Source organism: Paenibacillus baimaensis (assembly GCF_025567575.1).
In genome coordinates, this window is the sequence record NZ_JAOQIO010000007.1 from 1 (window position 1) to 57,671 (window position 57,671).

The window sequence follows — 57,671 nt, forward strand, 5'->3', positions numbered from 1 at the left end:
TTCGATGCTGATTTCGCTCACCAGCAGCAAGAAGCCATTCCTGCTTTCGATGCTGATTTCGCTCACCAGCAGCAAGAAGCCATTCCTGCTTTCGATGCTGATTTCACTCACCAGCAGCAAGAAGCCATTCCTGTTTTCGATGCTGATTTTGCTCACCAGCAGCAAGAAGCCATTCCTGTTTTTGATACTGATTTCGCTCGCCAGCAGCAAGAAGCCATTCCTATTTTTGATACTGACTTCGCTCACCAGCACCAAGAAGCCATTCCTGTTTTTGATACTGACTTTGCTCACCAGCACCAAGAAGCCATTCCTGTTTTTGATACTGATTTGGATTACCAGCAAGAAGCCATTCCTGTTTTTGATACTGATTTGGATTACCAGCCGTATACGCCATTGTCTAATCCGATCTACTTATCAGACTCTGATACTTCGACTACACCTGCTCATTCTGATCATTTTGGTCTATTTACACATGCGCCCCTTATTTATGAGCCGGCAGGAGTGCCTATCATGCATCCTCCAGCAGCCGTTGGGACTCAAGAGCTAGCTGCAAATACAGTCGCACAAGCTAATAACAGCGCAGCTGCACAGCCTCCTGCTAATGAGCCGGAACGGATCGTCATTCAAATTCCTAAACCTTCGAGATTGAAGAAAAAAGTCAAAAAAGTGGTTGTTAAGACCAAACGTAAAACACGCAAAAAACAGTTGCAATCGCGGCCTGTATCCAAACTGAAAATCGTTAAAAAGCTTAAGAAAACGACAGTAAAAAAAGCTGGGCAACCGTCCCCTGTAACCAAAAAGAAAATAGAAGTCAAGAAAAAACAAGCGATTCCGCTTAAATCTTCCACCAAACCAATGTATAAACCAAGGACGCAGAAGACAGCCTGATTATAAAATAGATGCTTACGATGTAAGTTTTCTATTAAATTTAGGAGGATACGGCCTAATGAATATTTTAATGATTTGTACTGAAAAACTGCCTGTTCCCAACATTAGGGGCGGTGCCATCCAGACTTATATCTGTGGTGTTGCTTCGCTACTAAGCAAGCATCATCAAATTACGATCCTTGGAAGAACAGATCCTGATTTATTAAACGAAGAAGTCACCGATGGTATCCGCTATGTCCGTGTCAATTCAGATGGAGTGTTAGATCTTTATGTTCAAGGGGTGATCGGCTTCCTCTCGCAGAGTCAGGAGCAATATGATATCATTCATATTTTTAATCGTCCGAAGCTCATTGCTCCCGTTCATGAGGCCGCACCGGGCGCCAGAATTATATTAAGTATGCATAACGATATGTTTAATCCTGCGAAAATCAGCAAAGCCGAGGGCAGCGCTGCCATTGAGCAAGCTGAACGGATCATTACCATTAGTAATTATATTGGTAGTGCGATAAGCGAATACTTCCCTCAAGCAGAGCCGAAGCTGAAAACGATCTACTCCGGGGTTGATTTAGGCAAGTTTGCCCCTTGGACCGAATCCCAGTATTCGTTGCAGGCTAGAGAAAGTATTAGAACGGAGCACAATCTTGCATCCAAAAAGATAATCCTGTTTGTAGGGAGATTGTCGCGTAACAAAGGTCCACACGTCCTTGTCCGCGCCATGTCTCATCTGCGGCATTCCGATGCCGCGCTTGTCATTGTAGGTGGTGCTTGGTACAGCGATAATACGATTAGTGACTATGTCGCTTATGTCCGCGCTCTAGCTGTGCGTTCCCCTATACCCGTAATCACAACCGGATACGTTCAAGCTCACGATGTTCATCGTTGGTTCTGTGCGAGTGATATTTTTGTTTGTACATCCATCTGGCAGGAGCCGTTGGCAAGAGTCCACTACGAGGCAATGGCTGCAGGACTCCCTTTTCTCACCACCAATCGGGGAGGAAACCCGGAAATTGTAAGGGGTAATAATGGCATTCTAATAACGGATCCGGAAGATCCCATGGAATATGCGCATCATCTTAATTTGTTGTTATCTGATCTTCATAGTTCTCGTCAAATGGGTCTGAATGGCCGTCGTATGGTTGAGCAGCATTTCACTTGGCAGCGAGTTGCTGACGACATCTTGTCCGTCTGGGAACGCAGATAACGAACCCTTCAGACTCAGTTCCTAAGCTGGACTTCCTGACGACAGGAGTCCAGCGTTAGGGCTGAGCAGCAGCTTTTTCTATCTCCATGTAAGCAGCTTGTACACTTACATAGATTTAATAACAATATCTTCCATGAACGATTGATCAACCCGGCAAGCTCCCGGGTTGATCACCGCTAAAGCAATTAAATTTACATGTCCTTCCTTAAACCTCTTCGTCACTGTCTTCTTCTTCTTCTTCTTCTTCTTCTTCTTCTTCTTCTTCACTTTCTTCGTCTTCGCTGTCTTCGTCTTCATCTTCCTCTTCGTCTTCTTCATCATCTGCTTCAGGGGCTTCCAATTCTCCAGTCTCTACATCCATCTCGACTTTGTCACCATTTTCCATTTCCACTTCAATTTGATCCACTTGAGCCCAATCCACTTCACTCAACATACTGCTAATTACAGATTCTCTGGATAAGGAAGGCGCTCCGTCCTCTCCCTCTTCTTCAAGAGAATAATCCCGTGTCTCCCCGTTCAAATATTCCACTTGAATTTCTACAACCTCAGGATGGTTGTCAAGCATTAGCTTCACTTGTTCTGCCAATGACACCACGATCATTCCCTTCGCTTTCTAATTTTGAAACTTCTCAGGTTTCCCTGTATTCTATGATTTCCTAATCTAATTGTGTAGGCTTTTGATAGAGTAGAAAGGCGGAATTCAGTTGACCCCACTACACTTATTGATCAAAGCGCATATTTTTCTATGAACTGCTAATCGCCCTAACATATAGAAAATGATATTCATAAATTAATAATAAATTCATATTAGCAAGGAGCTCAAACCTTATGAAGGGATTAATTCTCTGTGCAGGCAAAGGCACCCGGCTCTACCCCTTTTCCGAAGCAACACCAAAAGTATTACTCCCGGTAGCGAACAAACCTATTCTTTATTACTGCATTGAACAGTTGATTAAATTACAAATACGTGAGATTGGAATTGTCATACGTCCCGAGCACCTCGCGCTTTTCATGAAAGAAATTGGCACAGGTGAGCAGTGGAATTTGGATATTACCTATATTCATCAATTGCAGCCCCTTGGGATTTCAAATGCAGTTCTTCAGGCCGAATCCTTTATTCTGGATGAACCCTTCATCTTATTATTAGGGGATAACCTGATTACAGAGTCCTTGGAGCCTTTGGCTCAAGCCATTCTTTATGATCACCATGAGGTCGCGATTATGCTGGGAAACGTTGCAAACCCACAGGATTTTGGCATTGCGGAAATCGCCGGGAATCGAATAGTAGGACTTGAAGAAAAACCTGTGTCACCCAAGTCTAACCTCGCCGTCCTGGGAGCTTATGCTTTTAGTGCAGACATATTCAAGGCCATACATGCAATCAGACCCTCTCCAAGAGGAGAATATGAAATCACGGATGCCATTTCGTGGATGATCGATCATGGCTATTCAGCAGTCTTCCACAAGACAGAACAAAACTATTCAGATGTGGGGACGATGGAACGATGGCTTGAAGCGAATCACTGGATGCTGGATCAGATGGATATCGATGGATTGCTGAATAATCGCAAACGTTTGGACGAATGCATAATCATTCCCCCTGTGCTCATTGACCCTACCGCCTTATTAAGGAACTGCATTATCGGTCCTTATGTAACCATTGGTCCGCAAGTTAAGCTGGACGGTTGCCATATGGAGAACTGCATCTTGCTGGAAGGACTTGAGCTGTTTGATACTGGAACTGCCCTAAGTCATGCCATTCTCGGTCCGCAATTAATGTACGTGCTGACCTACGGAGGAACCAACAAATGAATATTCTAATTATGGGAATGGGCTATGTCGGCGTGACTACAGCTTTGCTGCTTACAGAGCTTGGGTGGAATGTAACAGGATTGGACCCGAATGAGTCAAGGATACGAATGTTGAGTCAAGGCGTACTCCCCTTTTATGAGCCTGGCTTGGACGATGCATTAAGAAAGCATTTGGCTTCCGGCGGGATCACGTTTACCTCAGAGGTGGACATGGCTGTCTGCGATAATGAAGTCATCTTCCTCTGTGTCGGGACACCCTCAGGAAGTGATGGCAGTGCGGATCTGAGGTTTATTAAAGAAGCAGCGGAGAGTATCGGTAAAAACATGCCTGGATACAGACTAGTTGTTATCAAAAGCACGGTTCCTGTTGGAACCAACGAACAAGTAGTCCAATGGATTACCCAAGCCCAGCTTACAGCGATTTCTTTTGACGTGATATCTAATCCTGAATTTCTGAGAGAAGGCAGCGCATTACGAGATGCTCTTGAGCCTGATCGGATTATTATTGGCAGTGAAAATGACCAAGCCACAGAACGGCTTCGATCTTTATATGAGAAATTAAGCTGTCCTGTTGTGGTTACCAAGCCCAAAACAGCTGAGCTGATCAAATATGCTGCAAATGCCTTTTTGGCTACGAAAATCTCCTATATTAATGAATTGGCCAGACTGTGCACGAAATTAGGAGTGAATATTGCCGATGTTGCAGTCGGGATCGGGATGGATCATAGGATTGGAGCGCACTTTTTAAGAGCAGGCATCGGATATGGAGGCTCCTGCTTTCCCAAGGATATCCATGCGCTGCTGTTTACAGCTCAGGAGCATGACCTGAGCTTAACGATTCTAGAAAAAGTTGTGCAGGTCAATCAGTCGCAAGCTGTCTATTATTTGGACATTTGGGAGCAGCTGCTGGGCTCGTTCAACGGGAAAACAATCGCGGTATTAGGCATTTCCTTTAAACCGGATACCGATGATATCAGAGAAGCGCCCGCAATCGGCATTATTGCAAAATTACTGAAAAGCTCTGCTGTGATCAGAGTCCACGATCCGGTAGCCAAGCTTCCGGGCAGCATGTACTCCGAACAGCTGCAGCAGTTCGATTCCTTGGAGGAAACTATTCAGGATTGTGATGCTGTCATCCTATGCTCGGAATGGAAGCCGTATATCACGGCGGACTGGGGACAATTAAAAAGCCTCTTGAAGCAGCCTTTCCTGTTGGATGGCAGAAATATGCTGGATGGCGCGCAATTAACTTCACAGGGCTATCATTATTCTGGCATTGGCATGAACTGGACTCAGATGCACAAATAAAATAAAGTCGACGTACCTAAATCAGCTAAAGGATGGTTGTTATGCAGATATTAGTCACTGGCGCTGCCGGATTTATAGGTTCACATCTATGCGAGCGATTGCTTCAGGATGAAAACAATCAGGTGATCGGACTGGATGCCTTTGTCCAATCGGCTACTCCCAATTGGATGAGGGAGCGCAATCTTCGAAAGCTGCTTCATCACCCGCGGTTTTCTTTTATTCAGCAGCATATTTTGAAAGTTTCATGGGAGAACCTGCTCCCACAGGTGGATATTGTCTATCATCTGGCGGCAATCCCTGGTGTTCGCTCGAGCTTTGGCCCCGACTTTGAGACTTACGTGACGAACAATATTTTGGCTACGCAATGCTTGCTAGAGGGCTGCCGACAGTATCCGGTCCAGAAATTGATTTACGCTTCAACCTCTTCCGTATATGGAGAAAAGACGGGGCAAGTCAACGAGCTTACTCCAACAGATCCCTTATCTCCGTATGGAGTCAGCAAGCTTACCGGGGAACAGCTGTGTCACGTATACGCTCATAATGATGAGGTTCCTATCGTGATCCTTCGTTTCTTCACCGTGTATGGTCCGAGACAGCGGCCGGATATGGCATTTCACCGTTTTATTAATCACATTATGCACAATAAACCGATACCCATATATGGTGATGGTCAGCAAACCCGAGACTTCACATTTGTAGAAGATTGTGTTCGAGCGGTTGCCCAGGTTGCCTATGCGGATCATGTCGTCGGTGAAACCATCAATATCGGTGGTAAGGAACGCGCTTCGGTTCTGGAATGTATTTCTATATTGGAACGATTGGTTGGCAAAAAAGTGGACATTCAGTTTATCCGACCTACGTATGGGGAACCCAGGAATACTTGGGCAGATATTACTAAGGCCCAATCCTTACTGGGCTACGAGCCTAAGATGGATTTGTACCATGGACTTGAACAAGAAGTACACGATATATATGAAATGACTACAATGATGCCTGCATCCGACCAGGATTCAAAATAGTAATAAGATTATTCATTTTCAAACAATGAAGCCTCCCGTTTCCACTTGAACCGTGGAGCGGAGGCTTCATTGTTTCTATAATGGGGCTGTACAAAATTTCTTATCGGGTACGAATCACAATTGCAGCAAAATCATTCAATTCCGGTATTTCAATCGACATCTCCTGTTCGGTTTGGACAAACACAGCTTGGGGTTGGGATGGTTCGGATAGATGAATAGCCTCACTGCATGCTTCTAATCCATGAAGCGTTACCTTCAAGTCATAGACAGGAAGTGGAGTTGTATACGATACACCGTTAAAGCCGGAAAGGTTCAGCACATGCAGGATATAATTGCCATCAGGCAGCTTGTGAAAAAACACCTCCACATTCGTCGGCGCATTCGTCGCCAGAGTCAACGGTTGATCCAGAGTATGATGGAGCAAATCCATAACCGCGTTTTTATGATCGGCATAGCCATGCTTGTAATAGAGATCACCAGCCTGCCATGGGATATACACAGCCTTGTCGTTCCCATTCATATGGATGCCCGCTCCCCAATGCTGCTCGGAGATTCGATGGCCGGAAGCACGCTCTGGCGGACCAAATGTGGATGGAATAACGTAAGGAAGCTGCTTATCCGTATTCGGTCCAAATTCAACGCGGTAAAAGCTGTCGGTCAGGAAGATCCAATCACGATCAGGAAAGCTAGCAAAAAGCTCCTTATTGTCAGTTAGCAGGTAAGCGGCCTCTTGCGTGTGTACGTGCACACTTTCCAACTTGACATCAAACCTGTGCTGGAGAAAAGACGCATTCTCAATGCCTTCGGTGAAGGACCCACCTGTACTGAACAAACAAACACCTTGTAGATAAAGAGCTTCCAGCGCCTGCAGCTCATCCTCTGAAAAGCTCGTAATATCCGGGATCATAATCGCTTTATAGCGCTTGGGCGATCCCGCTTTCGTCGCGAGAACATTTTGATCCAGAACGTCGAACAGCACATGCTCCTCCTTCAGCATTTTGTAAAGCCCCAAATATTCCTTCATATTTTTCTGAACGGGCTTGCCTGGCTTGATCAGGGCGACATCGGACATTGAAATAAAATTCCCATAATATTGTTCATTGTTTTTGTGATACTCATAGATGGCCGCAACCGTCGGCAAATTCTCACGATCCGGATAATCCTCGAACACGCCGATAATGCAAAAATCGAGTCCCGATCCACTCGCCAAGCCTTCCTTCAAGCGAATATTGACCTCATGCTTGGATACGCCGGTAAACCGATGGACCAGATCAATCGCATTGATGCAGCAGTTGCTGACCAGCTTATCCTCCCAGGAATCCTCCAGCGACTGCACATTTTCCGAGGCTGAATACAACCAAACCGGATGGGGACGCTTGTTATCCGTATTCGATTCCTTGCGGACAATATCGACCTTATGCTCGTTATACGTCGAGATCGCGATATCCTTGTTTTTGCTTTTCACCAGTGCATGGATACGATCCAGCATTTCCTTGGTGGTCGCATCCTGGAACAATTTATATTGGCGGTATACCGGATCATCCAAGCTTTCGGTTAACGGTAGATGCAAACCGCTAAATTCATGAAAATTGGCCTTGCAGCTATCGCAAAAGCAGATTCCGTAATGAGTGCCGCTATAATCACGCGTCTGATAGCCAAACATGTTGAAGAAAATGCCATCTACATCGTAATTTGATATCACTTCGTCAATCATTTGCAGTGAATATTCTCTTTGATAGTAGCCGTTAATGCACGTATGCACGATCCCATGATAATTGACCTCTTTGCCCTCACGGGTTCTGTAAAACCATTCAGGCCGTTTGTCAAAAATCGATTCATGCGCTTTACTGAAATCAAAACGGGCGATAATTTTCATGCCATGAGCATGCGCTTTTTCGATAGCTTCCTTCAGCAAATCCTTCTGCTGATTAGCAGCTCGGTATTGATACTCAAGCTTTGTCGGATAAAAGGCAACGATCCCACCTGCGTTCATCATCAGTACATTCGTGGATAATCGCTGCAAATCTTCAATCAGACGATCCACATTCAGATTAGCATCCGTTTCACGCAGGTTATTTTGAATTAATCGTAAATTGTTTGATTTCCACCAGCTCATAACTTTGCCTCCCAGCGAGATGAAAGTTGGGGGAATAAGAATCGCTGCGCGACCGAAGTGTTCTTACGATTGCTGTTGTTCATGGAAACTCTGATTGGATCAGACATTTAACGGTAAGTTTACATGAACAAAGGCACCGCTCTGCTATCTCCAGAACACCACGGTCGCTCCACTCCTTATTCACCCAACTTAAAGATTTATTTTTCAAATTCTATGAACAAGCACTCCCAGATGTCCAGCCGTGGGACGGTGATGTCTAGCTTGCCATCCCTTATATTAGGTGTCATCGCCTGACCGGAGATCAGCTGACGGATCTGTGTGACCTTGCGGTCATCCAGCTTCAGCCTGACTTCGATGTCGTGCAGCGGGATGTTCGTTGCCAGCGGGCGCTTTCCGACACCATTAACAAGATGAATGAGCATGGTATTGCTTTTTTCAAAAACGGTCATCTGCAGACCATGAATGTTGCTGATCTCAATGAGCTTATCGTCACCAAGAGCCATATCGATAACATTGGACAGAAGCTGATAATGCTCACCCAGCTTGAATTCATTAATCAAGTGACTGAGTGAAAAAGGCATGTACACAGCTTGGCCTGTGCCGGTTCGATTCCGGATCACGAGCGGCAGATCCGAATGGCTGACCGGAAGCGACGCCCGCTCCGGGGGCGCTCCCACACTCTCAAGTGGTGAGAACGGCGGTACCAAGGTAGCAAGCACCTGCGTATCGCTGCCAATCGGCTTCACATACATCACCTTGCCTCGATGTGCGATCAAGCCGGTATGCTCCATTCCCTTTTGCAGTGGATTGTTATCTCCCTCAAAGCGCAGGTAAGATGCTGTCAGCGCCTCACTCGTGTATAGCTGGTTGGAGATGCCCAATAATTCAAGCAGCTGCTCATTTTCAGGAACTGCACCTTCGACGACAATAGTTCCGCCACCTTTCACATACTGATGAAGGGTCGCAATAAACGCGTCACTAACTTTTATTCCCTCAGGGATAATGAGACCCTTGTAGCGTGACAATTTTTCAGAGGTTGCATGTACACTGAGGATTACATCAAATGGTATTTGCATGTTGATCAAGCCATCAGCCCAACCCTCTGCCGATGGGTCACCTGTCCACATCATCGCGATTTGCGCGACACCGACCGCATCCTCCATATAGCTCTCTACTTTTTCTACGCTGCGATTGAAATCACTCACTACGTCCAGAATCCGTTTGTCTTCGATCGTCTCCGGTATGCCTGTTAACGAATGCCAGATGTTCCCGCCTTGAGCCGGAATTTGTGACAGCCAAAAACGGTATTCCGCTGGCGGAAGTCCTGTATGCCGCCAGTCCATACCTGGACTGGAGTGAACGATCCCGCATGGTGTAGGCCGACCCGGCAATGATTTGCCCAGCTTCATACTGAGGGCAGGCTTCCAAAACTCAGGAATATGATGATGTCCAAGCGACAAAATATCCTGCGGCTCCGTGCAGTGCAGATCTGAGGTTTGCTCACGATCCAGCATATTGGCTGGGTACAGGTATAAAATCATCGGAAGTTCAGGATTTTTCTTTTTGATAAAATTGTACCAATGGTTCGCATTGTTACGGAAGCAGGTGGGTGCCCAGCTCGGATCAAATTGGCTTTTATCGGCTGGAAGCGGCTTTTGAAACAGCTTAAAGTATTTCTTCTGGCAAGCTTCACACCAGCAGAGTACGAAACGAGGCGCATTAAAAAAGATCCCGTCGATGTCATAATTGCTAATGACCTCATCCAGCACCGGAATAGCTACATCCTCATTGCGATAACCACCATTCAGGCAGGTCGACATCAACAAAGACCAATTTCCCGGCCGCCCTGCACCTATCATCTCGGGTTCGCCTGATGGCTGTCGGATGAACCATTGCGGCTTTTGCAAATAAAACTTGTCTTCCGTCTTGCTGAAGTCAAACCGTGCGATGAAGCGAATATCCTGCTCATGACAAGCTCTGATCACTTCCTTCAATAAATCGAAGTTGTGCGGTAAATATTCATTAATTGTATGGAAAGGCACCTTGGATGGATACCAGGCATAAATTCCCGCCACGTTAAAGACGATGGTATTGGCCCCCATCTGCTTCATTTGGGCAGCAAACCGATCCGGTTCGATCAGCGAGGTGTCTTTAATCTGCAAATTGGTTTGAACTACACGCAGCGGCTTTTGCCACCACGCTTTGGTATGGTTCTGCATGATTGACCCTCCTAAAAGTTTTGCTTAAGCAAAACTAACTTCGTAAGCATTAACTGAGCTTCCGTAGGAAGCTTTCTTCGTAAGCATTTACCATAGAAACGGTTACCAGAGGAAGCCCCCGGTAACCGCACTCCGTTCATTTCATTTTCACATTCCGCGCACTCTGTGCTTATTTCTTGTTAAATTCCTTGTAGGCCTCGGTGTTTTCCATATAAGCTTTTTTCATTTCAGGCAGGTTGTTTAATTTTTCAATATAGGCTTTGTATTCATCCATTGAGATTTGTCCTACGATTGCTTTGGTCATCATCGATTTCCATTCGCTTTCATATTTCGGCCAAGTGCTGTTGAAGGTCGCAGAGTACACATAGCGGAAAGGATCTACCTTGCCAATCGTGTCATAGGCTTCGACTTCTTTTTTCTTCGCATCGTTATAAGCTTTGTCTCCTGATGCGCTTTCCACCTTACCCCATTTGGCATAAGCCAGAACGCCCGCGCCTTTACTTGTGGTATTAACCTCTTTCACACCCTGCTCAGTCAATACTTTTTGACCACCGACTACTTTATGATGCACGCCCTCCAGTCCATAATAACCAAAATCGGTCATTTCATCGGAAGCTGTGTAGTCGAAGTATTTCAGCAGTTCCTTAACCTTGGCTTCAGGAACCTTCTTGGAAATGTAATAGCCGCCGGATACACCAGTGGATAACACAATGGCGTCGCCTTTAGGTCCTTTCAGATTCAGGTTTATAATTTTGGAATTTGGCTGTGTTTTGTTGATGGAATCCTCCCACTCTTTGTCCCACCACACACTGCGGGCATAGGAAGCGGCTCTGCCAGTCTTGTACAGCTCTTCAGCTTGCGTTTTCTTCATAACCGCGAATTCCTTGGACAGCACACCATCGGTATACAAGCCTCTGAACCAATTCACCATCTCGGTCCACTGCGGAGTCATTCTCTTGTCGATCATGCCGCCTTCTGCATTATAAGTAGGGTCCAGCGCACCGAAGCCGGCCGCAAACGCGTCGTCTCCATCATTAATAATGACACCGTGTCCGATAAGACCAAGCGTATCCTTCTTGCCATTGCCATCGGGATCGCTATCAACAATCTTCTTCAGGGCAGCTGCATATTCATCCAAGGTAGTCGGCACAGCAATATTCATCTTGTCGAGCCAGTCCTTACGGATTTTGATACCGTTATCAATTCGTGAACGGGAACGTGGAACCGCATAGATTTTGCCGTCTACCGATAAATACTTTTGCCAATCCGGGGCCATGTTCTTTTTCAGGTTCGGATACTGGCTCAGATCGCCAAGAAATGGAGTTAAATCCCAGAAGGCACCATTCTTGATCGCACTGCGCAGTGTCGGCCAGGTAGAATCAGGGGATGCCACGACTTCTGGAAGATCAGCTGATGCGAACAACAAATCTGCTTTCGTTTTCAAATCGCCATCGGGCACCCATTCGATATCCAGCTTGCTATTGGTTCTCTTTTGCCATTCCGTCCAATACGCATTTTTCATATCAGGCACTTCGTTGTACAGACCGGCAAAAATTTTAATTTCCAGCGGCTTCGCCGGAGCCTTGGTGTCGGTCGCAGTTCCTGTTCCAGCTGCCGCAGGTGCAGCTTTCTCTGTAGTACCTCCTGAGCATCCAGCAGCTAATGATAAAGCAACTACACATGAAATGCCTGCAGACCATTTTTGAAACGCTTTCATTAAATTGTCCCCCTCAAAAGTTTTGTAAAGTTGAACCAACTTCCAAGCCAAACTTCAGTTTGTCATGGCATTGGGTCGAGGCTCCGTTCGTTGTCCGAACGTGAACCCCGATAACCCGATATTAAATGCCAAACAATCGGAATCATACAGACAATTCATGCTAAACGCTGCTTAAGTCAAAAACTGTCCGGGCAGCAAGATTGGTCTGCCTTCGCTTTACTCAAATTCGATCAGCAGACACTCCCAAATATCCAATTTCGGAACGGAAACCGCTAATTTGTCCTGCTTGCTCTCAAATTCTAATGGCTGCCCGGAAATGAGCTGCTTCACAGCCTTCACGCTTTTACCCTTCAACCTGATCGACACCTCGATCTGATGCAGCGGAATATTGGTAGATAGTGGACGTTTGCCCACTCCGTTAACAAGGTGGACAAGCAATGTCTTATCTTTTTCAAAAACAGTCATTTGCAATCCCTGGAAGTTGCTGACTTCAATAAATTTATGTTCAGCGAGTGCCATATCAATCGCATTGGATAAGAACTGGTAGTGCTCACCCAATTTAAATTCATTGATCAATTGGCTTAAGGAGAACGGTAAGTACATCGCGTGGCCTTTTCCTGATGGATTCCAAACGGCAAGTGGTAAATCCGTATGGCTAACCGGCAGTGAAGCACGTTCCGGAGGCGCTCCCACACTTTCAAGTGGTGAGAATGGCGGCACCAATGTCGCCAGCACCTGTGTATCTGCTCCCGTGGGTTTGACATAATTGACCTTGCCACGATGAGCGATCAGCTCGGTATGCTCCAGTCCCTTTTGCAATGGATTGTCAGCACCCTCAAAACGCAGGTACGAGGCCAGCAATGACTCGCTTGTATACATATCCTCTGAAATACCAAGCAGTTTCAGCAGAGAAGGGTGATTCGGAATCGCTCCCTCGGCAAAAATATGACCACCAGCATGAACGTATTCGCTAATATTAGCAATAAATGAATCCGAATATTCCATTCCTTCCGGGATAACAAGACCACGATAGTGCGAAAGCTTATCAGTTGTCGCCTGTGCCTCCAGCAGCACATCAAAAGGAATTTGCATATTGATCAAGCCGTCGGCCCAGCCCTCTGCCGAGGCATCTGCTGTCCACATCATGGCAATCTGCGCTACGGGAGCAGCCCCATCCATATAGTTCTCGACCTTCTCGACGCTGATGTTGAAATTTTTCACGACATCCAGAATTCTTTTGTCACCAATCGTATTCGGTATCCCTGTTAAGGAATGCCAGATGCTCCCGCCATGAGCCGGAATTTGCGACAGCCAGAAGCTGTACTCAGCCGGAGGAAGCCCTGTATGCCGCCAATCCATACCCGGACTTGAATGCACGATGCCAAAAGGAGTCGGACGATCCGGCAGGCTGCGGCCCATTTTCATACTTAAAGCTGGCTTCCAAAATTCCGGAATATGATGATGTCCGAGCGACAAAATATCCTGCGGCTCCGTGCACAGCATATCAGTCGTTTCCGCACGATCAAATAAATTATCATGGTACAGATTGTAGTAAAGGATCATCGGAATATCTTTGCCGGTTTGTTTGATCATTGTGTACAGGTTATCCATATTATCGCGCAGGCAGGTCGATTCCCAGGCCGGTTCGAAAGCTTTTCGTTCTGTCGGCATTTCTGTTCCGTACAGATTCGTATATTTGCGGCGGCAGGCTTCACAGTAGCAGAGGGTGTAATTAGGTGCATTGAAGAAAATCCCGTCAATGTCATAGTTATCGATAATTTCCTGAAGTACGGGAATCGCCACTGCCTCATTCCGATAAGCGCTGTTAATGCAGGTAGACATCAGCAGTGACCAGTTGCCCGGCCGTTTGGCACCAATCGTAATCGGCTCACCTTGAAGATCTCTGGCAAACCATTCCGGCCGCTGCAAGTAGATGGAATCCTCCGCTTTACTGAAATCAACACGTGCAATAAACCGGATATCCTGCTGATGACACGCTTCGATGACTTCTTTTAAGAGATCAAAGCTTGTTGGTAAAAATTCATTCAACGTATGAAATTTGACCTTGGACGGATACCAGCCATAAATGCCGCCGACATTAAAGACAATTGTATTGGCTCCCATATCTTTCATTTGAGCAGCCAGCTCCTGCGGATCGATTTGATCAGTGTCGCGGACCTGAAGATTCGGTTGAATAACACGCAGCGGCTTTTGCCACCAAGATTTGTTCGTTGTATCCATAGCTTCCTCCTGGAAACGGTTACCAGCTACATGTGTGCCAATGGTCTGGAGGCTCCACACGGCTTGGTAACCGTTGAATGGTTGTTGTATTTGCTTACTTGCTCTTCTTACTTACCGGTAAAAGATTTGTACGACTCGGTAAATTCCTTGTAAGCTTTTTTCATTTCCGGTGTGTTGTTAATCTTGTCGACGTAGGCCTTGTATTCATCCAGCGTAATTTGACCAACGATCGCTTTAGTCACATTGGCTTTCCATTCATTCTCGTATTTAGGCCATGTGCTGTTCCAGGTATTCGACACCGTGTAGTTAAACGGATTGACTTTACCGACCTCATCGAAAATTTCCACTTCTTTTTTCTTTGCATCATTATAAGCTTTGCTGCCTGAAGCGCTCTCTACCTTACCCCACTTGGAATAGGCAAGCACACCTGCGCCTTTGCTTGTGGTGTTCACTTCCTTGATGCCTTGATCATTCAGCACCTTCTGTCCGTCAACAAGCTTGTAGTGTATGCCTTCAATACCATAATAAGCCAGATCCGTTAATTCATTGGAAGCGGTTTGGTCAAAATATTTCAGCAGCTCCTTCACCTTGGCCTCAGGAACCTTTTTGGAAATGTAGTAACCACCGGATACACCGGTTTGCAGCTCAATAGCGTCTCCCTTAGGTCCTTTTAAATGCAGGTTCAAAATTTGAGCGTCCGGCTGTACTTTCTTGATTGCGGTTTCCCACTCATTGTCCCACCAAACACTGCGTCCATAGGAAGCGGCACGACCGGTTTTATACAATTCCTCGGCTTGCGTTTTTTTCATAACCGCAAATTCCTTGGAAAGAATGCCATCATCAAAAAGCTTTTTGTAAAAGGCAACCGCGTCGCTATACTGCGGAGTCAAACGGCTCTCGATCATACCGCCTTCGGCATTATAAGTAGGATCCAAGGCACCGAAGCCTGCGGCAAACGAAGGATCAGCATCCTTTACTATAATTTCGTTACCGATCAAGCCCAGCGTATCCTTCTTGCCGTTGCCGTCAGGATCGCTTTCCACGATTTTTTTCAAGGCTGCCGCATATTCATCCAAGGTTTTCGGTACGGGAATGCTCAGCTTGTCCAGCCAGTCCTTACGGATTTTGATACCGGGATCAATTCGGGAACGGGAACGCGGAACCGCATAGATTTTACCATCAACCGTCAAATATTTGAGCGCGTCCTTGGCCAGATTGTTTTTCAGGTTCGGATATTCGCTCAGATCGCCAAGGAAAGGCGTCAAATCCCAAAATGCGCCGCTGCGGACAGCATTCAATAATGTAGGACGCACCGCAGACGGTGCTGCCAGAACCTCGGGAAGATCCGCGGAGGCCAGCAATAAATCCAGCTTCGTATTCAAATCACCGTCGGGTACCCATTCGATATCAAGCTTGCTGTTCGTTCTTTTTTGCCATTCGGTCCAAAATGCATTTTTCATATCGGGAACTTCATTGTAAAGCCCGGCAAACATTTTAATTTCGAGCGGCTTGCTTGTATTGCCTGCGCCTGCTGCTGCGCCCGGTGTCTGAGATTGACCATCGTTGCCTCCGCAGCCTGCCAATAAAGATAGTGCTACCACGCCAGATACGCTGGCTGTCCATGTTCTTGATGTTGTCATTGAATAAATCCTCCTGCATCGTATGGTTTCATAAAAATGCTTTCTTACATGAAAGCTCTCTACTCCTATTCAATCTAAACCTGGATTGGACCGAGTGATACAGACAATTGATGCGCTGATTTGCTCAGGATAAAAATTGTCCGTCCTTCGAATTGACTAACCTTTTACTGAACCCAGCATAACACCTTTGGCAAAGTGTTTTTGCAAAAACGGGTAGATGACAAGAATTGGCGCCATCGACAGCATGATCGAAGCCATTCGAATCGTTTCCTGAGGAACCATCCGATCATCTCCACCGGAACCCGCCTGACCTACACCGTTCGAATCGGAATCGATAACGAGTGTTTTGACCAGCACCTGCAGCGTCCATTTCTTCGAATCCGAAATATAGATCAATGCATTAAAATACGTATTCCAGTGCGCTACTGCAAAAAATAAGGTAAACGCCGCAATCGCAGGCATCGACAATGGAATCACGATACGCAGGAACACGCCAAGATCGGAGCAGCCGTCAATTTTGGCTGAATCCTCCAGCTCCGAGGGCAGCGATTCCAGAAAGCTTTTGATGACAATCAAGCTCCACGCATTGGTCAGCGCCGGCCAGATCAGAGCCCAGTATGAATTTAGCAAGCCCAGCTCTTTAATCAGCAGGTAATTCGGCACGATCCCCGCACTGAACACGAGCGTAAAAATAACAGCGCCCATCATAATACCGCGGCCTGGCATCGTCTTTTTCGTTAAAGCATAGGCCAACGAGAACGATACAATTACATTCATCACCGTACCGATGGTTGTAATAAACACGGTACTTTTCAAAGCATTCGCAAAGCTGTTGGTCGATAAAATATATTTATAAGCGGAGAGCGACCACTTTTCCGGAAACACATAAAATTTCAGCGGCACATACACCTGTGGATCGGTAAAAGAAACACTAAACACATATAGAAACGGGAACACACAGACGAATGATATGAGGGCCAGCAATGAATAATTGACCCAGTCGAAGGGCTCCAATTTTTTTTTCGATACAAAGCTCATCCGTTTTCTCCTCCTTTAATTAATAGATTCCTTCGTGTCCTAATTTTTTAACCACATAATTGGAAACCATGACCAAGATAAAGCCTACCACACCTTTAAACATACCGACCGTAACCCCGGTGCTGATCTGGCCTTTAAGAATCCCTTGTGTGTAGGAATAGGTATCAAATACTTCTGCCAAGGACGAAACCAGCGGGTTCATCATTAACAAAATTTGCTCAAAGCCTACATCGGCCATATGTCCCAAACGAAGTATTAACAAAATGAAAATAGTAGGTCGAATCGCAGGCAAGGTAATATGCCAGATTTGCCGCCAACGGCTTGCACCGTCAACAACAGCCGCTTCATATCTTTGCGGATCGACACCCGCCATCGCTGCGAGGAAGATGATCGTACCCCAGCCTACCTCTTTCCACATGCTTTGCAGCGTGATCATTCCCCAGAAATAATTAGGATTCGATAGAAAAGCGATGCTTTCCCCACCCGAGTCCGTTATTAATTTATTGATAATCCCGACATCTGTAGACAGTACAAAAAAAGTCATACTTGCTACAACAACCCATGATAAAAAATGCGGTAAATATACGATCGACTGATTAATCCGTTTGAACACCTCATGACGAACTTCGTTCAACATCAAGCCGAGTATAATCGGCAGCGGGAACATAAACACCAAGCCGAATATGTTAATGGCAAACGTATTGCGCAGCATGATGTAGAAATTTTTGTCCGTAAATAATTCGGTGAAATGCTTGAATCCCACCCACTCACTGCCGGCAAATCCGCTGTACGGGTTATACTCCTTAAAAGCAAGCAGCAGCCCCCACATCGGTGCAAACTTAAATATCATGAAAAACAAAATTCCCGGTAAAGCCAGCAAATACATATATTTGTGCTGCACCATCCGATTCCATAGCCTGGACCAGTAGCCTGCGTTTCCGGTTGCTCTGGTGATCAACACGGCCTTGTTGGATTCTATCATTGTGTACGCCCTCTCTCCTCATTTGTTGTGGATTGTTTCCCTGTGGACTTAATACTAGACTGCTGGAGGAGGGCAGTATACAGACAATTCTTGAAATGCAATTAAGGTCCGAAGGGATGGACAGAAATTGTCTTTTGATATGAAGGAGGGACCCTCCCAAACCCTCCCTATAGGGAGGGCCCCAAAAGGCTTCGCCCTCTGGACTCCCCAGGCGAATGCGCGGCTGTAGTGTTCTCGGGGCGCTTATCGTCCCTGTGGGACACGCTTGATTTCTTGTGGATGGATTGATTTGGCGCGGGATTTTGGTGTTCTCGGGCGCTTTTCGTCCCTGCGGGACACGCTTGGTTGATTGTGGATGGGTCGATTGGGCGCTCACAGAACCCATTTATTTCATACAACCATTTTACCCACACATAGAAGTTCCATTAAGAATAAAAGTATTCATACACAAATCCGACTAATGGAAAGGATGAATGCAATTGAGATTGATAAGGAACAATCAAAAACTTAGTAAAGTTAAACTTTTTTTCAAATCCAAACCGGTACGTAAAGCAGCTGCTCAAGTAATCAATTTTACGATTATTGGTGATAGTCATGTCGGCTATGGTAATGGACTAAGTATTTATAAAAGCCTGTTATCTAAAGCAGTGAAAACGGGGAATAAAAAGTTTGTTATTTTTGGAGGGGATAATAAACACGGTTCGACGGGAACAGCCGCTGATGTGGATTATAAAGCATTTAAAGATGTCGCCAGAGGGATTTTGGGTACCAAGAATATCCCCTTTAAGGCGTCTATAGGAAATTGGGAAGATAATACTAGAGTTTTATTCAAAAAGTATTTAGGAAATGTTCTCGGACAGATGAATTTCCCTGGGACGAATGGTAAAGTGAAGTATGTCTGGTTGGATAATGCACCTGGAAAATTCAGCTTTGCAAGCATAAATTTGCTTAAAAAATTAGATCCTAATTTTTACTATATTATCGATTGTCATTGGCCTTTAAAGGTAAAAGGAATTACAGTAGATCCTACGCATGTTTTGAGTCAGAATGAAACAGACCATTTTTTCAATGCGATTCCTTCCAATGTGAGAAATAACATTATAGCTATTTTCACTCATCATGCACATACATTTTATGAAAAGCTGACAAATATTTACCCTGGATTTACCAAGACCAAATTTTATGTGTGCGGATGTTCGGGTGCGTACCAATGTAAATGTAGTTCCTCTGGTTGTGGTAGAGGTTATTATGAAGCAGCCTTGACAATCAATAACAATCAATTCAATCTCACGGTCAAAGGAGTAAAATCCTAACGATTGTAAAAATCGGCGGTTTGTTCATGCATAACATTCGTTAAGATGCGTAAGGGATTCGCGATACTATGATCACGAATCCCTTACAATGATCTATAGTTTCACCTTCAATTTTAAAGCATCACACAGATTTCGAATTCAACTACCGATACGCCGTCCTGAACATCCCTGGAGTCATCTGAATATTGCGTTGAAACACGCGGGTCAGGTTACGTTCGGAGTAGCCAATGATCGCGGCAATTTCGCTGATGCTTTGGTCTGTTTCCAGCAGCAGCCGCTTCGCCTCCTCGACCTTGCACTCCACGACAAATTCCAGGAAGTTGATCCCCATTTCCTTTTTGAACAATCGGCTTACATAAGAAGGGCTCATCCCTACCAGCTCGGCGCAGTATACCAAAGACAGATCCTCCGTGCAGTGCTCGCGAATATATTGGCACACCTGCCAAATCGCAGTCTGTCCTGTATCATTAAGCGAATCCTCGGTCAGCTTCTTGTGCAGCGGGAACAATACCTCCTTGAACCAGTCGATGATGTCGCGTGAGGTTTGCTTGCTTTCCAGTTGTCCGAAAAGATTATGCTCCAGAATATCGAGTATGCTCCCTCCCTGCTTTTCCAGAGAAGTAATAATCGCAGATAGCAGCACCGAGTAGCTTTGGTGAATAAAATTAACTGATTGTGATGTTTGCAGCGCCTTGGTGAACCGTTCCAGCGATTGCTCTGCCTGCTTCAGCTCGCCCTTGGATAGCGAATCGACAATCGCTCCCTCCAAATCACGCGGGTAACGGAAGATGGCGCGGGTTTTCGAATTTTCCAGATCTTCAATATAGAGGACCGAAGCCGTGTCCTGATAAATACGATACTGCAGGGCCACCTCAGCTTCTTTGTATGAAACCGGAACGTCGGCAATATGCGAGTAGCAGCGGCCAATCCCTACAGATGCTTCGAAGGACAGAAAGTTTTTCAAAGAGTCACAAACCGTCTGGGCAAATTCAATCGTCCTCTCTGGCAGCTTCGATTGCTCCACATCATGATCCCATTGCAGCAAAGCAATCCCCTTACCCTGATACGGAAATACATAACCCTTCAAATCCGAGTTTTTATCCATGAGCTCCTGAATCACATTGGCCACGGCGAAAGCAATAATCGGCTGATCGCCCGGCAAAAACCGCGTTTCCCTCAGCACATTTTCCACCTCGACGACCATGATCATATAGTTGGATTTAACTGTCAGACCGTACGTTTCACAGTCCTGAATCAGGGAATTGCTAAGCACGTAATCGCCATTAATGAGCTGCTGCAGACACCGTTCACGCAATGTCGGCTGGATCTTATCCATATAACTGCCAAGCTGCTGCGTCTCCTTGCTCAAATAATCCAGACAGGCGCGAATGTAGTCAAATTCATTTTCATTCGTCTGCACACGCCCTGCCCCAAGCGATTTACTGTGCTTAATAAGCTGATCAATCGGACTATAAGCACGTTTGGTGCTGAAATAGGTAAAAATGACGGCCAATATAATAAAAAAGGTCAAGGCCAATAACGTAATCACACGTATCCAGACTAATCGTTCCGTAATCAGCTCCTGAGGAATTACCGATACATAGGTGCGTCCAAACAAGCTTTTGACGTAGGAATAATGGGCTTCCTTGCCATCGGCACCCGTATAATAAAAGCTGTCGATACTGCTGCTCGCTTCGCTAATTTTTTTCAGGACCGGCATATCCTCCAGACTCATAGCGTTAGCCGCTGTTGTCTTCCCGGACTGAGCCAATTGGTGCGGATAGCTAACAAAAATCAATTCTTTTCCATTCATTAACAAATTCGTATCATCGGGGAAAAATCGCATAATCCCTTTGGCATCGATCTGAAAAGCCAGAATACCTTGTGAAGAAGCTGCGGCGGCTACCGGCAATCTTCGGAAAAATGTGATGATTCCACTTTGTTGACTGTCCGGCAAATACACCCATCTCAATGGGTTTTTATCCGCCATCAACTGCACAACATCGTTTTTATATTTAAATTCATGAAGGTCGACGGCTCCATATTGATTCGTCAGAACCACATCTTCCTGCGTACTGAAAAAGTAGATTTCATTAATAAAATCGTTTGCATTTTTAGCCAATGTAATTTTATTCATCAGCTCCAAATGCCATACCAATGGCTTGTCTGTGATCCGATTGGAAAATACATCATTGATTACCGGTTCGGCTGCCAGTTGAAGGGACTCCTTTTCAATACCTTGCAAAATACGCTCCGCCCGGTCTCTTGTCAGTGCCAGTGACGATTTGCTTTCATCTATAATAAGCTCCTTGGTCCGTTCCATAGCAAACTGATAATATAATAATCCGGCTACAAGGATGGGAATACATACCGAAAGACAACCTACCCAAATTAAACGATGTAAATATTTACCACTCCGCTCTACTTTCCCGGGAAATAATACACGATACAAGTGGTTAATCCAGTTGCTCATAGCTGCCTCCATCTACTGCGGGAGGATTCCACGCAATGTCTAATGTCCATTTTTGACGGTATTTTAGCCTTGCTCTTATTGTACTACATGATTATAACCAGAAGGAAGGCGGCGTTGAACCGTCAATACTTGTCATATGTGCTTTCTATGGTGCAATTCAGAATCTTTATAACGGTTTACAACGCAAAAAGCCTTCAAGATCCAACATTCGGTCAGCATAGCTTCCCCAATGCTCATCTTGAAAGCCTTTTGAACATACCTTATTACTCGCCCTTAACGTAAGGAATAGTCAAGGGACCCAAAGGCAGCACAGCAACGCTCATCGATTCACCATATTTATGCGCAAGCTGCTGCAGCGTATCATCAATATTAGCGGATGGCTTCAGCATCGCTTGTTCGATCAGCCCGTCCGGCAGTGAGGAACGCACATATACATCAGCCCACACCTGCACAACAGCCTGTTTTTGTACCTGCCATTGATCAAATTGGGAAAACGAAGGATCGTTGATCAGCTCCAAGATCTCCTGCGGCGTTTTACGCAGCTGTAATATGCCTGCATAATTGCCATGATCCGGTATCCCGTCCGAGCATTCGGAAGCAACAATAATCGTCCCGCCCTGCTTGACAATTTTGTGTGCCGCACTCATCCCTTTGACCGCCTGATACAGATTCTGATCCAGTGGATAGCCCGAATTAGAGGTAATGACTACATCAAAACGCTGCTCAACCGGAACCATCGCATGCTCCTTGGCAAAAGCACATCCCTGCTTATGGGCTTCGAACAGCTCCCCGGCAAATACCTGCGTAATTTCCTTGTCTTTGTTCAGCGCTACATTCAGCATGAATTCAGGCTTGCACAAGCGATTAACCTCGCCAGCCATCTCCTGTAAAGGATTGTGCTGCATATTCCCCCAGGTTGCGAGCGGGTCCCCTATCATCCGCGCATTATGGAAGGTCAGAATCGTCTCGATTCCTGCTATTCCAGGCATAATCCCTTTGGGTCCACCGGAAAACCCGGCAAAAAAGTGCGGCTCGATAAATCCGGTGACAATTCGAAAGTCCGCTTCCACGTACTCCTTGTTCAAATATGCGTCACAGCCGAACGAGATTCGCCCCAGGTTGACTAACTCATCCTTGTTGTGACAATGATGGTTGATAACTCTAACCTTATCGACGACTTCCTCGCCCAGCATCTGCACGAATTCTTCCCTTGTTTGATCCCGATGCGTGCCCGTCCCATTAATAATGACGAATTGCTCTGCCGGTACATGGGCCAGCTCCTCAATCAGCCAAGGAACCAGCTTATGATTCGGTGTAGGTCTTGTAATATCGCTGATCACGATAGCCACTTTATCCGTCGCTTTCACCATCTCACGCAGGGGAGGAACGCCGATCGGATGCTGTAATGCTTCCATGACGGCAGCCTTATCCTCCTTCAAGCCCTCCAGGTGCGAAGGTTCAATGACTTTGGAATGATCAGGTACATTAATCCGCAAAGCATCTTTTCCATATTGTAAAAAGGTTTCCATCCTTCATCACGCCTTTACACTCGTATAGGCCATATAGAGCCGTGAACACAATCCAGCCTCGACCATTCAGCTTATGCTCGCTTATTCGTATATTTTGTACAAAGCCTGTGTACCGCTGTTTTCTTCTCCAAGCTCTTGCAGCTGTTCATACAACGATTTAGCCAGCTTGAGACCGTGTGTTTGCAACCCCATCTCTTCAGCTGAATCAATAGCGATTCCCATATCTTTAATAAAGTGCTTTACAAAAAATCCAGGTTCAAAGTCACCTTTAATAATTCTCGGTCCCAGATTGCTCAGTGACCAGCTTCCCGCAGCACCCGATTCAATGCTCTTAAGCACAGTGGACGGATCAAGACCAGCCTTTTTCGAATAGATCAACGCTTCACAAACACCCATCATATTCGAAGCGATCGCAATTTGATTGGACATTTTTGTATGCTGACCTGCGCCTGCTTGTCCTTGATAGACAATATTTTTGCCCATCACTTCAAATACCGGCAGGACCGCGTCAAATACATCCTGCTCACCGCCAACCATGATCGACAATCTAGCTTCACGAGCACCCACATCACCACCGGAAACTGGAGCATCCAGAGAATAGCATTGCACTTTTTTCGCTTCCTGTTCGATCTTTTTGGCAAGTGAAGGACTGGAGGTCGTCATATCGATCAGGTAAGTGCCTGATTGTGCATGACGGAGAATACCCTGCTCACCCAAATATACTTCTTCAACATCGCTTGGAAAACCAACCATCGTGATCACAACGTCAACCTCACGGGCCAAAGCTCCCGGTGTTTCCTGCCATACTGCGCCAGCTTCCACCAATTGATCGGTTTTCGATTTGGTTCTGCTGTATACATGCAGCTTATATCCTGCATTCATTAAATTTTTGACCATACTTTGACCCATGACACCCGTACCGATGAAGCCGATTGCAGCACCTTGTTTAATTGAACCCATATCCAAATTCCTCCTTTGTAACCTTCTTCTCTATTTTAATAGAAGTTGGCAGCAGATGGTAGCGACATTTATTGTTTTTGCCAAAAGTGCTGCAGGATATCAAAAAATGTCTTGTTGTTATGGATACTTCGAGCTAAATCCAACGCCAAGTATCAAAATGTGTCTAACTCCATATCGATTAATCGTTAAAGTCCTATCGACAAAATCCGCGTAATCACAAATATGAACAAAAAAAAGACGACCTGCACGGCCGTCCACATTATACATCAACTGCTGATTGCTCTCCCGCCAGCGCTTAATCTCTCTGCCAGCCAATCGAATGAACGTCGTCCACTAATCTCATGTCTGCCTTCGAATAAATCAGAAATAAAGCGCTCCTGTACACCCATCGAAGCATAAATGCCGCTTACTCGCTCAATCGTCACTTCAGTCGCATCGATCGGGAATAACGGATCGCTAATACCGGACTCAATAAATAAGGCTCGCGGCGCGATCAATCCGATCAATTCCGGCATTTCCGCATGCAATAAAATACCAGGAATGTAATTATCCAGGCAATGCCGTCTTGATAAAATACTGCGCTTATACGTGTTGCTGTATCCGCAAATAACAGCAGCCTGAATCCGTTGATCCAATGCCGCAGACAACGAGGCAACCATACCACCGCCCGATAAGCCCATACATCCGATTCTGGAGGCATCAACATCTGTCCGTGTTGTCAAATAATCCGCCGAACGGATGGCTTCATATCCTCTCAGTCCGGCAATCGTTTTACCTGCCAGCAGCAGTGCAGCAGCAATCGGAAAGCATGAGTTCGGCGTGTCCGGGTTCTGCTCGGTATCCCAGGTCAGCTTACGGTCACCGAATCCGACAATTTCCGGTGCGATGACGATCATTCCTCTTCGGCACAACTCCAGAGCAAAATGACGATGAATCCCCAAGGCACCGGTATCCTCTGAGCCATCAGGCAGAAGTCCGACAACCTCCCGGCTGCCATAGCCATGTCCATGCCAGGCCAGAACCGCAGGGAAAGGCCCATTGCCATGCTTCTTCGGGATTAGGACATAGGCCGGAACCCGAAGTCCATCAGCAGACGAGTACTCAACGCGTTCCCGGATAACATCACCCAGATCGGTGCTCTCCAGAAGTACAGGATCAAGCGCAGGCTGTGTGCCATCCAACGCTTCGAAGGAGCCAAGAGCTGTTGCAAGCTTATTGCGAAGCTGCTCCTGATCCTGAGAATCACTTCCATTCCTCTTGCGTATGACTTCCGTCTCCGCATACAGCTTTTCCAAATACAAATCAGGCTTCCAGATGAAAGACAACTCCTTCCATGACGCACTACTTTCAGCGAGCCCAGCATTCACTCCTAACGGATAGAAGCAGCTATTCTGGCTCCGTACACATAGTGTATGATTTTCCTTCACCTATTCAGTATGCTAAAAAATTCCGTCCATTTCAACACATGTCAGCACAAATGCACCTACGCCATGCAGATCATTTTCACAAACAGGTCTTGTCATGTAATTCGTATAGTCTCCCGCTGAGGTTCCGATGCAAATATCCGGCATAACAAAACGTCCCTGCTCATCGAACTTCATCCGGTTAACCAAGCCCTGATAACCATGCTTAGCTGCCTTGGTCAAGCTTCCATCTGCATCTGCATAGCCATGCTTGATTGCTTTGACAATCGCATATACGAACAAGGCTGAGCCTGACGTTTCCAACCAATTCTCAGGACGATCACCTTTATCTACAACCTGATACCATAATCCGCTTGCTTCATCCTGATAGCGGGCAAGTGCCGTAGCAAAGTTACCTAACGATAACGTCAATTGCTCGCGTGACTCATGATCAGCAGGCAAAGCGTCAAGGAAATCAGCCAAAGCCAGTCCGTACCAGCCAAGCGATCTGCCCCAGAACTCCGGTGAGCAGCCTGTTTCCATATTCGCCCAAGGCGTCTGCCGTTTTTCGTCCCATGCGTGGTACAGCAGTCCTGTTGCGGGATCACTCATATACGTACGCATCAGCTTTTCTTGATGCAGGGTTTGTTCAATTAGTCCGGCTTCACCATACTCGACCTCATATTTGATCGCAAACACGCCGCCCATATATAAGCCATCCAGCCACATTTGGTATGGATACTTGTCTTTATGCCAGAATCCTCCCTCAGCGGTACGATTCAAGGTACGGAACAACTGCCGCAGCTTTTCCATAGCAATCCGGTAACGAGGCTCTTGAAAATGCTTATACAACGTGAACAGCAAAAGTCCCGGTTGGATCGCATCCAGCTCATCCCGACTGAAATAGAAGTTGCCCTGCTCGTCGATCAAATGATCCACATATGCCTTGGGATACAACAAATACTTCGCGTCCTTCGTATGCTCCCACAGAGCGAGCATACCTTGCAAAAACACGCCTTGGTGATAATGCCAGCGATTGGCTGGAGGAAGCTCTCCTGGCACAAAGCTGGACACGAGCGAATCGCAGGCCGCTTTGGCCCAATCGATCGGTGTTGCTTCTGTACGGTTAAATGTAGTGTCGGTAGTGTTCATAATGAGCTCCCTTCGGGTAGTAAGTGAATAGTAAATGGAATCATAAGATCAGCCTTTAATCGAACCGAGTAATGCACCTTTGGCAAAATGCTTTTGCAAGAACGGATACACGATCAACACAGGAATCGTAGCTACCACGATAACGGCCATCTTGATTGTCTGTTCCGGTGGTGCTGCATAACCGTCATCAAAGCCCGAAGAATCTGCACTGAGCCCGCTTGCCAAAATAACAATTTGCCGCAAAATAATTTGTACCGGCCACTTCGCATTATCATTCAAATAGAGGATCGCGGATAAATACGTATTCCAATAGGTCACCGCATAAAATAACGAAATCGTCGCAATGGCAGGCATCGACAGCGGAAGTACAATTCGGAACAAAATACCCCAATCGCTGCAGCCATCCATTTTGGCTGACTCTTCCAGACCATCAGGAATATTTTGGAAAAAATTACGCATAATGATCAAGTTAAACGCATTAATAGCCGTAGGAATAATCAAAGCAAAGTAGGAATCGATTAAACCCATGTTTTTTACGGTAATAAAAGTTGGAATTAACCCGCCATGAAACAGCATAGTAAATACGACCATGAACATGATCACTTTCCGTCCATCCAGATCACGTCGAGTCAAGCCATACGCCATCAAGGCCGTTAAAAACATACTGATCACGGTGCCGACCGATGTAACTCCGATTGAAACCCCCAACGAACGCAGAATCGTATTCGTCGAGAAAATGTATTTGTAAGCATTCAACGAAAAGACGGTCGGAAAAATAACAAATTGTCTGGCCGCCATCTCCTCGGCAGTCGTGAATGATCCCGCTACCACGTGAATGAACGGTAGAATCATCACCAGAGCTATAATAGCCAAAAGTCCGTAATTCATCACATCAAACAAGCGACTGCTCATCGATTTATCTTGCTGCATAAGGCTCTGTCTCCTTTCCATGTTGACTTAATAAATGCCATCCTCGCCGGCTTTTTTGGCTAATTTGTTAGCGCTCATAACGAGAATCAGGCCGATAATCGATTTGAAGAATCCGACAGCGGTGCTGAAGCTGTATTGTCCTTGCTTCAAGCCTGCGGTGTATACATACGTATCAAAAATTTCCGCCACTTCACGGTTAGCTGAGTTTAACAGCAAGTAGACCTGTTCAAATCCTAGCTCCAGCACATCACCGATTTTCAAAATGAGCAGCACGATAATAACTCCGCGTACCGAAGGAATCGTAATATGCCATATTTGACGAAGGCGTCCGGCACCATCCATTTTGGCTGCTTCGTACAATCCAGGATCGATCGCCGCCATCGCCGCCAAATAAATAATCGTTCCCCAGCCCGCTTCGCGCCAGATTACCTGTAAAATATAAGTAGGCCGGAACCATGAGGCGTTAAGCAAAAAGTTAATTTTATCGTATCCGGCCGCAGCCAGCATTTCATTAATGATCCCCCGATCCATCGAAAGCATAACGAATGTAATCGACACGATAATGACCCAGGACATAAAATGCGGTATATAAACCAACGTTTGCACGGTCCGTTTAAATCCGCTGTGCCGCACTTCGTTAAGCATTAAGGCAAGTAAAATCGGCACCGGGAAAAAGAACAATAAATTCATCCCGAACAAGATCAAAGTATTGGCAAGTATTCTAAAAAATGCCGGTTCCTCGAACAGTCTCTGGAAGTTGTCGAATCCTACCCACTTGCTTCCCGTAATCCCCAAATATGGCTTATAATCCTGAAAAGCAATAACGAGTCCCCACATCGGGACGTACTTGAAAATGATAAAAAACAGGAACCCCGGTAAGATCATCAGGTAGATCGCTCTATTTTTGATAACTCGCTGCAAAAGGCTCGAGCTTGATTTCGGTTTGATTTGGACTTGATTGGAGACAATTGTGTCATTCATCGCAGGTTCCTCCTTTCCTTAAGTACAACAAGCACGAGAGCCATCCTCAGACCGGAAGGCCCCCAGCTTCATAGAGAATTAAAGTTTAAATTATTTCTTCGCTTTCTGATAAGCAGCTGTGTATTCCTCGATAATTTTGTCTCCGCCTTCTTTTTTCCATCTGTCTACTTCTTTTTGGAAGCCGGCTTCGTCAATCTTGCCAATAATAAAGTTATAGGTTGCATCCTTGATAATATCTTGCAGACGAACACCCTTCTCGGTGTAGGTTTTGGAATCCAGAGGTGCGGTTGGATCGTTAATAAGAATTTTGTTATTGTCGACAATCAGATCCTCAGCTTTTGCTTTGGCATCATAAGTAAAGTAACCCGTCAGCATGCCATTCGTGCTTTGTCCACCAATCATCGTTGCCTGATAAGGCTTCACATCGCGGTCTGTCATTTTGGAGTCTTCCGAAACCTGTGCTTTACCATCCTTCAACGTGTAATGCTTGCCTTCAATACCGTAGTAAATCAGGTTCGTCAATTCCGGACTCATCATTTTGTCATAGAACGTCAGGATCCCTTTGAGCTCGGCTTCTGTTTTTACAGCGGATTTCGGGAAGAATACGGCTGAGCCGTAGCCAGGGATGGACCAAATGCCGGTTTTGCCGTCCGGACCTGCCAGACGATTGGCCACATCAAGCTTAGAATCCTTATTTGCCATTTTTTGATTCAGGGAAATAACATCAGCCATCGATCCAATATAAACGCCCGCTTTACCGGTCTGGAACAGATTTTGTTGATCGGTTTTACTTGTAACCGGGAAGTCCTGATTAATCAAGCCTTCTTTATGAAGCTTTAAAAAGTATTTCAGCGTGTCCATATAGGCAGGATACATAAATTCCGGTACGAGCTTGCCGTCCTTCTCGCCCCAGTTGTTAGGTGTACCGAAGTAGGAGGATACGGTTTTGAAGGCTCCGTAGATCAGATCATTACGGTCAGCCAGACCGATCGTATCTTTTTTGCCGTTTTTGTCAGGATCATTTTCCGTGAAAGACTTTAGCATTTTATAAAGATCATCCGTAGATTTGGGAGCAGCCAGACCGAGATTATCAGCCCAGTCCTTCCGATAAATAACACCTTGGCGTGACAATGGAGTCTCTTGATACAACGCATAAATTTTTCCGTCAACCGATGTGTTATTCAGAATGGTCGGAAGCAATTTATTCAAATTCGGATAGTCCTTAAGTAGTGGACCTACCTCCCAGAACTGATTATTGCGGATGGCATCCTTCAACAAGATCAGCGAGGACGGGTTTTTCAAGTACAATACCTGCGGTAGTGTGCCTGTCGCCATTGAAGCGTTCATCTTCTCATCGTAGCTGCCATCTGGAACCCATTGAATTTCAAGTTTTGTATTGGTTTTTTCTTCGATCAGCTTTTGGATTGTATCCGTTGGTACCTCTGGAATTTTGAGTGAAGCCATGATTGAAATTTTCGTAGGTCCTGCGGGCGTTGCTGGAGCGGCGTTCTTACCATCATTAGCAGCGGGCTGCGTTGAACTGGATGCACATCCAGCCGCTACGGTAAGTGATAATGCAGCTGCCATAACCATCGATACTCGTTTATTCATCATTTGTTCGGTCCCCCATTATCATTTGTCAGTGTGGTTGTCGCTGAACATTTCAAGCTGTTTGTGACAATCTCAGACTATAATCTTTGATCCGTTACGTCTATAATCATTGGCTTTGCAGGCTTGCTTAATGCTGGTGTGACGCGGTAAAACCTGTTATCTACATGCTGAATCTGATATAATGATTATTTCCGGCAAAATGATTATTGGAGATACGGCTTGTATTTGTTACTATTACATACAGCTACGATCGGGTGCCTATTTCGATCGCACAGCATTCCCGATTCACCGAACCTGCACAAATAATCTCTATATCACTTATACAACTTCTCATAAAGGAGTCGCCGATCTATGAACAAACAAAGCCTGCTGACGAAGCTGATCCTTTTTGGATGTGTCCTCTGCATTGTACCCGTGCTCTTGCTCGGTATGCTTTCCTATATGGAGTCCTCAAGCTCAATTCAGCATCAGGTTAATCAAAGTAATACGCTTATTATGAAGCAAATGAAAGGGAATATCGAACAAGTTTTGAAAACGCTTGATTATACACTCAATCATATGGCGGATTCGACCTTAATGCAGGACGCGCTATTCCGTCAAATGGATTATAACGACTTTCAGCTCTATAATAGCCTCCGTCGTGAATTTGGGCATATTCAATCGTTCGATATGAAGGTAACGGATGTACTTCTGCTTAATGCGGCCGATAAATGGTTGATTAACAACAACGGCTTGTACGAGCTTAATAAATTTAAAGAAACGGAACATCTGCTAAGCTTTATGAATTTACCGAACAATTCAAGCTGGATCCTGCACGAGAACAGCAATCTGGGTTCCCCGGACACGCAGAGCAACAAATGCAGCCATACCGTGATTTTGGTCAAAAAGCTGCCCCTGCTGCTGTCCGACAAAAGAGGCATTCTTTTTGCTCCGATTCCGGTCTGCAGCCTTGCCAGTATGATGGAATCGGATTCGACAGCACGCCACTTTATGATTATGGACCAAAACCATACAATCATGGTTCATCCCGACGAAACCCTGATTGGTAAATCCATTATGGAAACCGGGTATATCAATGAGAACGAGCTTACCCATTTCGCCAATAATAGTGAACAATTTGAAACCAACACAACCACCGGTTCTTATTCAGTCACTTATGTCAAATCGGATTTGAACAATTGGATCTATGTATCGTTCACGGAAATGAGTCAGTTTACCAAGGAATCACGAGCCATTGGCTGGTTTACCTTGTATGCTTGCCTGCTCATTCTCGCCGTATGCGTGATCTTCGTCTGGTACGGAAGCCGAAACATGTATAATCCGATGCGGCGTATTCTTCAAGCGATTTCGGAGGGCCTACCGGAGTGGGATGCTGTCAAACGTAATGAGTTTCAGGTTATCCAGGAGCATATTCAGCAGCTATTTGCTTCCAACTCGAATCTGAAAGTCGAAATCAACCGGCATTCCCAGCAGGTCCGCAGTTTTTTTCTCATTAATATGTATCAGGACAATGTCGTCAAAACGGAAATCGAAGATCGGCTCAGAGCTTATGGTTATGCGGAGCTGATTGATGGCTGGGATCAGATGATTGTATTGACGCTTCAGATCGATTCACTGGAGGAAACCCGTTTTACCGCTAATGATCTGGATCTCTTGATGTTTGCCATCAATAATATCGTTGAGGAAATCGTGCCTGCGGAAAACCGATTGACGCCTGTGATTTTTGACCAGACTCAGGTCACCCTGATCGGCTTCAAGGGTTCACAGACGGGTTCTTTCAAGGACCGTGTTTACCAATTTACCGAATCCATTCAGCAAAATATTCGTACTTATCTCGGTTTATCGATCAGTATTGGCTTAAGTCTGCCTTTTGACAGTGCGAGCAAAAGTGCCCGCGCTTACCGCGAAGGCTTGGAGGCATTGATGCAGCGGCTCAAGCTGGGACAAGGTATCGTCGTCCCGTATGAAAATCTCAATTCGGGCAAGCACACCTTAATTTACACGTATCCCAAGCAGTTGGAAAATGAACTGATCGAATCTATTAAGCTGGCCGATGAGGACAAATCGTATGCTCTGCTGAAGCAATGGCTTGTTCAAGTGCTGGGCAAGGATCAAACACCGCAATTATACCAAATTTCGTTGATCAGGCTGCTGAACGATTTGATGATCGTCTCACAGGAATCCGGTATTGCTTTGGTGCAAATTCATCATGAAGGACGTTCGATGCACGAGGAGCTGCTGCAGCTGTATATTAGCGGAGAAATCGAATCCTGGTTCCGCACCCGTATTTTGCAGCCGATGCTGCAAGTGTTCCGTGACCGCGGCGACTCGCAATACCATAATTTATCCGAGCAAATTATTAGCATGATTCACAGTGAATATGATACCGAGCTAACATTAGACGAATGCGCCCTGCGGCTGCATTATAATGCCTTTTACTTAAGCAGCGTGTTCAAAAAAGAAACCGATATGACGTTCAGCGACTATCTGTTAATGTATCGGTTTCAGATGGCACGCAAATGGTTGATCGAAACCGATATGCCGATCAAGGACATCGCACAAAAACTGCAGTACAATAACCCTCAGAATTTCATTCGCTCCTTCCGCAAGCAGGAGGAAATGACTCCGGGGCAGTACCGAAGCAAGTACGGAAATATCGAAAGCTAACAATCAGATTTCAAAAGCGTGGAAAATGACAGGCACAAATACACAAAAAGTCCCTGCATCAGAAAATCTGACAGGGACTTTTTGCATGAAGCTGCAGCTGTATTACCAGAGCACCTGCAATTGTGAGGAGCTCCATCTATCCATTATTTTACGCTGGCTGTCGGGTCATCCTTGTTTGCAGCCGCCGCCTCGCTATCGTTAGGATAAGCGACCTTTTCTTCGTGAATAATGGCAAGCTGGCCCTCACTGACACCTATTGCAATCCGCGAGCCGTCCAAGATGCTGCCAGCCACAATTTCACGAGCCAATTTGGTTTCCAAAAATCGCTGAATATAGCGTTTCAATGGCCTTGCACCATACATAGGATCATAACCTTCAACCGCAATATGAAAACGGGCTTCGTCCGTCAAGCGCAGTTCAATCCGCCGTTCACTAAGGCGCTGCTCCAAGCCATGTACAAGCTTGCTGACGATTTGCTCCACATCATGAAGCGATAACGGCTTGAACAGGACAACATCATCAATCCGGTTCAAAAATTCGGGGCGGAAATGCTGACGCAGCTCACGGAAGACGGCTTCCTCCGCTTGCTTCGCAATATTTCCGTTGTCATCCGCACCATCAAGTAAATAAGCAGACCCGATATTGGAGGTCAGAATCACAATCGTATTTTTGAAATCAACGACTCTGCCCTGAGAATCGGTCAATCGGCCATCATCGAGCAGCTGCAGCAGCGAGTTGAATACTTCAGGATGTGCCTTCTCGACCTCGTCAAACAGCAGCACGGAATAAGGCTGTCTACGCACCGCTTCTGTGAGCTGTCCGCCCTCCTCGTAGCCGATGTAACCGGGAGGAGCTCCAATCAGTCGGGATACCGAATGTTTCTCCATATACTCCGACATATCAATCCGAATAATTCGGTCCTCATTGTCAAACAAAGCTTCAGCCAATGCTTTGGCCAATTCCGTTTTACCAACACCAGTAGGTCCAAGAAACAGAAACGAGCCGATGGGTCGATTCGGGTCCTTTAATCCAGCCCGCGCGCGCAGCACAGCATCGGAAACCAGATTAACCGCCTCATCCTGACCGACAACCCTCTTATGCAGCAGCTCCTCCAGACGGAGCAGCTTTTCCCTCTCGCCTTCAACGAGACGGCTAACCGGTATGCCGGTCCAGAGCGCAACGATTCCGGCAATTTCCTCCTCCGTAACTTCTTCGCGCAGCAATCGATGGTCCGTGTTCACCCGCGCCTCTTCCTCCGCCTGCTTCACTCGCTTTTCCAGCTCGGGTATACGCCCGTAGCTCAGCTCTGCGGATTTTTCAAGATCATAGCGATCCTCAGCTTCCTGCAGCTGCATCCGGAGCTGCTCCAATTCCTTACGAAGCCTTTGGATGCCTTGAATGGTTTCTTTTTCATTTTCCCATTTGGCTTTCAATGTGTTATGCCGATCTTTTAAATCCGCAAGCTCCTTTTGAAGCACCTTCAGTCTGTCCTGACTCGCTGCATCGGTTTCCTTGCGCAAAGCAGCCTCCTCGATCTCAAGCTGCATCATCCGCCGAGTTACTTCATCCAGCTCTGTCGGCATAGAGTCAATCTCGGTACGTATCATCGCGCAGGCTTCATCAATCAGATCGATGGCTTTATCCGGCAGAAAGCGGTCAGATATATAGCGATTCGATAGAACACCTGCAGCCACGAGCGCATTATCATGGATTTTCACACCATGGTACAGCTCAAAGCGATCCTTCAATCCACGCAATATCGAAATCGTGTCCTCCACATCCGGTTCGCTGACAAGCACCTGTTGAAAACGACGCTCAAGCGCCGGGTCCTTCTCGATATATTGACGATATTCATCCAATGTGGTTGCACCTATACAGTGAAGCTCACCACGCGCCAGCATCGGCTTCAGCATATTGCCTGCATCCATAGCACCTTCGGTTTTACCCGCTCCCACTATCGTATGCAGTTCGTCGATAAAGAGCAAAATGCGCCCCTGACTTTCCTTTACTTCGTGAAGTACAGCCTTCAGCCGTTCCTCGAATTCCCCACGGTATTTGGCACCGGCAACGAGTGAGCTCATATCCAGTGAAAAAATCGTTTTGTCGAGCAGGCCGTCCGGGACATCACGTTTGACAATACGCTGGGCAAGTCCCTCAACGATGGCTGTTTTCCCGACTCCGGGTTCACCGATCAGGACCGGATTATTTTTGGTTTTACGTGAGAGAATGCGAATGACACGACGTATTTCGGCGTCCCGGCCGATTACAGGGTCAACCTTGCCTGTCCGCACCTCGGCAACAAGATCACGGCCATATTTGCTCAGCGCTTCGTAGGTAGCTTCCGGTTCCTGACTCGTTACACGCTGATGCCCACGAACCTCGGACAATGCTTTCAGCAGCGTCTCGCGTGTCACACCGAAGGAACGAAACAACCCCCCGGCTTCCTGTTTATCTTCAAGAAGTGCGAGCAATAAATGCTCGATCGACAAATAGTCATCATTCAGTAAGTTGGCTTCCTTTTCTGCGTCCTGTATAATTCGGTCGAAAGCCGGAGATAAATAATTCCGTATCGTATCCGCGCCGGGTCCACTTACTCTCGGCTTACGGCCAAGCTGTTCTTCCAAACGGGAGCGGAACGCTTCAATAGGCACATTCAGCTTTTGCAGCAGCCGCGGCGCAAGGCCCTCCTGCTGATCCAGCAGTGCCCATAACAGATGCGTCAAACCAATTTCCTGATGCTTGCGCGATATTGCCGTCTGCTGGGCTGCGATAATCGCTTCCTGAGCTTTTTGTGTAAAACGATTAAAATCCATGTTGTTTCCCCCATTCATAAAGTCATAAATTTAGGTTCGAAGGATTGCTCTTGTGCAAGCTCGGAGAAGATACAGCTGCTGTATCTTCTCCGAGCTTGCCTTAGGTACCGTCACCTGCACAGCGACATACAAATCTCCGAAGCTGCCATCCGGCTTGCGCAAGCCCTTGCCGGTAACCCGCAGCTTTTGCCCTGTGCTGATTCCGGCAGGCACCTTAACGTTAAGCATGCCGCCATCCGGCAGCTTGACCTTTGCTTCAGTACCGAGCGCCACATGCCAAGGAGCAGTCTCAAGACGGGCAGTCAGGTTGAAGCCGTCTGCGACGAATACAGGATCAGGCTTGAATTTGAGCGTAATGTACAGGTCGCCTTTGCTGCCATTCCTATAGGTTCCGCCCATGCCCTTGAGACGAATACGTTGTCCATCACTTATGGAAGCAGGCAGCGTAACGCCAATCTCCTTACCTTGAACCTGTACCCTGACCTTGCCGCCTTTTGTAATTTCCTCTAACGTAAGAAGCAGCGATGCCTCTTCATCCACTTGCTCTGTACCAAATCTGTCCTCGTTCGTAAAAAAACCACCACCCGCCGGGCCTCCACGACCAGCAGCTCCGCCAAAAAATTGGCTGAACAGATCACCGTAATCGCTCTCTCCAGTCTGGTAGGTGGCACCTCCAGATGTTCCTCCCCAGTTCTGTCCATTGAAATTAAAGCCGCCCGCTTGTCCAAAGTCTTCATAGCCACCTTGCTGGGCACGGCCTCGATCCTGCCAGCTATCACCGTATTGATCGTAGTTGGCTCTGGATTCTTCATTGCTCAGGACCTCGTAAGCTTCCTGTATTTCCTTGAATTTCTTTTCCGCCTCAGGGCTTTTATTCACATCGGGATGGTAAGTTTTGGCCATTTTTTTATGGGCTTTTTTAATTTGTTCCTTTGTCGCCTTACGGTCAACACCGAGTATCTTATAGAAATCCTTGGTAGGGCTCATAGCCTTCACTCCCCATATCAAATTGGTCAATAAAGGTCAAACCATATCTATTAAAAAGGGCACGATTGAACGGTTACAGTAACCATTAATGTGCCCCAAATCGCTGTATTTACAATTTCACTGTGGTTACCCGTAACCCTGCAGCCGCCACTCACAGTTCATCTAACTTTCTGGTATATGTTTATTATAAGCTTACTTGCCTAAAGAATCAAAAGCGATTATCGGCTGTATAGCTCAAAATACATCGGTTTTCCGGCAAAATGATTGCCAAATCATGGACTTTCTGTTTATTTGACCTTCTTTGACCTTAAAGATCACCAGCATATAGGCTTCTGTCTTATTACGCTTTCAACCGGAAAAGGACCTGACTGGCAGTAGTAGCCGCAGTCAGGTCCGTTTCTACTGTTAAACCGTGACGACAATCCAGCCGGATTCGACGTCAACAGCATACGTTTCCACACCTTTAATCTCTTCCACTGGATCATCCACAATCTCAACCTCATACGTTTTCACCAAGCATTTGAACGGATCAAATACCGATTTGCCATTGGTGATATCGAATTCCCAGCCGTGCCATGGACAGCGGACAATTTCACCGTCACGTCCATAGTGATACTCCCCTGGATCGGAGGGAAGCATTATGCCTTGAATTTTCCCCACGCACAGCTCGGCTCCCTGGTGGGGGCAGCTGTTTTTCAACGCATACAGCTGACCTTTTATATTAAATACCCCGATGGAACGACCTTCGAGCGTAACAATTTTCCGCTCGCCGACCTGCAGCTCCTGAACGGGACACACCGCATGTCTGCTCATAAGAAATTCGACTCTCCTTTTGACATGATTTAGCCTTTACCCTTCGGGTCTCTGTCTCTACAAGCGGTACAGCTGCTTCGCATTGTCTGACAGCAGCTTGCAACGGATATCTGGAGCCAGAAATGACAAGCTGTCGGGTGAAGCGAAGTGCTCATCCGGATAATCACTGGAATATAAAAGCATATGCTCGTAATCGAACATCGACAGCAAGTCCTGGAGATCCCGGTCCGATACCGGCCGTTCCAACGGCTGGGTAGTCAAACGCACATGATCGCGCAGGTAGTCGCTTGGGCGTTTTTTCAGCCATGGAATTTCCGAGCGCAGTCCTTTATATTCCTGATCAAGCCTCCACATCAAAGCCGGGAGCCAGGCCACACCGCCTTCGGTAAATACAATCTTCAAATCCGGAAAGCGCTCAAATACTCCCTCGGTCAGCAGGCTCAGCAGGTGCGTCTGCATGGCAAAGGAAACGCCTGCATAGTACTCCAGAAAATGGGATGGATACCCCTGCGAGGCCAATATGTTCGTCCCCATTCCGTCCGTTCCTGGATGAATGGCAAGCGGAAGCCCGTGTCTGGCACACGCTTCATAAATCGGATAATACTGCCGCTGACCAAAGGGTGCCCGCGCTCCCGAGTCCATCAGCACCTGCACAAAATGCGGTTTGCCTGCCCAGCGGTCGATTTCCTTGGCGGCAGCGGCCGGGTCCTGATGGGCGATAGTGATCGAGCCCTTGAAAGCACCGTCTGCATTGTGCGTACCCAGCCATGTTTCTGAAAGCCAGTGATTATAGGCGGTTGCCACCGCTGAAGCGTGGTCCGGATCATGAAATATCGATGTAGAGGCACGCGGCAGCAGAATCGCCGTTGCAATACCGCAGCCCTCCAGTAACTGCATACGCAGGAAATCCACGTCGGTACCCGGCTTGCCACCGCCCGGCGGTACTGTCTGCGTCGGCTCTACAGGACTTTTGTAATACGTATTCTGCCAAATTTGAAAGCGATGCTTCCATGGCTGCGACAAATACGCTTTGATCACATCCGGATGGAGCGGATGAACATGAACATCACAATCTATAATTCCCACCCCGACTGCCTGCTCCTGATTGTCATTGTGTAGGACCGTGCTCATAGTTGCCTCTCCCCTTTCTATAATTTGTACAGCTCCTTGGCATTTTCGAAATAAATTCTCCGCTTCAGCTGCTCGGGAATTTTTGGAAAAGCGTGCTTCGGTGAATCGAAGTCCCAATGCGGGTAATCGCTGGAAAACATCAGAATATGCTCTGCATCCATCCAGTCAAGCATTTTCAGCAGGTGTTTATCCTGATCCGGCCGTTCCAGCGGCTGCGAAGTAATCCGAACATGGTCGCGGATATATTCGCTCGGCTTCCGCTTCAGCCAAGGCACTTCGGCTCGATAACGCGCATACAGCGTATCCAGCCGCCATAAGAGCGCAGGCATCCAAGAGATGCCGCCTTCCACCAGTACAACCCTAAGCCTTGGAAACCGTTCAAAAACTCCTTCGATCAGCATACTGACCAGATGCGTCTGGTAACCGATGCAATGCGCTGTACTCCATTCAATGTAATGTGTCGGATAACCGATCGAAGCCTGCAGGTTAATGCCCATACCATCAGTCCCGACATGTGTAGCAAACGGGAGATCATGCTTTTGACAAGCTTCAAAGATCGGATCGTACATCCTATTGCCGTAAGGGGCACGGGCTCCTGAATCGGAAAGCACCTGGACAAAATGCGGATGGCCCGCCCAGCGTTCAATTTCCCGTGCCGAGGCAGCGGGGTCCTGATGAGAGATCTGAATTGACCCCTTGAATACCCCATCGGCATTGTATGCACCAAGCCACGTCTCCTCCAGCCAATTATTAAAGGCGCTCGCCTTGGCCGTCGCGAATTCGACGAACGGCAGCGGGTTACTGAAGGAACGATGCAGTAAAATCGCATGGGTTATCCCATATTCGTCAATCAGCTGCTTACGCAGGAAATCGGGATCCGAGGAAACAGGCAGACCGCTTGGCGGAACGGCATCCGTGCGATTTACGTAGGTTGGATGGGCAAATAAATCCCGTCCGCCTACCAACGGACGCCAATGCCATTTGGGATCGAGATGCTTACGGATCTCCTCCTGGTTTTGCGGACTGACATGCACGTCGCAGTCAATAATTCCGTAGCTGCTTTTGGGTTTAATGGATACGTCTTCGGTTTCGATTTGCATGTGGAATTTCTCCTCTCGATTGTCCGTATGCCGGCCAGGTCAGCCTTTGACCGAACCCAGCAGTACACCTTTGGCAAAATATTTTTGTAAAAATGGATAGATGACCAGGATCGGAATCATTGCGACGACAACAGCGGACAGACGAATCGTTTCGAGCGGCAAAATCTGTTCATTCTCCGTCCTTGTTCCCTCTATGCTTGTCGAGCTGGCATCCACGATTAAGGTTTTGACGAGCAGCTGCAGCGTCCATTTCTTGGCGTCTGACAAATAGATCAGCGCGTTAAAATACGTATTCCAATGGGCTACGGCAAAAAACAGCGTGAACGCAGCCACAGCCGGCAGCGACAAGGGGAGCACGATCCGAAAAAACACGCCAAGGTCATTGCAGCCGTCAATTTTAGCCGAATCCTCCAGTTCCGATGGCAGCGATTCGAGAAAACTTTTCACAACGATCAGATTAAACGCACTGATCATGGCTGACCAGATCAAAGCCCAATACGAATTGAGCAGGCCCAAATTTTTGATCAGCAGAAAATGTGGTACGATCCCCGCATTAAACACGAGCGTCAGGACGACCACACCCATCATCAGACTGCGGTGCGGCAATTCTTTTTTGGTCAGACCGTAAGCCATCGTGAACGTAAACAGCAAATTGAGAATCGTCCCAATGATCGTAATGTAGACCGTGCTGTACAAAGCATTCTTGAAATTGATCGAGCTCAGGATAAACTTGTATCCATCGAATGAAACCTTCTCCGGAATCAAATAAAAGGAGAACGGCTTATAGACTGCAGGGTCTGTCAGGGATACACTGACCACATAAACAAACGGCAGTAGGCACAACAGGGAAAAACCGAATACAAGTGTATAGTTAACATAATCGAATAACGACATCTTCCGGGTGGATGCTGTGCTCATCACATGTACCAGCTCCTTACGCGCCTTTAATAAATACCTTCATGTCCCATTCGCTTCACGATCTTGTTGGCCATCACCACGAGAATCAAGCCGATCAGACCCTTGAACAACCCGACCGTCACGCCGACGCTGATTTGACCGCGCTGCACACCCTGTGTAAACGCATAGGTGTCAAACACATCAGCGACTTCGTTAACCAATGGATTGATCATCAGCAGCAGCTGCTCGAAGCCGACATCAGCCATATGTCCGAGACGCAGCACCAGCAAAATAACAATTGTCGAGCGAATCGCCGGCAGCGTCACATGCCAGATCTTGCGCCAGCGTCCAGCTCCATCCATCTCGACCGCTTCATACAGCTGGGGGTCAACACCCGCCGTCGCCGCCAGGAAGATGATTGTACCCCAGCCGACATCCTTCCAAATATTTTGCGCGGTCAACAGCCCCCAGAAGTAATCGGGATTGGTCAAAAATGAGCGCGTTTCCCCACCCATCTGGGCGATATACTTGTTAATGATTCCAATGTCCTGGGACAGCAGGAAGAAGGTCAGGCTCGCCACGACGACCCAGGACATAAAATGCGGCATATACAGAATCGACTGGTTCAAACGTTTGAACCACTCGTGACGCAGCTCATTGAGCATCAGAGAAATGACGATCGGCAGCGGAAAAAAGAAACAAAGATTAAACAAATTAATGACCAGCGTGTTACGCAGCATCTTGTAAAAATGATCGTAAGTAAACAAATCGATGAAGTTTTCAAGTCCTACCCATTGGCTTTGCAAAATACCGAGCGAAGGACTATAGTTCTGAAAGGCAATGATGAGCCCGCCCATAGGAACGACCTTGAATAACAAAAAATAAAAGAAGCCGGGAAGCGTCAACAGGTATATATAGCGAAATTTCATATATTTTTTCCAGCGGCGGCCCTGATTCGTTTGAGCGCCTGTACGGGCACGCTCGACTTTGATAGCCTCTGCTTCCATCCTGATTCCTCCTTCTACGGGTATCTCTCCAACAGTCATCTGTATCTGTGAAGCAAGCATCCATGACTGCCGAAGAGCTCCGCACTGTTGCATGTGAAGCCTGTTTAATCGATATCGTGTCGCTTGTCATCGATTTACTGCATCATCGTTTTGTAATTATCGGCAAATTCCTTGTACGCTTTTTTAAAATCCGGCATATTGTTCAGCTTCTCCACATATGCCTTGTAGTCTGCCAGCGAGGTTTCGCCGATGATCGTTTTCGTGCGGATGGCTGTCCACTCATCCAAATACTTCGGCCATATCTTAAGCCACGTATCCGACAGAAGCACCTCCTCAAGACGCACTTTACCGACTTTTTCCACTTCATACTTTTCCATCTGTGCCTTCTTTGCGTCATTCCACGCCTTGGGCGCCTGCGGATGCACAACCTTCAGCCACTTGTCCTCAGCCAGCACCATAAATTGATTCACATCTACGTTGATTTCTTTTTTGCCGATATCCGTCAGCTTGCGCTCACCATTATCGGTTTTGTAATGCACCCCATCCACCCCATAGGAAACCAGATCCGTCATTTCCGCTGTCGCCATAGAATCGTAAAACTTCAAAATCTGCTTAACCTTTGCCTCTGGAACCTTCTTCGGAATCATGATGCCGCCCGTCGTCATTTTGGTATGGGCAACCGCATAGCCCTTCGGTCCCTTCAGTAGTATAGAGTCCACGTTGGCCGCTGGCTGGACCTTCTTGATCGCATCCGTAGCTGTCCACGCGTGATAAATATTCCAGATATGTGTAGCCGATACTCCAGAAGTAAATAAATCCTGAATTTGGGCTCCCTTCATCACCGAGAATTCCTTGGGCATCACACCATCTGCATAACGTTCGCGGTTCCAAGCCACAAAATCGTTATAATTACCCGTCAGAAAAGGATGAATCAAGCCGCCCTCACTATTGTTGACAGGGTCCCAGATACCAAAGGCTCCGGCAAAGTAATCATTAAACTGCATGCCGATCGTATCTTTCTTTCCATTTCCGTCCGGATCACTCTCTACAATTTTTTTCAGCGCCACATTAAATTCATCTATCGTAGTCGGCAGCGGAAGCCCGACCTTATCGAGCCAATCCTTGCGAATTTGAACAATCGTATCCAGCTTACCGCGAGTACGGGGCAGTGTGTACAGCTTGCCGTCTATCGTCAAAAACTTGGCACGTTCGGGAATGATCTTTTTCAGGTTTGGATAGTCCTTGTAGTCACCGAGCAGCGGGGTTAAATCCCAGAACACACCCTGCTTGGCTGCATTCACGACGGGTAGGTACTTTTCACTGGTAACCACCAAAATGTCCGGCAGCTCATTGGACGCCAGAAACAGATCCAGCTTGCTGTTGTATTCAGGCGCAGGAACCCAGTCTACAGTGAATTTAGTGTTGGTCCTCTTTTGAATTTCCGACCAGATGGCGTTATCCAGCTTGGGTACCTCATTGTACAAAGAAGAAACGATTTTTAATTCCAAAGCCTTGTTATCCTTACCGGGCTCACTGCTGTTCGGTGCCGATGAGCCTTTTAGCTCACTCCCGCTACCACAGGCCGAAACGATCATGCCAAGCGAAAGTGCTACCCCTACTGCGGCCATACCGCTTTTCTTTCGATGGAGCTTTTTGTGGTAAAGCTGATTGTGATCTGTCCCCATTGCGTTGCCTCCTTTAGATTCCTCAAAATTTCATGATTCCCATCGCTTAAGACTCCTGCATAAGTAAACGTCTTCCATATTTGCTTACCTTGCTCCATGACTATATCGCGCTTAAATCTCGACCTGCCAGTGACAATAATTTGGCAGCAGCCCTGATCCAAAGTAATGTCCGATCCAACATAGATCATGGCGGAAGCTAGCGGCGTGCGGCACGAAATTGACTTGGAGACAAACTGTAGTGCTTTTGAAAAACACGCAAAAAATGCCGATCCGAAAAACCGATCACCCCTGCGATATCGGCAATCGTCATGTCGGTTTTACTCAACAGCCGCTTGGATTCTTCCAGCTTGCATTCCGTTATGAATTCAATAAAACCCATGCCAATTTCTTTTCTGAACATGTGACTGATGTAGGAGGGATTCATCGATACGAGCTCCGAGCATTGAACAAGTGACGGGTTCTCCAGCACGTGGCTGCGGATATATTTGCATATTTGTGCGATCGCCTGCTTACCTTTACAGGAGCTTCCTGACCGCAGTGCTTTTACATATATCGAAAAAAACCGCTCTGTGAACCAATCCTTGATTTCGGTTACTGTCCTGCGTTCTCCCAATTCCTCGAATAGCACATTCTCTTTAAGTATTTGATACAGGTTACCTCCCTCGGATTGCAGGGCATTCAACAGACCGGAGAGCAGCATAAAATAGCTTTGGTGGATAAACCCGGGATTTTCCGTATGACCCAGCTTTTCCAGAAAGCTATCAAGCTCCTGCTCGGCCTGCAGCACATCCTGTGCATTCAAACAGTCCCTGATCCGTGCTTCTACCGTATTCGGATATAGCTGCGGCAGTGGTTTAAACGATTTTACGGTGTCGCCGAATAATAGCACCTCCTCGTGATATCCATAAATCCGTCGCTGCAGTGCTATCTTCGCCTCCTGATATGAAATAGAAACGTCTGCAATGTGCGAGTACAAGCCGCCGACCCCGATAGATACTTTAATTTTCATAAGGGTCGCCATGCTTTGGCTCAATTCTGCACCATACTCGCGAATACAGGAATACCACTTATCCTCCGCCATTTCCTTGACAGGGCTAATAATCGCAGCAGCCTTGCCTTCATTGTTCAGCAGAACATAACCACGGATCGGGTATTTTCCTGACGCCAGCAATTCATCCATCATATTCGCAACCGCAAATGCTACAACCGGCTGATCTCCTTTGACAAACCGACTTTCCCTATGCATGTTTTCCACATCAGCAACCAGCACCCCATACGATTGATTCATTTCAATGCCATGCGTCTTGCAATCGCTTTCAAGAGAATGTCGAATAAACGGATTCCATTCCAGAACCATCTGCAGAAACTTCTCGCGCAAGGTCGGTTGGATCCGTAACACGTATTCGTTAATCTTGTTGCTCTCCTCCTCCATATAGCTCAGGCAATTCCTGATGAAGGCAAACTCGTTCTCGGCCTTTTTATTCATTCGCCCGCGGCTTAGTTCCTCCCCGTAACGCATTAGCTGTTCAATTGGATTGTAAATACGGCGTAAATTCAGCACGGTTATCAACATCGTACAGATCATCACGAAACAGACAACTATGGCCGTCAGCCAGCCGATCCAGGTAAAACCATTGGTAATGATCTCGCGTGGAGTTACCGAGACATAAGTTCTGCCAAGCGCCGTCTTCACATAGGTAAACAGATAGGCAGACCGATTCCCCTGCTTCAGATAGCGGCTGTTCACCGCATCCTCTCCATTCAGAAACTGTTTCACATCGGTTGTCATCCATCCATTACCAGAGCTTTTGGAGGAATTCAACAGTACCTCCGTCTGCCGATCCAGCACATACAATGAAGAGCCCCAACCGGATACAACCTCCAGGTAATCCTGTAAGGACAATAATTTAATTTGATAGATCAGTACACCGATCATGGAATTGTCTGCCGACGACTTCAGCTGACGTGTGAAGGTGATATATCCCTTTTGCACGCCGATCGGAAGCAGCTCCCAGTGATCCAGGTTTTTGCTTTGCAGTACAAGCTCGATATCATCGTGCATTTTATAGCGTTCCTTACGTATATTTCCCGACTCACTGGAGATGTAGAACGGATCTCCAAGCCGGTACAGCACAATTTCATGAATCCATGAATTGAAGTTGGCCTTTCTCGTCAGCATATCGATCATCTGCTGCTGGTAAGCATAATTGGTGTCTAAATCGACGATTTTGGCTGATTCCGTCAGTAGCGGCTCAACAGCCAACTGAAATGAATCCTTCTCCAGGCCCTGTAGCAAATTCTCCATACTGTCCTTCAAATTAGTCAAACCGGATTGACTCTGCTCAATCGCTTGCTGCTCGGCAGCTGTCATCGAAATTTGGTAGTACGCAACCCCCGTTATAATGACTGGCACACAAATAGAGAAGCAGCTCAGCCAGACGAGCCTATGCAGTAAATTTTTTCTGTATTTCGTAGCTACTCCCTGAGCCACGGACACTACACGATGGAATGGATTCAGCATAGAAGCCTCCTTCAGCTGTATTTTCCATTATTATAGCTCCTGACGCTTACGCCACCATAGTGACAATTATTTGGATGGCAGCAAATCACTTAACTTTCACTATAGTAGGCACGCAGCTCAATATCCTGATCGTAATTGCCAAAGCCTTCCCCGAACAGGGTCAATCCACCTACGTGCTCGGAATCTTCCTCAACGGCAAATCGCAGCGTCCAAAACTTTTTGTGCAGGCTTAAGGAATCGACTGTGACGTCTGATATTTGCTTACCATCGATATAAGTCCCATTGTTGTCAATTCGAATGACTTTGAGTAATCCATACTGATTGACATTTCTCTGCCACCAGGAGGGTGTGAACCGACCTCGGGTATGCCCGTAATCTCCAGGGCTCGTCCATTCTCCGAGGCATATTCCATTCAAGTAAAAACGGATATCCGAAGGCCAATGCTCATTGATACCTGGTGCTTCCGAGGAAATTTCCATGGAGATTTCTATCTCCTCCAACTTCTGAGTCTGCAGCGAATAATTAGGAACCGTATACTCCACAAACCCTTTACTAAACCACAAAATCCGGGCATGCATCCGATCAGGGTCCAGAAAATAACGCGGATCATCATATTGTCCTATATTTTGCTTTTGCGTAGCCAATCCACATGTGGGATATACATCAAAAGCTGTATAATGGCCTATCGGTATGTTCGTTTCATGGTAGCTTCTTTCTTCTGCTTGCGCCTCACCCGGAAGTATAATCTCAATGTTTCGGACGGCAAGTGAGCATATTTTGTGCGTACCTCCCTGCTTGCGAACCATCCGCGTCGTTATCAACCCACCCTTTTCGAGCTTCTTGACATGCATGGTGACAATTGCGCTGCTCAGATTCAAGCTTGCAGCAAGTTCCTTTACGTTCATCGGCTGTTCCCCAAGCAGCTCCAGAATACGCAGGCGTACTCCACTTGCCAACGCCTCATAGAGCGCAAGCCATTTGGTATCCGTATTTATTTTTAACATAGGAGCCCCTTTCGTATAAACAATGACTATAATTAATATATATATTATTTCAATAAAATCAAGAAGATATTAAAAATAAACATTGATATTCCTTTTATATCCGTGTTAAATTGATATCAGGAAGAAGAAAGCTTAATTAAATTAATAATTATATTAATCCAAAGGAAGTGTTACAGATCATGTCCCAACACAAAGCTACCATGATTATTGACAAGGATTTTATTATTGGCGCAATTGACAATCGCATCTACGGTTCATTCATCGAGCATCTTGGACGTGCCGTCTATGGAGGCATTTATGAGCCAGGGCATCCCGAAGCGGATGAAAAAGGCTTTCGTCAAGACGTGCTTTCTTTGATTCAGCAGCTTCAGGTACCGATTGTTCGTTATCCCGGAGGCAATTTCGTATCCGGTTATGACTGGAAGGACGGAATCGGACCCAAGGAATTGCGCAAAAGCAGGCTGGAGTTGGCCTGGAAAACGATTGAACCGAATCAATTTGGTTTGAATGATTTTGTGGAATGGGCTCAAAAAGCTCAAACCGATGTCATGTGGGCAATTAATCTGGGCACTCATGGTGTCGATGAAGCTCGCAATATCGTGGAATATTCGAACCATGCCTCCGGTACGTATTGGAGTGATTTGAGAAGAAGCCACGGCTATGAGCAGCCCCATCAAATTAAAACCTGGTGCCTGGGCAATGAAATGGATGGTCCTTGGCAAATCGGTCACAAGACGGCAACCGAGTATGGCCGTGTCGCTGCCGAATCCGCCAAGGTTATGAAATGGGTCGATCCAACGATTGAGCTCGTAGCGTGCGGCAGCTCTAGCCGGACCATGCCTACCTTCCCGGAATGGGAAGCTACCGTGCTTGATCATACGTATGATCATGTTGAATACTTATCGATGCATACCTATTATGGCAATAAAAAGAACGATACACCAACATTCCTTGCACGTTCGTTGGAAATGGATGACTTCATTAAAACAATTATAGCTACAAGCGACTACATCAAAGCCAAAAAGCGCAGCAAAAAAACGATGTATCTCTCGTTTGATGAATGGAATGTCTGGTATCACTCCAATGACGCTGACAAGAAGCGCGATCCATGGCAAATCGCTCCTCCACAACTTGAGGATATTTATACGATGGAGGACGCATTGGTTGTTGGATGTATGCTTATCAGTTTATTGAAACATGCCGACCGTGTCAAAATGGCCTGCCTTGCGCAGCTGGTCAACGTCATTGCACCGATTATGACGGAAACAGGCGGTAAAGCGTGGATGCAAACGATTTTCTTCCCTTATATGCATGCATCGGTATATGGCAGAGGCAATGCGTTGGTTCCGTTAATTCATTCGCCGAAATACGATACAAGCGAAATCACCGATGTCCCTTACCTTGAAGCAGTAGCTGTGCATAATGAGGAAGCGCAGGAGGTTACGGTATTTGCTGTCAACCGTGATTTGGAGCATCCACTGCCGCTTGAGCTTGATCTTCGCAGCTTTGGAGCCAACAGCCGTCTGATCGAGCATATCGTTCTGGAGAATCCTGATCTCAAGGCGCGCAACACTGCTGACGATTCTACTGCAGTTGCACCGCATAACCGCGGCAATGCCGTGGCGAATGGTTCCGGCTTGACGGCACAATTGACAAAGGCTTCATGGAATGTGATTCGTATCAGCGTGCAGGCTAAATAATAATCACAATCAGCGGCACTAAACAGCCGAGTGCTTAATCCATAAGTAAGTACCTGTTTATTTATAAGGTAGGGACTGCCGCAATCGGAGCAGTCCCTATTTCGAATCTCCAGATTGCTTTCGTTATGTCAGCTTCCAGATATCTTTATTACGATGTCTATGCTTATCCAATTCAAATACTTCACAAATCCTTTATATAAATTGACGGCTCAATTAACAAATAATAGTTATATTTTAGGGGGGCGATCATTTAAACTACGACTAATGGAGGTTTGTATGAGAAAATTGAAGAAGTGGGCTTACACAGCGCTGGTGTCATTACTGGTTCTGACTTCAACTGAATCCGTTATTTCCGCAGACAATGGGATGACTACCGACACCAACAAAGTTACTGGAGGCCGTTCAAGCCAAATGATCACCATCCTCCACACCAATGACATACACAGCCGGGTTGAGGAAAGCACTGATAGCATCGGCTACGCCAAACTTTCCACTTTACTTAAGCAAACTAAGGCCGTCAACCCAAACACACTCATGATAGATGCGGGAGATACGTTTCATGGTCAGACGATCTCAAATTTGGTACGCGGGGAAAGCATAGTAAAGATCATGAATTTGATCGGATATGATGTCATGACCGCCGGTAATCACGACTTCAATTATGGGAGCGCACGTTTGGTAGAGCTTGCCAAGCAGGCAAATTTTCCGATACTTGGCGCCAACGTGAAGAAAACGGACGGTTCCAGGCTGCTGGGGACTAACCTAATCAAAGAAGTGAATGGTGTGAAAATCGGGATCTTCGGCCTGACGACACCAGAAACGGCCTATAAGACTCATCCCAACAATGTCGAAGGCATCACCTTTGCCGATCCGGTACAGGAAGCAAAAGCCCAGGTTGCTGAACTAAGGAGCAAGGTGGATATCATTATTGCCATCTCGCATCTTGGTGTAGATGCCACCAGCATCGACACCAGCAAAAAGGTCGCTGAACAGGTGCCTGGCATCGATGTCATCATTGATGGACATAGCCATACAGTAATGGAAAAAGGAATGATGGTCGGCAGCGTGCTGATCGCACAAACTGGTGAGTACGGTAAAAATATTGGGAAAATCCAGCTCAATATCGAAAATGGTAAGTTGAGCAGTAAAAACGCAAGTTTAATCACTCGCAAGGAAGCTGATCAATTTCAGGCAGATCCTGCTGTGTTGGATGTCATCAACAACGTTAAAAAGGAACAAGAGACAGTGCTTTCACAAGTAGTCGGAACCACCTCTGATAAATTGATCGGTGACCGGACAATCGTTCGCAAAGGTGAATCCAACCTCGGCAATCTTATAACCAATGCGATGCTCAGCGAGACTGGTGCTGATGTGGCCATTACGAATGGCGGCGGCATTCGTGCCTCTATCGAAGCTGGTCAGATAACAAAGGGTGACATTATTACAGTACTGCCATTTGGCAACTATATTCAAACCAAGAAAGTCAAAGGCTCTGATATTAAAGCAGCGTTAGAGCTTGGTGTATCCGGTTATCCGGGTGAATTAGGCGGTTTTCCGCATGTAGGCGGTATTTTCTTCGAATTCGATCCCGCACAGCCAGTCGGCAACCGTGTACTCTCCATATTAATCAAGGGCAAGCAGCTAGACCCTAACCAAATGTATCTGCTTGCCACTAACGATTTTATGGCTGCAGGCGGTGATCAATATACGATGTTCAAGGATTATCCGATCGCCAACGACTTCTCTTCACTGGAAGAGTCCGTGATCACTTATATGCAAACTATAGGAAGTGCTGTACCGAAGATCGAGGGTCGTATCACCGTAAAAGGCGCAAATGCGTCCAATATCACTGATACTGCCGCTACTCCATCGGCTCCGTCAGTTACTGCTCCTGCGTTAACGAATACGTCCAAAGTGTACATGGTTAAGACCGACGATACACTTTGGAAAATTGCTGGGCTGTACGCAACAACATGGCAAACCCTACAAAAGCTAAATAGTCTGACAAACCCGGATCGAATTTATCCAGGTCAGGAAATCCTCCTTCCTTAATAGCAAAGTAAAACGGGCTGACCCTTTGGTAGCTAAAGCTACTTTTTCGGGACAGCCCATTTTTTTATGAGTCAGGTTTGATAAATTAATCCTTTTTGATCCGAATCTAGTTACGTAAGTGAATTCGGATACACCATAACCTTGAGACTACCCGCTTTATTCGTTCTGGCCCGCTCCATCGCTTCATGCGTTTGCTCGAGTGGGTATCGGTCTGTAATTAAGCTCATCATCTCCGTATTACCAGAAGACAAGAAGGTAATTCCCTGCGGGTACGTATTCACATAACGGAAAATTCCATAGATGTCGATTTCATTATCACAGATGAAAGGAACATTAACGCCAACCTCATCGACCGGTGGCAGTCCTACTATCGACAGCTTGCCTCCACGTCGGATCGAATGCATCGCTGTTTTGAGTGCACGTGGATGCCCTGCCGTTTCAATAGCCAAATGCACACCCCCACCAGTCAGTCGTTTGATCTCGGCTGCAGCATCGGCCACATCAGGATAGATCAGGTCGGTTGCACCCAACTTTCTGGCTGCTTCCAACCGGTTGATTTCGAGATCACTGACAAAAATCCGGTTGGCTCCAAAGGCTTTGGCGGCAGCCACGGCTGTTAAGCCCACAGGCCCCATTCCGATAATAGCCACATCCCATCCAGGTTTAAAGCCAGCCCGATTCAGCGCATGTATCCCGACGGAAAAAGGCTCATTCATAGCGGCTTCCTCGAAGGTCAAGGAATCAGGAATCGGGAACAAAAAGTCTTCACGGTGGGCAATGTATTGGCAGAAGGCTCCATCTACCGGAGGTGTAGCCAGGAATTGAACGTCTGGACACAAGTTGTAACGGCCTGACTTGCAGGCATCACAACGACCGCACGTAATTCCAGGCTCGATTGCCACACGGTCACCCGGGTTAAAGCGTGTTACATTTTCACCGCAAGCTGCGACGATTCCTGCGCACTCATGACCGAGAATAATCGGCTTTTCTACAACATAAGTACCGATTCGACCGTGTTCATAATAATGGAGATCCGATCCGCAGATGCCCACTGCCATTACCTTGACGAGTACCTCATCGGGCTTGATTGTCGGTACGGGCAGCTCGACGATCGAGATGTGATGCGGCTCCGTCATTAGCGCTGCCTTCATCGTTTGTGGAATATCGGATAAGCTACGTGTGCTGCCTGATTGTTGAATAGTAGTCATCATTATGCCTCCTGTAATATGCTTTACTTGGTTATCGAATGAAGATTATCGAATGAATTATCCATTTAATCGGTAAAATCGACTTGCATTGCCTCCATAGACAGCAGCCAATTCCTCTTCCGTCCAGCTTGCATCCAGACTTGATTTAATCAACTCCAGCACTTGCGCGTATGTCGCCGAGAACAGGCATACCGGCCAATCGCTGCCGAACATCACACGTTGCTTGCCAAAGGCTTCAACCACTACATCGACAAAAGGCTGAATAGCCGCCTGCGTCCAATCGGCGTCCAACTGCTCGGGCACCATGCCTGAAAGCTTGCACATCACATTCGGATACGCGGCAATTTGTCGGATCTGCGAAGCCCACGGCTCCATTGTGCCTTCCAATATCGGTGGCTTTGCCAGATGGTCGACAACAGCACGTAAATCCGGTACCTGCTCGAGCAGCTCCACAATATACGGCAAATGACGAGGATTAGCCTGCAAATCAACCGGGAATTGCGCATCGGCCAATAGCTTGAGATGGCGGATAACGGTTTCCCCTAATATCCAGTCAGAAGGCAAATCCTGAATCATGGGTCTCAGACCGACAAACTTGGGGTTGCAACGAAAGCGGTCCCATTCCTGCTCAAAAGTGTTCGATCCCAGATCCAGCCACCCGACTACGCCGGCAATCGTAGGTTCCTTCTCCGCTATGCTTAACAGAAATTCCGCCTCTTCAGAGGTTGGAGCAGCCTGAACAACGATGGTTTTTTGGATATCGTATTGCTCCAGCAAAGGCTTTAATTGCTCAGGCATATAGTCCGCATAGATACGTCCCAGGGAAGGCTTGAGCCATCCGTAGTCAGTACGTGAGGTTAGCCAATAGTGCTGATGTGCGTCAATGCGCATGTCTTTGTAGCCCTCCATAGGCATTCATTTGGTTTTTGCAAGAAAACTTATTTCACTATTATAAACCGAGTTTGTGCAGAAAACCAGTATGATTAGCATTTCTTATGTGGGATCAGCTTTTCAATTCTCATCATAGCACTAGTTATTATTTTCGGGAATACTATGTGAAAATGCTCGGAATCAAGTGACAAGTTCTGGTCAATCCGGTGTACAAAAAAAGGATTTTGCACCGCTGCACCGGCACAAAATCCTTGAATTCGCATTAATTGGATGGTTTGACCTGCTGCTGGATCAAATGAGCCAGCAAGGCGCAGCGTAAAGCGATGCTGTCCAGCTCCACATACTCATCAAGCGCATGAGCACCGTGGCCTACTGCTCCCAAGCCGTCCAAGGTCGGAATATTCAACGCCGCTGTGAAATTGCCATCACTGGCACCTCCCGTTGAGGTCTCTTCCAGAGAGAAACCCAATTCGCTCGCAATTGCTTGTGCACTGGCGAACAAGTCACGGCTCATCACCTGCTCCATCGGCGGGCGAACAATGCCGCCTCGCACGTTCAATTTAGTATGCTTCAACACGGGAGAGGCATTCAGAATAAGATCGCTAAGCCGTTCTGCTTCTTCCATCGACTCGATCCGAAGATCGAGCTCCGCTCGTGCTTGACCGCTCACTACATTGACAGCCGTCCCTCCTGCTGCAATGCCCACATTAACCGTGGAGCCTTTACCGTAGTCCGTCAATCCTTGCAAATACAGGATTTGATGGGCGAGCTCCTCAAGTGCATTGACACCTTCGTTATGGTTGATCCCGGAGTGAGCAGAAACACCCTCGATCTCCAAGGCAAATCTGCCGACTCCCTTACGTGAGGTTTTCAACTTCCCTGAGGCACCTAAAGCCGGCTCCAGCACGAAGACAGCATCGCTTTTCACCGCCTCCTCCTCTATCCAGCGTCGGGATGAGGGACTGCCCACCTCTTCATCGGTGTTAATGAACAATACGATATTTTTGGCTGGTGCAGATTGGGAAATAACCGCATGCATAGCATACAAACCCTGCAGAAGCCCACATTTCATATCGAAGATTCCCGGTCCATACAATCGCTGTCCTTCTTTTCTAAAAGGACGTTTGGCCGTCTCACCTTCAGGCCATACCGTATCGATATGAGTCACCAGCAAAATCTGCCCGGTGCCCTCACCATATTGCAGCTTCACCTGGTCCCCGTACTTCTCCTGCGGAATCCATTGTGCACGGCCTCCGATGAGCTCCTGAAACCGCGCGACTACAACCTGTATCGCTTGGTCTACCAGCTGTTTGCTGCCTGTCGGAGTATCCATATTAACCAACTGCTCCAAATCTCGCAGCAAAGCGTCCTGCTGTCCTGTTACGAACTCCAGTAACTTACTCATGATGCACCTACCTTATTATGCATTCTTATTAAACCAATCAGCTACTGCCTCCAGCCTCGCCGTACGCTGCTGCGGCCTGCCAGATGATGCCATCGCATGTGAAGCGCCCGGAAACCTCATAAACTCAGCTTCCTTACCCAATCGCTTCAATGCCAGGTACCACTGCTCCGCCTGTTCGATCGGACAACGATGATCCTGTTCCCCGTGGAGGATCAGAACAGGTGTGGATACCTGCTCGGCATACCGTATCGGTGAGCGTTCCATAATATATGCCTCAGCATTCCACAAGTCGGAATGGCCGCCCAGCTCGTATAGGTTAATCTGAAAGCCGAGGTCACTATTGCCTATTTTACTGTATAAATTACAAATGGACCTCTCTGTCACTGCAGCCTTGAACCTATGATCGTGACCGATCAGCCAATTGACCAAGTAACCTCCATAGCTGCCACCCATGACATACAGCGGTGCAACTGCCTCCGATTGACCCGCAACGGAAGGTTCTTCGAGAAAACCAAGAATGTCCTGCACATCCTTGCTCCCCCACTCTCCCACTACACCGTGCGAGAAAGCTTGTCCATAACCGTAGCTTCCCCTCGGGTTGCAGAACACGATTCGATAGCCCCGGCTGGCAAAATACCAAAAATCAAAGTGAAACGAATGCCCATAAGCCAGATGCGGTCCGCCATGAATCATCAGAATCGTTCCGGCATACGAGCCTCCATCTGTCTTAATCGGCTCCATGGACCATCCCTGGATCGACAAGCCGTCCCGGGTAGTGTACGAGTGCTCGCGAATTTCCAGCGCGGGCACCCTCTCCAGCAGCGGCTCATTGCAGTGAGTGATCTGTTCCATTTGGACGGCATCTTGATCGTTCCATACTGCACGATACAGCTCTCCCGGCCGATCCATCGTATCAGCTACCAACACAATAACAGTCTCATGCTCGCTGCACGATTCCACATCAAATGCCAGAATGTTCAGCGACAAAGGGAGCTCGCTTACTCGCAGGGATACGGTATCCAATCGATAGATCGATTGCCGGCCTGCGTTCGTAGCCGCAAAGAAGATGGACCTACTCGCCGCATGATGCACAATTGGTGTGTTCAAGCCTGTACGTTTGCTGTCGCCGATAACGTGATAGCCTGAAGGCACATCTACGTTTCCTTCTATCCAGGCAGCTTTAATCCCATCCTTTACGTAAAACCATTGGTCGAATTCTGCACTGTTCGGCGTATTTTGCTTGCCTGTAGCGAGCACAGAGCCGTCTGGCAGTGGAACAAGTGCTGAAATGGACTTTACTTCCGGTGTCAGGACTGAGATGGTTTGGTCCGCCTTCTCCAGCACATGGAGCTGAGGGCTTTTGTCCAGATCCAGACCGTTTGGGTAATCAGCTGTAAAATATAGCTTCAATCCATCCTTGGAATAGGCAGGGTTCCCATGATCGGATTCCAGCGTAGATATTTGTGATACTGCTGACGTGTCCACATCCACTTCAAATACATGGGTATACCCGTTCGTTACCCCTTCGCCATCCAGTTTATAGCGAATTCTTACTACCTTATAGGCGGTTGCATTGATTTCCTGTTCGCGGCTTGTAAACGCAATCGTTTGACCGTCAGGTGCCCATACAAAATCCTTCACTTTCCGCTTGGGCGTGAGTGCCCGCACAGTGTCGGCTGACGGATCATACAGCCAGAGTTCGTCGTTCCCACCAACCTTGCGTATAAAAGCGAGCCTTTCACCACCCGGAGACCACCGCGGACTATGGTCCGAAGTCGATTCACCAGCAGCGTTCTGCTGCGCTGTCAATAAAACAGATTCCGTATGCGTACTGGTGTCCCACAGGACCAGATGACTTATATAAGCATCAGAATCTATATCCATTCTTGCCTTGGCCAGCACTACCTTCTCCCGTTCGCGAGGATGTATGCTCGGGGCCCCGAGGAATGTGAGCTGGGCCAAATCGGTTGATAGCAGCATGCCGCATTCAGCTCCTTTTCATTGTGAAGCGGGATAAGCTTGCCCGCTTCGATGTGTGTCTTCAGCATTGTTTATGTCGTCAGCGGTTTGGAAGTGTCAACCAGATGACAGGCTACCCAGTGGTTGGGCTCAGCCTCACGCCTTTCCGGCTCCACCTGCCTGCACCGCTCCTCAGCCCAAGGACAACGGGTATGAAACCGGCAGCCGACAGGCGGATTCAGCGGACTGGGCAGCTCTCCACGCAGCGTAATCTTCTCACGCTGCCGTTGAATTTTCGGGTTCGGAATCGGAATGGCACTCATCAGTGCCTGGGTATAAGGATGAAGCGGTTTTTGGAAGATAGCTTTTTTACTGCCCAGCTCAACCATTTTCCCAAGATACATCACTCCTACCCTGTCGCTTACATGCCTAACAACGGACAAATCGTGGGAGATAAACAAATAAGTAAGGTTTAGCTCCTTCTGAAGCTGTCCGAACAAGTTGACGATTTGCGATTGCACGGAAACATCCAAAGCAGATACAGGCTCATCGCACACCACAAATTTAGGACGCAAAGCAATTGCTCTAGCGATAACAATTCGCTGTCGTTGACCGCCAGAAAACTCATGCGGATATTTATCCAGGCTGGCCTGTGGCAGGCCAACCATTTCCAGCAGCTGCTTGGCCTGCTGCGCTTGCTGCCCCGAATACAAATCATGAATATGGAAAGGCTCCGTCAGGATTTCACGAACTTTCATTCTGACGTTCAGCGAGGAATAGGGGTCCTGAAACACAATTTGCATGTCTCTCCTCAGCTGTCTCAAATCTTCTCCGCTCAGCGTCGATAAATCTTGTCCGTTGTACCAGGTTTTCCCTTGCGTCGGACGCTCCAGATACAGCACCGCACGGCCTGTCGTTGATTTGCCGCAGCCACTTTCTCCTACCAGGCCGAGCGTCTCCCCCGCAGCGAGCTCAAAGCTGACTCCATCCACCGCTTTTACCACCGAACGGCTCAGCCCGAACAGCCTGGAGGATTGTGTATAATGCTTCTTTATATTGTCCACAACGATTAGTGGAGCAGCAGCTTCCTGATTTCCGGTTTGACTCATCTAATCTCCCCCTCTACCGGGTGCCAGCAAGCTACATAATGACCCCGTTCATCCGCTGCCAGCTCCGGATTATGCTCCCTGCATCGATCCGTCGCATAGGTACAGCGAGGATGAAAGGGACAGCCGCTGGGCAGGTTTTTCAGATCGGGCACAATGCCTGGAATGGTGTTGAGCTCGGCCTGCTCGTCAC

The 57,671-nt window shown here is 47.0% G+C and carries 41 protein-coding genes (1 of these 41 running past the window's edge); 9 read left to right on the forward strand and 32 right to left on the reverse strand.

Annotated features, from left to right (window positions below; all coding sequences use genetic code 11):
* Nucleotides 1-888: hypothetical protein (locus tag OB236_RS01850; protein ID WP_262682384.1), on the forward strand; the 888-nt coding region annotated here is incomplete at its 5' end.
* Between the two features lie 58 nt (nt 889-946).
* Nucleotides 947-2,089, forward strand: a complete 1,143-nt coding sequence (locus OB236_RS01855; protein WP_262682385.1) for a glycosyltransferase family 4 protein — start codon at nt 947-949, stop codon at nt 2,087-2,089.
* 205 nt (nt 2,090-2,294) lie between these two features.
* Here the strand turns inward: OB236_RS01855 and OB236_RS01860 are convergent, their stop codons facing one another.
* Nucleotides 2,295-2,690, reverse strand: a complete 396-nt coding sequence (locus OB236_RS01860; RefSeq protein ID WP_262682386.1) for a hypothetical protein — start codon at nt 2,688-2,690, stop codon at nt 2,295-2,297.
* A 227-nt stretch (nt 2,691-2,917) separates the two neighbouring features.
* Here OB236_RS01860 and OB236_RS01865 point away from each other — a divergent pair, with 227 nt between their 5' ends.
* From OB236_RS01865 to OB236_RS01875, 3 genes are read left to right on the forward strand one after another with little or no spacing between them, the layout of a single operon-like run.
* Nucleotides 2,918-3,901, forward strand: a complete 984-nt coding sequence (locus tag OB236_RS01865) for a sugar phosphate nucleotidyltransferase (RefSeq protein WP_262682387.1) — start codon at nt 2,918-2,920, stop codon at nt 3,899-3,901.
* Complete coding sequence (locus tag OB236_RS01870) at nt 3,898-5,208, forward strand: UDP-glucose dehydrogenase family protein (RefSeq protein ID WP_262682389.1); 1,311 nt, start codon at nt 3,898-3,900, stop codon at nt 5,206-5,208. Before OB236_RS01865 ends, OB236_RS01870 begins: the two co-directional genes overlap by 4 nt.
* Before the next feature lie 41 nt (nt 5,209-5,249).
* Nucleotides 5,250-6,227: an NAD-dependent epimerase/dehydratase family protein gene (locus tag OB236_RS01875; protein ID WP_262682390.1), complete on the forward strand. Its 978-nt coding sequence runs from the start codon at nt 5,250-5,252 to the stop codon at nt 6,225-6,227.
* Between the two features lie 100 nt (nt 6,228-6,327).
* Here the strand turns inward: OB236_RS01875 and OB236_RS01880 are convergent, their stop codons facing one another.
* From OB236_RS01880 to OB236_RS01910, 7 genes are all read right to left on the reverse strand, one after another.
* Complete coding sequence (locus OB236_RS01880; protein WP_262682391.1) at nt 6,328-8,343, reverse strand: family 10 glycosylhydrolase; 2,016 nt, start codon at nt 8,341-8,343, stop codon at nt 6,328-6,330.
* A 197-nt stretch (nt 8,344-8,540) separates the two neighbouring features.
* The gene (locus tag OB236_RS01885) at nt 8,541-10,562 is read right to left on the reverse strand and encodes an alpha-amylase family protein (RefSeq protein WP_262682393.1); all 2,022 of its coding nucleotides are present in this window, start codon (nt 10,560-10,562) and stop codon (nt 8,541-8,543) included.
* A 169-nt stretch (nt 10,563-10,731) separates the two neighbouring features.
* Nucleotides 10,732-12,279 carry a type 2 periplasmic-binding domain-containing protein gene (locus OB236_RS01890; protein WP_076228043.1) on the reverse strand — a complete coding sequence of 516 codons (1,548 nt, stop codon included), beginning with the start codon at nt 12,277-12,279 and terminating at the stop codon, nt 10,732-10,734.
* Nucleotides 12,280-12,495: 216 nt separating this feature from the next.
* The gene (locus OB236_RS01895) at nt 12,496-14,520 is read right to left on the reverse strand and encodes an alpha-amylase family protein (protein WP_262682395.1); all 2,025 of its coding nucleotides are present in this window, start codon (nt 14,518-14,520) and stop codon (nt 12,496-12,498) included.
* 107 nt (nt 14,521-14,627) lie between these two features.
* On the reverse strand, nt 14,628-16,160 hold the full coding sequence (locus OB236_RS01900) for a type 2 periplasmic-binding domain-containing protein (protein ID WP_262682397.1): 1,533 nt from the start codon (nt 16,158-16,160) through the stop codon (nt 14,628-14,630).
* Between the two features lie 156 nt (nt 16,161-16,316).
* Complete coding sequence (locus OB236_RS01905) at nt 16,317-17,198, reverse strand: carbohydrate ABC transporter permease (RefSeq protein ID WP_076228051.1); 882 nt, start codon at nt 17,196-17,198, stop codon at nt 16,317-16,319.
* 19 nt (nt 17,199-17,217) lie between these two features.
* Complete coding sequence (locus OB236_RS01910) at nt 17,218-18,180, reverse strand: ABC transporter permease (protein WP_256711137.1); 963 nt, start codon at nt 18,178-18,180, stop codon at nt 17,218-17,220.
* A 473-nt stretch (nt 18,181-18,653) separates the two neighbouring features.
* Here OB236_RS01910 and OB236_RS01915 point away from each other — a divergent pair, with 473 nt between their 5' ends.
* Nucleotides 18,654-19,493 carry a metallophosphoesterase gene (locus tag OB236_RS01915; protein WP_408638399.1) on the forward strand — a complete coding sequence of 280 codons (840 nt, stop codon included), beginning with the start codon at nt 18,654-18,656 and terminating at the stop codon, nt 19,491-19,493.
* A gap of 142 nt (nt 19,494-19,635) precedes the next feature.
* Here OB236_RS01915 and OB236_RS01920 read toward each other — a convergent pair whose 3' ends face one another.
* The 8 genes from OB236_RS01920 to OB236_RS01955 form a co-directional block, all read right to left on the reverse strand.
* Nucleotides 19,636-21,966 carry a helix-turn-helix domain-containing protein gene (locus OB236_RS01920; protein ID WP_262682401.1) on the reverse strand — a complete coding sequence of 777 codons (2,331 nt, stop codon included), beginning with the start codon at nt 21,964-21,966 and terminating at the stop codon, nt 19,636-19,638.
* A 263-nt stretch (nt 21,967-22,229) separates the two neighbouring features.
* Nucleotides 22,230-23,495, reverse strand: a complete 1,266-nt coding sequence (gene larA, locus OB236_RS01925) for a nickel-dependent lactate racemase (RefSeq protein WP_262682403.1) — start codon at nt 23,493-23,495, stop codon at nt 22,230-22,232.
* Nucleotides 23,496-23,576: 81 nt separating this feature from the next.
* Entirely contained in the window at nt 23,577-24,455 is an 879-nt protein-coding gene (locus OB236_RS01930; protein ID WP_262682405.1) for an NAD(P)-dependent oxidoreductase, read from the reverse strand.
* Nucleotides 24,456-24,721: 266 nt separating this feature from the next.
* The gene (locus tag OB236_RS01935) at nt 24,722-25,756 is read right to left on the reverse strand and encodes an alpha/beta hydrolase family protein (RefSeq protein ID WP_262682407.1); all 1,035 of its coding nucleotides are present in this window, start codon (nt 25,754-25,756) and stop codon (nt 24,722-24,724) included.
* A gap of 138 nt (nt 25,757-25,894) precedes the next feature.
* The gene (locus OB236_RS01940) at nt 25,895-27,010 is read right to left on the reverse strand and encodes a glycoside hydrolase family 88/105 protein (RefSeq protein WP_262682409.1); all 1,116 of its coding nucleotides are present in this window, start codon (nt 27,008-27,010) and stop codon (nt 25,895-25,897) included.
* 48 nt (nt 27,011-27,058) lie between these two features.
* On the reverse strand, nt 27,059-27,940 hold the full coding sequence (locus OB236_RS01945) for a carbohydrate ABC transporter permease (RefSeq protein WP_076228064.1): 882 nt from the start codon (nt 27,938-27,940) through the stop codon (nt 27,059-27,061).
* A 27-nt stretch (nt 27,941-27,967) separates the two neighbouring features.
* A complete protein-coding gene (locus OB236_RS01950; RefSeq protein ID WP_262682412.1) occupies nt 27,968-28,921 on the reverse strand; it encodes an ABC transporter permease in 954 nt (317 codons plus the stop codon).
* A gap of 90 nt (nt 28,922-29,011) precedes the next feature.
* Entirely contained in the window at nt 29,012-30,535 is a 1,524-nt protein-coding gene (locus OB236_RS01955) for an extracellular solute-binding protein (RefSeq protein ID WP_262682413.1), read from the reverse strand.
* A 348-nt stretch (nt 30,536-30,883) separates the two neighbouring features.
* Between OB236_RS01955 and OB236_RS01960 the strand changes: the two genes are divergently transcribed.
* The gene (locus OB236_RS01960) at nt 30,884-33,199 is read left to right on the forward strand and encodes an AraC family transcriptional regulator (protein ID WP_262682415.1); all 2,316 of its coding nucleotides are present in this window, start codon (nt 30,884-30,886) and stop codon (nt 33,197-33,199) included.
* Nucleotides 33,200-33,342: 143 nt separating this feature from the next.
* Here OB236_RS01960 and clpB read toward each other — a convergent pair whose 3' ends face one another.
* From clpB to OB236_RS02010, 10 genes are all read right to left on the reverse strand, one after another.
* Nucleotides 33,343-36,012, reverse strand: coding sequence for an ATP-dependent chaperone ClpB (gene clpB, locus OB236_RS01965; protein ID WP_262682417.1), 2,670 nt, complete (start codon nt 36,010-36,012; stop codon nt 33,343-33,345).
* A 30-nt stretch (nt 36,013-36,042) separates the two neighbouring features.
* Complete coding sequence (locus tag OB236_RS01970) at nt 36,043-36,999, reverse strand: DnaJ C-terminal domain-containing protein (RefSeq protein ID WP_262682419.1); 957 nt, start codon at nt 36,997-36,999, stop codon at nt 36,043-36,045.
* Nucleotides 37,000-37,404: 405 nt separating this feature from the next.
* The gene (locus tag OB236_RS01975) at nt 37,405-37,812 is read right to left on the reverse strand and encodes a Rieske (2Fe-2S) protein (RefSeq protein ID WP_262682421.1); all 408 of its coding nucleotides are present in this window, start codon (nt 37,810-37,812) and stop codon (nt 37,405-37,407) included.
* Between the two features lie 57 nt (nt 37,813-37,869).
* Nucleotides 37,870-38,943 (reverse strand): amidohydrolase family protein, encoded by a 1,074-nt coding sequence (locus tag OB236_RS01980; RefSeq protein ID WP_262682423.1) that lies wholly within the window; start codon nt 38,941-38,943, stop codon nt 37,870-37,872.
* A 17-nt stretch (nt 38,944-38,960) separates the two neighbouring features.
* Nucleotides 38,961-40,043 (reverse strand): amidohydrolase family protein, encoded by a 1,083-nt coding sequence (locus OB236_RS01985; RefSeq protein ID WP_262682424.1) that lies wholly within the window; start codon nt 40,041-40,043, stop codon nt 38,961-38,963.
* A 39-nt stretch (nt 40,044-40,082) separates the two neighbouring features.
* On the reverse strand, nt 40,083-40,961 hold the full coding sequence (locus OB236_RS01990; RefSeq protein ID WP_262682426.1) for a carbohydrate ABC transporter permease: 879 nt from the start codon (nt 40,959-40,961) through the stop codon (nt 40,083-40,085).
* A 26-nt stretch (nt 40,962-40,987) separates the two neighbouring features.
* Entirely contained in the window at nt 40,988-41,947 is a 960-nt protein-coding gene (locus OB236_RS01995) for an ABC transporter permease (protein WP_262682428.1), read from the reverse strand.
* Nucleotides 41,948-42,081: 134 nt separating this feature from the next.
* Nucleotides 42,082-43,632, reverse strand: a complete 1,551-nt coding sequence (locus OB236_RS02000; RefSeq protein ID WP_262682430.1) for a type 2 periplasmic-binding domain-containing protein — start codon at nt 43,630-43,632, stop codon at nt 42,082-42,084.
* A gap of 196 nt (nt 43,633-43,828) precedes the next feature.
* Nucleotides 43,829-46,153 carry a helix-turn-helix domain-containing protein gene (locus tag OB236_RS02005; protein WP_262682432.1) on the reverse strand — a complete coding sequence of 775 codons (2,325 nt, stop codon included), beginning with the start codon at nt 46,151-46,153 and terminating at the stop codon, nt 43,829-43,831.
* Between the two features lie 89 nt (nt 46,154-46,242).
* Nucleotides 46,243-47,157 (reverse strand): ArsR/SmtB family transcription factor, encoded by a 915-nt coding sequence (locus OB236_RS02010; RefSeq protein WP_262682434.1) that lies wholly within the window; start codon nt 47,155-47,157, stop codon nt 46,243-46,245.
* 179 nt (nt 47,158-47,336) lie between these two features.
* On the opposite strand from OB236_RS02010, the gene arfA reads away from it, so the two are divergent.
* Together arfA and OB236_RS02020 are read left to right on the forward strand one after the other, a co-directional pair.
* Complete coding sequence (gene arfA / locus OB236_RS02015) at nt 47,337-48,857, forward strand: arabinosylfuranosidase ArfA (protein WP_076228078.1); 1,521 nt, start codon at nt 47,337-47,339, stop codon at nt 48,855-48,857.
* 276 nt (nt 48,858-49,133) lie between these two features.
* The gene (locus OB236_RS02020; protein WP_262682437.1) at nt 49,134-50,909 is read left to right on the forward strand and encodes a 5'-nucleotidase C-terminal domain-containing protein; all 1,776 of its coding nucleotides are present in this window, start codon (nt 49,134-49,136) and stop codon (nt 50,907-50,909) included.
* A gap of 110 nt (nt 50,910-51,019) precedes the next feature.
* Here OB236_RS02020 and OB236_RS02025 read toward each other — a convergent pair whose 3' ends face one another.
* The 6 genes from OB236_RS02025 to OB236_RS02050 form a co-directional block, all read right to left on the reverse strand.
* A complete protein-coding gene (locus OB236_RS02025; protein ID WP_262682439.1) occupies nt 51,020-52,117 on the reverse strand; it encodes an NAD(P)-dependent alcohol dehydrogenase in 1,098 nt (365 codons plus the stop codon).
* A 57-nt stretch (nt 52,118-52,174) separates the two neighbouring features.
* The gene (locus OB236_RS02030) at nt 52,175-53,008 is read right to left on the reverse strand and encodes an amidohydrolase family protein (RefSeq protein ID WP_262682441.1); all 834 of its coding nucleotides are present in this window, start codon (nt 53,006-53,008) and stop codon (nt 52,175-52,177) included.
* A gap of 262 nt (nt 53,009-53,270) precedes the next feature.
* On the reverse strand, nt 53,271-54,413 hold the full coding sequence (locus OB236_RS02035) for a M20 family metallopeptidase (RefSeq protein WP_262682444.1): 1,143 nt from the start codon (nt 54,411-54,413) through the stop codon (nt 53,271-53,273).
* A 15-nt stretch (nt 54,414-54,428) separates the two neighbouring features.
* Entirely contained in the window at nt 54,429-56,393 is a 1,965-nt protein-coding gene (locus OB236_RS02040; RefSeq protein WP_262682445.1) for a S9 family peptidase, read from the reverse strand.
* Nucleotides 56,394-56,464: 71 nt separating this feature from the next.
* Nucleotides 56,465-57,481 carry an ABC transporter ATP-binding protein gene (locus OB236_RS02045; protein WP_262682447.1) on the reverse strand — a complete coding sequence of 339 codons (1,017 nt, stop codon included), beginning with the start codon at nt 57,479-57,481 and terminating at the stop codon, nt 56,465-56,467.
* A protein-coding gene (locus OB236_RS02050) for an ABC transporter ATP-binding protein (protein ID WP_262682448.1) crosses the window boundary here: on the reverse strand, nt 57,478-57,671 show its end. 826 nt of this gene lie beyond the right edge of the window; the window shows 194 of its 1,020 coding nt (coding positions 827-1,020); the start codon falls outside the window, past its right edge; the stop codon is at nt 57,478-57,480. Before OB236_RS02050 ends, OB236_RS02045 begins: the two co-directional genes overlap by 4 nt.

Excerpts from the sequence above, each read along its gene's own strand:
- OB236_RS01855 (WP_262682385.1), top strand. The coding sequence starts at position 947 with ATGAATATTTTAATGATTTGTACTGAAAAACTGCCTGTTCCCAACATT.
- OB236_RS01860 (WP_262682386.1), bottom strand. The coding sequence starts at position 2,690 with ATGATCGTGGTGTCATTGGCAGAACAAGTGAAGCTAATGCTTGACAAC.
- OB236_RS01865 (WP_262682387.1), top strand. The coding sequence starts at position 2,918 with ATGAAGGGATTAATTCTCTGTGCAGGCAAAGGCACCCGGCTCTACCCC.
- OB236_RS01870 (WP_262682389.1), top strand. The coding sequence starts at position 3,898 with ATGAATATTCTAATTATGGGAATGGGCTATGTCGGCGTGACTACAGCT.
- OB236_RS01875 (WP_262682390.1), top strand. The coding sequence starts at position 5,250 with ATGCAGATATTAGTCACTGGCGCTGCCGGATTTATAGGTTCACATCTA.
- OB236_RS01880 (WP_262682391.1), bottom strand. The coding sequence starts at position 8,343 with ATGAGCTGGTGGAAATCAAACAATTTACGATTAATTCAAAATAACCTG.
- OB236_RS01885 (WP_262682393.1), bottom strand. The coding sequence starts at position 10,562 with ATGCAGAACCATACCAAAGCGTGGTGGCAAAAGCCGCTGCGTGTAGTT.
- OB236_RS01890 (WP_076228043.1), bottom strand. The coding sequence starts at position 12,279 with ATGAAAGCGTTTCAAAAATGGTCTGCAGGCATTTCATGTGTAGTTGCT.
- OB236_RS01895 (WP_262682395.1), bottom strand. The coding sequence starts at position 14,520 with ATGGATACAACGAACAAATCTTGGTGGCAAAAGCCGCTGCGTGTTATT.
- OB236_RS01900 (WP_262682397.1), bottom strand. The coding sequence starts at position 16,160 with ATGACAACATCAAGAACATGGACAGCCAGCGTATCTGGCGTGGTAGCA.
- OB236_RS01905 (WP_076228051.1), bottom strand. The coding sequence starts at position 17,198 with ATGAGCTTTGTATCGAAAAAAAAATTGGAGCCCTTCGACTGGGTCAAT.
- OB236_RS01910 (WP_256711137.1), bottom strand. The coding sequence starts at position 18,180 with ATGATAGAATCCAACAAGGCCGTGTTGATCACCAGAGCAACCGGAAAC.
- OB236_RS01915 (WP_408638399.1), top strand. The coding sequence starts at position 18,654 with ATGCAATTGAGATTGATAAGGAACAATCAAAAACTTAGTAAAGTTAAA.
- OB236_RS01920 (WP_262682401.1), bottom strand. The coding sequence starts at position 21,966 with ATGAGCAACTGGATTAACCACTTGTATCGTGTATTATTTCCCGGGAAA.
- larA (WP_262682403.1), bottom strand. The coding sequence starts at position 23,495 with ATGGAAACCTTTTTACAATATGGAAAAGATGCTTTGCGGATTAATGTA.
- OB236_RS01930 (WP_262682405.1), bottom strand. The coding sequence starts at position 24,455 with ATGGGTTCAATTAAACAAGGTGCTGCAATCGGCTTCATCGGTACGGGT.
- OB236_RS01940 (WP_262682409.1), bottom strand. The coding sequence starts at position 27,010 with ATGAACACTACCGACACTACATTTAACCGTACAGAAGCAACACCGATC.
- OB236_RS01945 (WP_076228064.1), bottom strand. The coding sequence starts at position 27,940 with ATGCAGCAAGATAAATCGATGAGCAGTCGCTTGTTTGATGTGATGAAT.
- OB236_RS01950 (WP_262682412.1), bottom strand. The coding sequence starts at position 28,921 with ATGAATGACACAATTGTCTCCAATCAAGTCCAAATCAAACCGAAATCA.
- OB236_RS01955 (WP_262682413.1), bottom strand. The coding sequence starts at position 30,535 with ATGATGAATAAACGAGTATCGATGGTTATGGCAGCTGCATTATCACTT.
- OB236_RS01960 (WP_262682415.1), top strand. The coding sequence starts at position 30,884 with ATGAACAAACAAAGCCTGCTGACGAAGCTGATCCTTTTTGGATGTGTC.
- clpB (WP_262682417.1), bottom strand. The coding sequence starts at position 36,012 with ATGGATTTTAATCGTTTTACACAAAAAGCTCAGGAAGCGATTATCGCA.
- OB236_RS01970 (WP_262682419.1), bottom strand. The coding sequence starts at position 36,999 with ATGAGCCCTACCAAGGATTTCTATAAGATACTCGGTGTTGACCGTAAG.
- OB236_RS01975 (WP_262682421.1), bottom strand. The coding sequence starts at position 37,812 with ATGAGCAGACATGCGGTGTGTCCCGTTCAGGAGCTGCAGGTCGGCGAG.
- OB236_RS01980 (WP_262682423.1), bottom strand. The coding sequence starts at position 38,943 with ATGAGCACGGTCCTACACAATGACAATCAGGAGCAGGCAGTCGGGGTG.
- OB236_RS01985 (WP_262682424.1), bottom strand. The coding sequence starts at position 40,043 with ATGCAAATCGAAACCGAAGACGTATCCATTAAACCCAAAAGCAGCTAC.
- OB236_RS01990 (WP_262682426.1), bottom strand. The coding sequence starts at position 40,961 with ATGAGCACAGCATCCACCCGGAAGATGTCGTTATTCGATTATGTTAAC.
- OB236_RS01995 (WP_262682428.1), bottom strand. The coding sequence starts at position 41,947 with ATGGAAGCAGAGGCTATCAAAGTCGAGCGTGCCCGTACAGGCGCTCAA.
- OB236_RS02000 (WP_262682430.1), bottom strand. The coding sequence starts at position 43,632 with ATGGGGACAGATCACAATCAGCTTTACCACAAAAAGCTCCATCGAAAG.
- OB236_RS02005 (WP_262682432.1), bottom strand. The coding sequence starts at position 46,153 with ATGCTGAATCCATTCCATCGTGTAGTGTCCGTGGCTCAGGGAGTAGCT.
- OB236_RS02010 (WP_262682434.1), bottom strand. The coding sequence starts at position 47,157 with ATGTTAAAAATAAATACGGATACCAAATGGCTTGCGCTCTATGAGGCG.
- arfA (WP_076228078.1), top strand. The coding sequence starts at position 47,337 with ATGTCCCAACACAAAGCTACCATGATTATTGACAAGGATTTTATTATT.
- OB236_RS02020 (WP_262682437.1), top strand. The coding sequence starts at position 49,134 with ATGAGAAAATTGAAGAAGTGGGCTTACACAGCGCTGGTGTCATTACTG.
- OB236_RS02025 (WP_262682439.1), bottom strand. The coding sequence starts at position 52,117 with ATGACTACTATTCAACAATCAGGCAGCACACGTAGCTTATCCGATATT.
- OB236_RS02030 (WP_262682441.1), bottom strand. The coding sequence starts at position 53,008 with ATGCGCATTGACGCACATCAGCACTATTGGCTAACCTCACGTACTGAC.
- OB236_RS02035 (WP_262682444.1), bottom strand. The coding sequence starts at position 54,413 with ATGAGTAAGTTACTGGAGTTCGTAACAGGACAGCAGGACGCTTTGCTG.
- OB236_RS02040 (WP_262682445.1), bottom strand. The coding sequence starts at position 56,393 with ATGCTGCTATCAACCGATTTGGCCCAGCTCACATTCCTCGGGGCCCCG.
- OB236_RS02045 (WP_262682447.1), bottom strand. The coding sequence starts at position 57,481 with ATGAGTCAAACCGGAAATCAGGAAGCTGCTGCTCCACTAATCGTTGTG.